This is a genomic window from Methylovirgula sp., assembly GCF_037200945.1.
In the GTDB taxonomy this organism is placed as follows: Bacteria; Pseudomonadota; Alphaproteobacteria; order Rhizobiales; family Beijerinckiaceae; genus Methylovirgula.
In genome coordinates this window covers 2589813-2647483 of record NZ_JBBCGP010000001.1, presented here as the reverse complement: position 1 = coordinate 2647483, position 57671 = coordinate 2589813, and the positions used below count along the sequence as shown (strand labels likewise).

Sequence of the window (57671 nt, the reverse complement as noted above, 5' to 3'; positions counted from 1 at the left end):
ACAATGATCCCACCCTCCTCCACCGCGCTTTCAGAGGTGGTCGGCGACAAGGAACGTGGATCGCCGAGTAGTGTGCTTTCCGTGCCCGAAAACGTCTGCGTAGGGACGATCGTGCCGACGGCGCCCGCGTTGATAGCAATGTCGCCACGAAGATCGGTGAATGTGCCGCCTTGATCACCATTGGCATCTACCACTGTGGATTGCACGAAGCTATTCAGCTTCCCGCCAACATTAACTGTAAGATTTCCGCCTCCAGTTTCGAGTTCAGTTCCATCCGACAGTACCCGTCCCGTGCTCGCGACCGCTGCCGTCAACGCTGCAGTATTGGATGTCGCCGTGGTCCCAGCGTTTCCGCCCACATTGATGGTGACATTGCCGCCGCCAAGCGTTCCAATCCCGGTAAACCCTGTGAGCACGGGAGTAGAACCATTGGGAAAATTTGTGTACGTGCCGAAATTGATCCACCAGGCCGTCGCCTCGCTCGTGCCGTTGATACTACCACCTTGCCGCCACAGCCAGTTTGCAACGTCGTCGCTGTCGTTTGACGTGCCGCCCGCGGCGGGCACGAAATCGCCCGTCAAATTGCCACCGACATTCACGGAGACATTGCCGCCATCGGTCGGATAATAAGCTTGATACCCAGCGATGGCGGATGCGTAAGCCGATTCACTTAAGCCAAGTACGCTGTTGTCTGACGCGCTCGCAGGCGCGCGCGGCAGATTGAAGGCGCTGTCAACGCTCGCAGATTGGGTACCAGCCGTGTAGATTCCGAAGTCTGTCTCTTCCTCGAAATTGCCGGCGGCAACGATGTCGAGGGTGCCGGCGCCGGTACGCATGACGCTGAACGAAGGCGTTTGGGAAGTGATCGTCCCGCCGAAATGTGCATCGTCGAGAACGACGTTGCCTGAGCCTGTTGCAGCAGCGGAGGCGCTGACAGTCTCTGGGTCGACCGCTGTCAGATCCGAACCAGCAACTAAATTCATTGACCAAGAAAGATCGCCAGCCGGCAGCATCGACGCGACGGCATCTATTTGTCCCGCGGTTCCGGCATCGTTGACAGGCCTAGTTAGGAATGCAGCCGATGTAATATTAGATCCTGTTGGAATTACCGCGCCAACAGGTACCAGCGCACCGCTGCTGGCAACTGCCAAGTTCGCTGAGAAAAGGTCAAGGGGGGTACCCGCCGGGATCGTCGTAGCGCTGATACGGAGCGTCGTGCCACCCTGCGTTGGGATGTCGCTGCCAGCTGCAAAGGTCGACCCGACAGGTATGCTTGCGCCGGAATCCAGCGTTGATCCCTGGGGGATTATGGTGCCAGCCGCAAGCACGGTCCCCTTAGGAATCGTTATGCCGTCCGGCCCAGGTTCATGTATGGCTGAGGCGGTCGTCGTTTGAGCACTGAGCGTGATAGCCGCCGAGAGCGTCCAACTGCTTGAAACGGTGACGGCGGCACTGTTCGAGAACGCAAAAGATATCGCCACCCCTCGCTTGAGGGTCGCCGAGCTGACAGGTACAGCGAACATCAATGTTGGCGTTGCGGCCGACGAGATAGAAATCGTTCCGCCTGTGATGAAGAATGACTGAGATACCGCTTGGCCGATTGGGATTTGCGCCTGACCGGGCGTCGTACCTGTAGGTATCGTCTCGCCCGGCTTGATCGTAATGTTCGCGCTGAGCTGCAGACTCGTGAAGATGTCGAGCTGGGTCCCGGCGGGCACCGTTGTGGCGGCAATGCTGACTTGGCCGGGTAGCGCCGTGCCCGCTCCCAACGTCGAGCCTGCCGGGATCACCGTGCCGGAACCGAGTATTGAGCCGGCAGGAATCACCGTTCCAGCGGCCAAGGTCGTTCCAGACGGGATCACCGCGCCATTTGGCTCAGTAATTGGGGCGACAGTCGTCGTCGAGTTAGCGAAGGTGATTGGGGCTCGGGTGGTCGATGAGCTGCCAAAAGTGAAATTCGCGGAAGTTGTGACCTGGAAAGGGATAATGGCGTTAGCGACGATGGACGTTTGTCGGATCGGGAGGTCGTAGACGACAGTTGCGGGGGCGTTAGTTGCGAATGTGGTCGTCGAACCCGTGGTCGAGCCGATTAAGACTACATCAGTGGTCGGCGTAATCGGTTGCGTCGTGACCGATCCGGTATTGATCACCCAATTGTTGTCGTCTGGCGTTCCGGGCGGCGGCGCAAAACCATCGCTGATGCTGCCGTTCACATTAAGGTTGCCCGCGGCGCGGATGATGAGGACGCCGGGTTCACCCGAGCCAACGACGGCGGTCCGTGACGTTGCTGGATTGAGGCTGGAGTAGCGGAAGCCGGACAGATCGAGATCGCCGCTAGTATCAATATCGCCGCTCGATGTGGCGCTATTGATTTCCACGCCGGGACGCACATGGAATGTCGCCGGCATATTCGGTGCAGCCGAAATGGCCCAGCTGTTAGTGACCAGTCCGCCGTTCGCGCTGCTGACATCGACGACGAGCGTCCCATTCGCCGAATTGTACGAGACCACTGTTCCATTCATCCCGATGGTGGAATTCGCGCTATCGACGACGGCCACCGTTTGTCCGGCGGAGAAACCTAAACCCGTCTGGATCATAAATGTCTGAGTGCCGGTAGCGGGCGTAACACTTGAGGTCGAGTTGGCAGTGATGACCGCGCCGATCAGCCCCTTGATATTCGATAGGAAAGCCGAGTTGACAAGCGCGCCATTGATGAATTGCTGGCTGTCCTGATCAATCTCGTCGAGATAGGCTTGCGTGATGAATTGCGTATTGGGCGCGGCATCGCCTGGGGTGCCGTCCGGCGAGTCTGGCGCATTGGTGTAAGTCGCAAAGCCGTTGAGAGCGATGGTCCCTGCACCGATGATGTTGATGTGATCGCCATTGACGTCATCGGGGGCAGAGATGGCGATGTTGTCGCCCGTCGCATTGGTGGGCGCGTTGGGCCCCGTCATGCTCGCGGCGCCAGGCGTGCCTGTACGCGGAGCATTGAGTTCGACATCGCCCAGGGAAGCCAGCTGGACGCCGCTCGGCGCGGTGACGCTTACATCGATGCCGGCGCCGGGATCCAGGGTCAGCGTCCCATTTGTGGTGGTCAGATTGACGGTGCCGACGTTCTCGGCGTCAATTAGCTGGCCGTTACTGTCGACTTGCAGCACCGTGCCATGGGCGTCGAGGACCGACGTCGAATCGAGCTCGAGATTGCCGCTGGCGGCGAGATCGATCGTGCCCGGCGTGTCGCCGCTCGCGTCGATTGTGCCGTCGACGGTCAGACTGCCGTTGTCGAGCGAGATGCTGACCGTCTGCGCCTGCACAGTCTCACCCTGCCCGATGGTAAGATCACCTTGCTTGATATCGAAACTGCGCAATCCGAAGACGCCGCCGCTGTCGAGCATGGTATTGAGCGCGACAAAGTCACCGATCGATTGACCGGTGATCGAGAATTGCCCGGCTTCGAATCCCGTCGTGGACCCGCCTTCGATCTGCCCGTCAAAAAGCGCCGCCCCATTGACCGCGCTGGCGGTGACGCTGCCGGCATTATTGTTCACAGCCGAAACGTCGATCAACGAGCCGGCGTCCTGGACGATGCTGCCATTCGAACTCGTCAGAGCGACGGTGCCCCCCCAACTAAAACTGTCCTGATCGAAAAACGCGGTGGTCTGGCCCGAGAGATCGAGGGCCGAACCGGCTTGCAGATCGATGTCGCCCGTGCCGGTCATGCTGAGCTTGCCGCTCTGCAGCAGGATCGTGCTGTCAACGAGAATACTTGCCGTCGAATTGGGCAGATCGCCATTCGCGGTCAGATCGATTTCGGCACCGAGTGCGCCCGTTGTCTGCGAACTTGGCATTTCACCGGCAGGTGCGGTGATAGCTATGCCGCCGCCGGCCGTGATGTTCAGGATAGAAGCCGCGCCGCCAGTGAGCAGCGGTGTTGTCAGGAGGAGATTGCCGCCCGTGTTCTGATCACCGAAATTCGCGCCCTGCGCCTGGAAGACGACCAGACTGTTCTTGCCAGTCGAGGAGATCTGTTGGCTGGCGTTTAGTTCGACGTTCGAAAAGCCGCCCGCGACGAGATCGAACGTCGTCTGATTGTTCGGGATGGCCGTGCTTGCCAACCCGAAATCGATTTCGCTGGCATTAATTTGCAATGTGCCGCTGCCGGTCCCTGGACCGCCGGCGACAACGGCGGTCGGCGTGGCGCTTGAGGCGGGGACGCCACCACTCCCGCCGCTTGCGATACCGCCCCAGGTGAAAGTACCCGTCGTCAGTGAGGCCACGTCGCTTGCGCTGCCGAAGCCGTAGATCGCTGGCGTGTTCACATCGAGATCGAGATCTGCTTTGCCGGTCTCGGGATCAACGACATTGAGGTCAACGGAACCGTAAAAATTGATCGATTGCGATGCCGTGAGCGTCAATCTCTGCAATGCCGGCGCCCCGACGTCCGTATCCCCAGCAAGGATTTGATCGAGAATGGCCTGAGTGAGTAGAAGACCCGGAGGAACGACCGCGTTCGCTATCGGGTCCGTGGAGCTGATATTGATTGTCCCAACATCGAGACCAAGATTCCTCGTCCCATAGCGCGCGCTTGGATCAATCGATACGGTTCCGGACGTTGCAAAATCGATGACGCCTTCGGAAAAGATTCGAGCATTTTCGCCGACCGTGATCGCACCGGTACTTGATTGCGTGTTAATAAGATTGACGTTTTCGTCATTGGATACGACAAGCACCGTAGCGCCAACGGGGGCGTTGGAGCTATTGGCATTGAAGAAATCGCCAGGCGATGTGTTCGATGTTACATTCCCTTGGCCGATCGTGTCGATTTCGGCGCTCGGATCAAGGTTGATGCCGCCAGCTCCCGCCATCAGGAAAATTTGAGCCGCAGTCAGATCTACCCCACTCCCAATCGTAACACTATTCGACGACGCGACGAGGCCAGAGATGACGAAAGCGCTTCTTAAACCAGCCTCATCAATTTGTCCGCCGATCGATAGAGTTGGCGCATGAATGTTATCCAGATCCGGTGCCGAGATGGAATATCCTATAAAACCCGGTGTCGGCGCAGATGCAACAATTTCCAAATTTGTGCCGCCGGTGATCGTATTAACCTCGACCAAGCCCGTCACGCCGCCAGCTGCAGGCGCAATCAGGGCTGTGCCGTTGAAACTGAGCGCCGCGCCCGCGTCGGCGCCCGGATTGCTCCCCCAATAGTTCAGTAACAATGTGCCTGCATCGTCGGGAACAAACGGGACGGTTTGACCAAGCGTCTGCGCCTGCTGTACGGCGAAGGTGGTAAAATCCTCCTCGTCGAAATCCGAATCATTGCGCACCGCACTGCCAGGCGTCAGGATCATTTCAATCGGCAATGGGCTCTTCACGCCTGTATTCGCGATCCCTTCGGAACCATCGACGATGAAATTCCCGCTGCCGGCTGCCGCCGCTCCAGCGATAAGACTTGAGCCGCTGACTTTGCCGCCGAGTTCGACGCGATATCCACCGGGCAAGAGTGCGTAGTTCGCTGGCAGGAGCGTATAGGTGCCAGCCGGGAGACCTGGGACGCCGGCGGGAATCGTAATTTGCTCGCCGATGGTAGGCGCCATGCCTTCGCCGGGTGCGACCGGCGCATACCCCCCCTGAAAACCAGGTACGATTGCAAAAACCTGATTGCCGTTCGAACTGAAATTGTTGGCCGGGTTGGAATTGGAGAGCGGCGTACTCAAAACATCGACCGAACCGCCTTCGCCCTCGATGAATCCGGCGCCGGCGAGCGTACCGCCGCCTGAGAGATCAAGGACCGCGCCCTTGTCAACCGTCACCGATTGGCTGACGAACGTAATCGTGTTTGCATTTGAAATGAGCGATGCGCTTGCGCCATTGACGGAAAAATTGACGCCGTCCGTCGTACCGCCGAACGGTATATCGAGGCCGTTCGCGCTCGCCGACGTGATGCTATCGGGGCCGAGAACCACATTGATAGTGCCGGAAGAAGGATCGCCCAGCGTAATACTGCCGAGGGGCGCCCGGACGATACCATCTTGATTAATCAACGCTGCAGCTAAAGTTAGTTGGCCCCCCACCGAATCCGGCGCTTGCGGATCGGCTTGCCCGATATGATCGACAGTTAAGGTACTTTGTGAGCCAAAGACCGGGTTGGCTATGCTGGTAACGCCTGCAAATGCCTCGCCGATGCCACCACTGACTGGATAGAGCTGCGCGGCCGCAAAAGTTAGATTGCCGGATGTTGCAAGCGATGCCGAAAACGCGTTCGAGCTGCCGCCGCCGCTGGCCGTGGCTAGAAAACGAATATCGCCCTGGCTATCGAGCTGGACATTGCCGAAGCCGGCAAGATCAATCGTCGTCGGCGTGCCGAAACGGTTCGTCGTCGCAGGGGAATGAATGCCGAAAGCGACTTGATCGGCAATATCGATGAGGTCGGCATTAACTGTAAACGTGCCGGTGCTATGCTGCACCGAACCTTGCCAGGTTCCAGTTCCCCATAAGGTCGGATAAGAAAGGACGACTTGGGTGTTGATGCCTGTCTGGCCGTCAAGCAGCACGTAGGGTGCCGAAATCGCCACGTTGCCACTTGCGCTGGTATCGGCAAGCGCGCCCTCGTGGAAGGCGATGCTTCCGCCAACGGCCAGATTCACATTGCTGTCGAAGAGAATGGCATCGCGCGCCGTGAAGGAGAGATTATCGAATCCGGCCAATTCAAGAGCGTCGGCGGAAAATTGCGCTTGGCCGAAGGCAAGCTCCGACACGCCTGAATTAGAGGAAATACCTGAGGGAAGCTGCGGGCCGAGCGTTTGACTGATCGTAATGATGCGCGGCACAAACGATGGTTGCTTGGGATTGAAATTTCCCTCGTCCGGTGTTTCGAGCGTTACGTTGAGCGATCCCCCTTCGGCGCCAATACCGCCTGCGGCAGCCTGCATAGCTCCGTCGACATAGATGCCGCTGTAGGAGCTCATCGTGATCGAGCCGCCGCTGCTCGCGTCGAGGACCGTACCAATACCGGTACTTTTCGACAGCGGCGAGGACGGCGTCCCGGCTGCAAGATCGATTGTCGCGCTCGTGCCGGACGCATCGAGAAGCGCGCCTTGTTGAACGACGATAAAATCGTGGGTCGAGTTTATGATTCCATTACCCGAAGCGTTGAAAACGTCGCCGGCAAGTCCCAGAATGATCGAGCCGCCATTGGTGACTACGCCATAGGGCCGACCTTGATCATCGCGCGCGGTCGCGCTAATGCCGGCGACATCAAGTGTCGCATCGCTGCCGATCCAAATCGAACTCGTCGCCTGGCCGCCCAACGACGAAACGATCGATATGCCTCCTGGCGTAATGCCACTCGCCGATGCCACGCCCCCTAGTGCTCGCAAAGTGCCATCGACGGTGATTTGGCTGGTGCCGATCAGATTGATCGATTGCGCTGCATCGACGGCGATGGTGCTACCGGTGCCAATGTCGATGAAGCTGTTCGGCGTCGATGATGTTCCCGCTTGCAGCGTCAGGCTTGCGCCGGCACGCTGGGTGAGCTGTGCGGTAACCGGATTTGGCAGAAACAATGGCGGCAGCCAGAGCTGCAGGGCTTGGGCTGGATCGCCGCCGGTCGGGACGCTGATACTGGCGTCGGTAAATTCGTAAACGGGTGTGGTGACGTCGAGCTGCGTGCCGGGGGTGAGGGTGATGCCGAAATTGCTGGAGACGTTGTAGTTCGAGAATCCGGTGCTGAACAAGGATGATGAAAGATCAAGCGAGCCATCGTCGCTAGGTTGGCCGGTAATCGTGATCGTCGGTCCGCTTTGAATCGTCAGCATGCCGCCGCCGCTGACACCATAGGCTTGGATCGCAGCCCCTAGAATCAAGGCAGCGTTTGCAACCGTTCCTGAGGCTGCATCATCGGCGATGAGGGTGACGTTGCCGCCGCTGCCGGCTTGGGTTTTGCCGCTGACGAGGATGGCGGCGCCGGAAGAAACATCGATGGTGCTGCCGGGGTCGAGCGTGACGCCCTGGCTTTCGTCGATGCTAACGCTGCCGCCGTTGATGAAGGCCTGATCGGCGGTGAAGCTCGGGTCGAGGCTGGCATTGCTCCAGAGCCCTTGCGTATCGAGGGTGACGCCGGTTTCGATGGTTGCCTGGGCGACGCCGTTGGCGTCGGTAAAAGTCGTTGGGATGATTGTGCCCGAGAAACTTGCGATCTGCGCCGGCGAGAGGAGATTTGTTATTGAGATATTGCCGCTTGGCGCGGTGATATTAGCCGCCACATCGATTGTTGCGGCGGTGAGATTGATATTGGCGCCTGGTGCGAAGGTGAGGGGTGCGTTGACTGAGATTGAGCCCTGGGTGGTGATATTGAGGCCGCCGAGGTTGAAGCTGGAGATCTGGCTGGCGTTGAAGTCGGCGGTATTGGTTGCGCTGGTTGGGACGGCGTCGTTTACGGCGATATTGCCGTCAGAATTATCCCCCGAGTCATCGAAGACGACACTGGTGTCGTAGCCGTTGACAAGACCGAGAGCGCTATAATCGCCGAGGTCCAGCTGGCCCTGCAGCGGGGCGGTTGTCTGGGGGAGCGTGAACGGATCGCTGATAGATGCCGGGCGGGCGGTGTTCTGATCCTGACCGGTGATCACCCCGGCGTCGATCGTTCCATCGAAGAGCGCGGTGGGGGTTGAGAGAATGAGGCTGCCGGCGTCGCGGCCGACGCTGTAGCCTTGTTCGAAGACCTCCGAGGGGCGGAAGTAATTGGCGAAGATCTCGGTGATGCCCCATTCGGGATGGGCGTCGACGAAGCCGTCATCGACACCGACGAAGGTATCGTCGGCGGGGGCATTGTTGACGTTGAAGACATTGCCGAAGGCGTCGATGAGATAGCTCTGGGCGATATCGCCGGCCTGGTACTGGATCTGGCCGCCGGAGATATTGAAGACGGCGCCCTGTTGGGCGACGACGCTGCCGTTGGCGCCCGTTGAAAGCGTGATCTGGCCGCCGACGGCCATCCATTCCTGAATGGTGTGATCGACGTCGTTGAACTCGCCGGTGACGTTGAAGACGCCGCCGGCGCTGAAGAAGCGTGGGGTTGGATCGGCGCTGCTGGCGGGGACTTCGATGAGATCGCGGGCGTCGACGAAAACATTTATGTTTTGGGGCTGAAGAATATTGGCCAAGCGATTGTTGGGATCGTCACTGAGTTCCGGCCCCTCAATATTGACGGCGAGATCGTTGGCCGACATTTGCAGGATGGCGACATCGCCGGCGACGTCGAGAAGCGCGCCGTTATCGACCTGGACGCGATTGGTGGCGCTGACCGAGATCTGGCCGCCTTCGGCAATTGTCTGCGAGCCGTTCTGGAAGTCGACGGTGCCGCCGGTGACGATCTCGACGCGGCTTTCATCCTGGAAATCCGCCAGCGTGCTGAGATCGTCGAACTGGGCGCCGAGCTGGATAGTGGTGTCTTCCTCGCGGGTTGTATCGGCGGTGATGGAATTTGCGATCAGCGTCGAGCGCTGGGCGTCGCTGGCGAGGATGCTGTTGGCGTCGGGCAGGATGAGGGAGACGCTCGAGGGTCCGAGCGTCACGCTGCTGTCTGGATCCGAGGCGGACGAGAGCAGATGAATGGTGCCGCGCACCGCGGTCGAGGTGGTCGACAGCGCGACGCCGTTCTGGACCACGGTCTCACCCGCAAGCGTGATGTCGCCGGTATCGGCTTCGATGTAACCTGAGTTTTCGACGAAGCCGCTGCCGCCGGTGAGGCTGGAGCCGAGCGTGTTGAGTTCGACGGCGATCTCGTTGCCGTCGGTGGTTGAATCGCTGTTGCCGTTGGTGGAGAAGCCGGGGCGCAGGATGAAGTTGTCGCCGGCGGCGAGTTCGGTCTGGCCCTGCGGGGTGACGATCATGCCGGCGTTCTCGACCTCTGTCCCCATCAAGAGGACGAAGCCGCCGCCGCTGGTCACCGAACTGGGCGTATTGGTGGTGATCTCGGCGCCGGCATCGACGATGACGGCGCCGCCGGCGTCGGCGAAGCTCGGCGCGAGGGTTGCGCCGTTCTGGGCTGAAAAGATGGTGCTGGTGTTGACGATATCGGCGGTGGAGGCGATCAGGGTGCCGACATTGATCTGGCTGGCGCCGCCGAAAACGATGCCGTTGTGATTGATGACATAGACTTGGCCGGCGGCATTGATCTGGCCGAGGATCTGGCTCGGGCGTTGACTGGGATCCTCGACGCGGTTGATGGCGACCCAGTTTGAATTGCCCTGCTGGTTGAAATTGAGCGTCGTATTCTGGCCGACGTTGAAGGTTTGCCAGTTGAGGAGCGCCGTCTGGCCGGTCTGATTGATGTTGACGTTGGTCTGGGTGCCACTGGTGCTTTGCGTCGGCGCATTGGCGTTGGTCCAGCTGGTGACGGCATTAGCGACGCCTTGGGCGGCGAGGCCGCTGTCGGGAACGAGGCCGCCGGTGGCGAGGCCGTTGGGGATGCCGCTTGGGGTCTGCTGGGCGAGCGCGCGGGCGGTCGCCTGGGTCTGTTGCAGCATGGCCTGGACGGCCTGGGTGGCGCGCGAGAGTTGGCTCATCGCCTGTTGCGCGGTCTGGGCCGATTGCTGGGCATTGGCGATGGCGGCGGCGCTGGCCTGGCTGGTGACGGAGGTTGCGCCGGCCATGCCGTAGAGCGGATGCGCCTTTGCCGAGGTCTGCATCCAGACGAGCGCGGCGAGGGAGACGCCGGCGAGGAGCGCGGTGCGAAGGCCGTGGGTCGAAGCGGGTCGGCGGATTGGCATAGGTCTCGTCCGGAATGAGCTAGGGTCGGCGGTCAGGCATCGGCTTTTACGTGTGTCGGCGCGCCGCGCCCTAAATCTGGAAATTGGAAGCGGCGCGTTCGCTCGCGGGCTCGTCCGCGGGCGGCGTGATTTGCAGGGCTTGCGCGACGGCTTTGGCGGCCTCGGTCCGCGCGGTGCTGGACGGTCTGGGTGTGAGCGGGTTCGACGGGCGCGGCGGGGCGCGGAAACTGGTCGCAGGTTTTGCCGCGGCGGGGGTGGCGGCACTTGGTGTGGCGGCCGGTTCGCCATTGGCCAGGGCGGCGAGCGGGTCCGGCGCTTCTGGCGCGGCGGTCTTGGACGCTATGATTGCGGCTGCGGCCGGCTCGCTTGTACTCGGACTTGCATTCGGACTTGCACTCTCATTCGTACTTGCCTTCTCATTTGCGCTTGCCCGCGCCTGTACGGCCTCCGGCACGATCTTGGCGGTGATTTTGGCGCCGGCGTTCTGGCGGGCGAGTTCGGTGCGCAGATAGGTGATGAGGCTGGCGATGAGCTGGTCCCAGGTTGCGAAGGCGGCGCGCAGATGATTGCGGCTGACGCCGCCGGCGACGGAGACGTCCATGTCGAGGATCAGCAGGCGCTGATCGGTACGCAGGCGGGCGAAGCGATAGGCATTGTTCCAGCTGTTGAGGAGATCGGGCGGCAGCGTGCCGCCGTTGATGGCGAAGACGACGAGGAAGGTGAAGTCCGTATGGACATCCACAGGAGCCTGGGCCTGCGTCTCGCCGGCAGGCTCTCTCTCAGGACGTTGGTTGCCGGCAATGCTGCTGGGGAGTTTGCTGCCCATGCGCAGATCGAAGCCCATGCCGGCGGTGGCGGAGCGCAGCAGGATTTGTCCGGCGGGATCTTTGACGCGTTCGGCGCGATAGCCGAATTTTTGCAGATGGTCGCTGAGCTCGTCCAGGGTCAGGCTGTGGATGAGGACGTCGGTCATTTTGATCTCCAATTGTCTGTCTTGCCGGCGCACGACATTGGCGCTCTGGTGTCGGTGTCCTGTTGTCAGCGTGGCGGCACGGCCATGGCGAGTTCGCCCCGGCGGTTTACGTGGGTGAAGGGGCGCGTGGCGCCGGGTGTGGCGTCGGCGACAGTCTCGGCTTGCGGCGGTTGACCGCGCAGGCTTGCGGCGAGTTCGGGCAGGATGGTTTGCTTCAGCCAATCGCAGCCGGCGAGGCTTGCGGCCTGATGGCGAAAGCTCATCGGGGCGCGGCCGGCGCTGATGAGACCGCAGCGCCCGGTGAAGAGATCGCCGACGAAGCGCGCCTCGAGCCGCAGGACGGGGCCGCGATGGCCTTCGCTGGTTTTGTCGGTGACAAGGCCATTCAACAGGGTGCGGGCATCGCCGACGAGGCGGGCGAGATTGGCGGCGGCCGGGCGAAGTTCGAGATGCAGATTGTCGAGATTAGTGTCGTTGCTGAGGAAGAGATCGATCTCGAGCCGCAAGCGGATGCGTTCGCCGCGGGCGAAGCGCAGATCGCTCTTGCGCAGGGTCCAGTGCATCGTGGCTGGAGAGGAGGGTGTCGCGCCGGCGCCGGCGTCGAGGCCGGCGCGGATGGTGAGTTCGGGCATGCCCTCGGCCGAGCGGGTCAGCTGGTCGCCGAAATGCAGCGCCAGCGCGCAGACGGGGGCCAGCGCGAGGCTGCTCGCCTCGGCGCTCACCTGATAGCCGCGGGCGGCCAAAATGGCGGCAGGAGATGCGGCAGGCGAGAGAGAATTTGGCAGATGCATCGGTAGAGTCTTGGGCAGAGTCATCGACAGATTCTTCGCTAGAGTCTCGGGCGGAGACTTGGAGAGAGAATTGGAGAGAGCCTTGGGCAGGTGCATGGAGACTGCGCCTATCTTGTTGCCGCGCCGGTCGCACCGACGAGCTTTATGAGTTCGGATTGATCGAGGCTGATCGGGTTGGCTTTGACGAGATCGGCGAGCCAGGCACGCTGCAGGTCCTGGGCGCGCTGCTGGCGCATCTTTTGTTTGAGGACGTCGTGGACTTCGCTGAGGTCGAGCTGGCGCGGCGGATGGACGTCGACGAGCTTGAGGATTTGCCAGCCGTCGTCGAGGCGGATCGGGGCGGAGATGGCACCGGGCGCCAGGGCAAGGATGTGCGGCTTGATATCGGGGCGCAGCTGCGCCTCGCTGAGCCAGCCGATGATGCCGCCGTTGGCTGCGGTTGCCTTGGCCTGGCTTTCGGTCTTGGCGATCGCCGCGAAATCGGCGCCGGGGGTTCGAAGTTCACGCGCGATGGCGAGGATTTTGTTGCGCGCCTGCGTTTCGGCAGACGTGTCGGCGCCGGTTTTGGCGGCGACGAAGATCTGTGCCACCTCGTATTGCTTCGGCGCCATCAGCGCCGATTTGTTGGCCTCATAAGCCTCGGCGAGATCGGCCTCGTTGGGATAATCGGGCGGCGGCGCGGCAGCGGCCTGCACATAGCTTTGCATGATGGCGTTCTCGCGCATGCGCTCAAGCGCGGCGGCGACGGCCGGCTGCTGGTCCCAATGTTTGGCAAGGGCTTGCGCGAGCACGAAGCGGTCGGCGACGAGGCCGCGCAAGACGCGGGCGAGGAGATCGGGATTTTTATCGACGGCCGCGCGGTCGCTGGCGTTGAGATTGGCGATGAGCTTTTGCGTCTGATCGGCATGGAGTTCGAGATTGCCCATGCGGGCGACGACGGGGCTTGTGTCTTGGCTTGTATCTTGGGCTGGCGCTGCGCTGGCCTGGGCGTCCTGCGGCACGGCGGCGGTGTGCAGGTGGTGGTGATGAACCGCTTTGCCGGGTGCCGCCATGGCGAGGGTCACGACAAGGCTTGCTGTGGCGAGGCCTGAGATCAGCGTGCCGCCGCGCCGCAGGGTGCGGGGAAGCCTGGCGGGGCGCAAATTGGATGTGGGCAGATACGCGCGCAAATCGGCCTTTCGATCGAACATTGCGCGATGAGACTCGGCGCGGTGAGACTTGGCCTCATGCGACTCAGTGCGGTTGAATCTTGCGCGACGAGACTTCGCACGATCAGACGTTGCGCGGATAAACTTGGCGCGCAGATTGGATTTGCGGCTCACGGCTGAACTTTCTGATCGAGGATCTGATCGAGGTAGGTCTGGACTTGCGTCTCATGCGCGACGCCGCCGTAGCCGATCATCGGCTCGCGCGTGGCGAGGACCTTCCACATGTCGAGCTTGTTGTAGCCGGCGAGGATGTCGCTCGAGACTTTGACGAGTTTGGCGTTCTTGGAATGGCAGACTTTATCGTCGGCCTCGAAGGCTTGCGACGAGGCCTGGAATTTTGCCCGCTCAGCATCCTTGGCGCGGGCGACGTCGGCGGCATCTTCGTAAGCCCCGCGCCATTTTTCGAGGACCTGGTTGCGTTCTTCGAGGCGCTGATTGAACTCGGTGACGGCAAGATTGTAGGCCTTCTGCAGCGCCTTGATGCGGGCATGCGCGGCATCGTTTTCCTGCGAGAGGTGATCGCGGTCGTGTGTCATGTCGGCCAGTTGCGCCTGGACAGCGGTGATCTGATCCTGCAGGCCGCGCTGTTGCGACAGCGCATCGCGCAGCGCGTCGCGCAGGCGATCGGTCTCGCTTTCACTGTCCTGGGCATGGGCCAATCCGGCGTAGAGTGCGAGGAGGCTGGCGAGGAAGAGCATGGCGGCAATTGTTGCGACGCGGATTGTTCCCTGCGGAACAATTGCCTGTGCCGCATGGGCCTGGCTTTGGCGGGCGAGCGCCGGCGAAGGGGGTGCCGCGGGCGCGACAATACTTGCCACAGCACTTGCCAAGGAGCTTGCGAAAGGATGTGAGGGTTTGCGCATGGATCCGGCCTCAATATTTTGCGTTGAGGTCGACTTGCAGGACGTCGACGTTGTAGGGGGCGCCGCCGATGTTCTGCGCCGAGAGCCAGCGCACGGTGGTCCAGACATTGCTGGCGAACGCGAAATTGGCGCCGAGCTGATAGCCCTTCAGATTGGTGCCGCCGAGACCGAAATCGGGATCCTCGAAGGCGTCGACGGCAGCGTCAGACTGGATATATTTGTAGCCGACGTTAGCGTTCCAATCGCCGAACTGTTTGAGTTCTTCGTGGCCGACGGTGAGGCGGGTCATCCAGCCGATATTGCCGCCGGCGAAGTTGCCAAGGGAGCCATCGGGCGTGCCGGCGCGATTGTTGACGGCGATGGCGCCGGTGGCGGCGCTGTTGAAAGCGGTATTGTCGACGAACTCGCCGTCGAGGACGACATTGATCGGGTGGAAATAGCCGAAGTCGATACGGCCTGAGACGTCGACTTCGCGGAAGGCGCTGGCCAATCCGAAATATTGGAACTGGTTGATGGTATTGTTGTCGTTGCCGCCGGTGCCGGAGGTCGGGATGATATTGCGCAGCGCCATATAGGTGTTGCCGTTCTGGGCGAAGGACGGGCGCAGGTCGTCGGTTGAGCAGACCGAAGCGGAGCTGGCGACCAGGCAGGGTTGGGAGAGCTGGCCCTGGATATTGGTGAAGTCGTAATAGGAGACGCCGAAGAGGGCGTTGACGTCGGGGTTGATGGCCCAGGCGGTGCCGATCTGGGCGGCGATCAGGTAGCGGTCTTCGCTACCGAAGTCCTGGGCGCTCGAGGATTGGAAGTTGAGATTGGTATTGAAGGTCGGAAACGCGCCGGCGACGATGAAGGGGGTGAAGCCGGTGCCATAGATGATGTGGCGGGCCTGGATGGCGGCGCCGTCGAAGGCGATGTCGCGGTACCAGACGAGATCGGTCGAGGCGAAGAAGGGATTGTCGAAACGGCCGATGCTGATGTTGACGTCGCCCCACGGGCGGCCCTGCCAGGGATCGTAATTGAGATAGGCGCGATCGAGCCAGAGTTCATATTTGCTGAAATTGCCGCCCGAGCCGCCCAGCGTCTGGTTGGTCGAGACCGGCGAGTTGTCGCTGCCGGTGGCGATGCGGAAGCCGGTGGTGAAGCCGTTGGAGAGATCGGCTTCGGCGCCGAGGCGGGCACGGATGCGGAACTCGTTGCGGTTCTGCGTTGAATCGAGGGTCGGCGCGAAGATCGGATTGGCTTCCGAAACATCGAAGGGACTGCCGGTATTGATGGCGTTGAAGTTCGTCAGCGCGCCCTGGGCATTGCCGTGCGGATAGAAGATGCCTTCGTAGCGGGTGCGGAAATCGCCGCTGAATTTGATGCGCGAGGCCCATTCCGGATAGAGACCGGGCGAGGCCCAGCGTTCGACCCGGGCGGTGCGCAGGACTTCCTGGCGCAACTCATCGCGCAGCTGCCGTTTGACATATTCCGGGACATAGACGACGCGCTTGGTGCCGGGCGGTGTGACGGCGGCGGTTGCGGCATCGGCCACCGCGGTGGCGCGGGCGGCCTTGGTGGCGGCATCCTTGGTCGCCTGGCGGGCGACATAGGCCTGGTCCTCGGCCTGTTTGATGAGCGCGGTCGCCTGCTGTTCCTTGATCAGTTTGTTCTCGACCATGAGATTGATGAGATTGATGACGACGTCGGGCGAGGTCGCGTGATGATGCGAAACGCGCAACTCGCCCTTCGGCGCGGGCACGGCATGATGTTTGGCGGCCGGCGCGGGGGCGATCGTGGTGGCGGGTCCCTGCCCGGCGGTCTGGGCGCGGCCTTGCGCCGTCGAAGCGAGCCAGCCGGCCAGCACACAGGCTGTGCCGCCGCAAAGCAGGCGGGCAATCTGTGGTTTGTTCTTGTTCATAGCGGCGCGGTCCTCTTGCAAAGCTTCACGACTGTTCACGACTAGTTGGGTCTACGGCCGGTAATCTGGGCGACGATGGGCATCGGCATGTCAGTCGGCGGCGCCTGGCCGAGCGCGACACCGGACAGGGCGTCCTGCAGTGCCGCATCGACGTCCTTGTCGCCGGTCGAACTGGCGAGCTGGACGCGTTCGATGCGTCCGCTCTGGTCGGCCCAGATGCGCACGCGCACCTTCATCACCGCGTTGCGGATGGCCGGGTTGGCGTGCAGCGCCGTCTCGATGGCGTTCTGGACGAGGCTGGCGTACCAGCCCCAGCGGCTGCCGCCGCCGCCACCACCACCGCCGAGAAAGCCGTGGCCGCCGGGGTTGCCGGCGAGGCCGAAGGCATCGCCTGGCCCTTCCGCCTTGGCATCGAGGGCGAGCGGACCCGGCGGAGGTGCATCGTCCTTGTCGGCCTTGGGTTTATCGAGCGGCTTGTCGTCGGGCTTATCCGGCTGCTTGATCTCCGGCGTCACCATCTTCGGCTGCTCGATCATCTTCGGCTGCGGCAATTGCTGCGGCGGCGGAGGTGGCGGCGGCGGGGGCGGTGGCATGATCTTGACGAAGGTCAGATCGCGCACCTGCTTGGGCGGCGGATTGTTGTCGCCGTTGAAGATCAGCCGGGCGAGGCCGGCAGCCAGCAGCAGGAAGATGGCGCCGACCGCGAACTGCAGGCGGTAACGGCGCCAGAAAGGTTCCTGCGGCGGCTGGATCTGGTGGGCGTGATCATGGGCGACGCTCATATGCCCTCGCCTCCCTCGAACATGGGGGCGCCGAGTTGCGCCATGAGACGCGCCATGACGAAGTCCAGGATGGTCGTGCGATCGGCATCGGCGAGAAGGATCTCGGACACAGCGGCCTGCGCATCATCGGCTTGCGCGTCGTGTGCGTCGCTCGACGCGCCGGTCTGGCGCAGCACCTGATAGCGCGCTTGATCGAGCTCGTGCCGGGGATCGGCCTCGATGCGGACGGCGCCGTTGATCCACAGCCGCGGCTTCGAGTCGAGGATGACGATTATCTGCGACAGACGCTCGGCCATGCCCTTCCGGCGCGCCGTCTGACGAATATCCCAGGCCAGTTCGACGAGCCGCAGATAGCTCGGATCAGGTTCATTCCCGTGCTGGGCCATCGCGTCGTCCTTTGCGATGACGGCGGTTCCCGGGGCGGGGCGCCAGACAGGTTCGCGCGGCGGCTGGATCTCGTGCGTCGGGCCGTTCACCGCCTGCCCTCCGGCGCTTCCAGATCGAGGTGAAGCACAATGAACGCGAAGACGTCGGCAAGATCCGCTTCGAGGATCAGGGTGCGCTCGTCATCCGTCTCACCGATGATGCGATAAAGGCGCCGGGCCGTATCGACTTCGATGACAGTGTCGGCGGCAATCCGCAGCGTGGGTCTGGCGCCGAGCACGATGAGCCAGGGATCGCCCTTGGCCCGTTGGGCATGGGCTCTTGCGTCCAGGCCCACGGCGAGATCGAAGAGAAGCGCATAAGCCACATGGCTCGAAGAGGCATGATCGGCCGAAGCGAGGGCCGGACGGCTGCGGGACAGCGGCCATTCGTTGGTGGTCTCAAGATCGGTTTGAATTGCGATCGTGTTACGCATCACTTCACCAGCGGTTTGGTGGCGAGGCCGACTTGCGTGATGTTCAGCTGGCCGAGCAGGTCGAGGACGTCCATGACGTTCTGGTACTGGGTCTGGGAATCGCCGCGCAGCACGACCGGGAACTCCGGCGTCAGCGCCTTCTGCTGCAACAGGCGCAATCTGAGTTCGGAGAGCGACACCGGGATCGTGTCGAGAAAGATCTTGCCGTCATTGGTGACGGTGATGGCTTTGGTCGTCTGCTGCGCCAACGACGGTGACGCAGACGCCTTCGGCAGATTGACCTTCATGCCCTGCACCGTCGCTGTCGTCATGATGATGAAGATGACGAGCAGCACATAGGCGAGGTCCAACATCGGGGTGATGTTGATATCGTCATAGGGTTTGGCGTCGGATTGAACTTGCATCGCCCTACTCCGCCGCGAGACGTGGCCGTGCGGCGGGATCGTGATGTCCCGACGGTGCATAGGCTTCGGCAAGTTTGGTGACGATCTCGTCGACGAAGACCTGCATGTCGGAGGTCAGGTCTTTGACCCTGGAGATCAGGTAATTGTAAGCAAATAGCGCCGGGATCGCGACGGCGAGGCCGGCCACTGTCGCCACGAGTGCGGCGGCGATACCCGGCGCGATCGCATTGACATTGACGTCGCCCGAGGCGGCGATGGCGGCGAAGGTGATCATGACGCCGACGACGGTGCCGAGGAGGCCGAGGAACGGCCCGCCGGAAATGGCGATCGTCAGCATGACCATCGAGCGGTTGAGTTTTTGGATCTCGCGTACGAGCGCGCCGTCGAGGGCGGCGCGGATCGAGGCGATCGCCGGGCCGCTGAGGCCGCGGGCACGCTGATCTGGATGACCGGAGAAACGGTCGCGGATCTCGCGCGCGGCGAGCTCGTAGAGCCGGTAGAGGGAGGAGTGGCGCACGAGCCGTTGGACGGGTCCGGCGAGGCGGCCGTCGAGGGTTGCAATCGCCTCGTCGCCGGCGCTGTCGAGGCTCGACAGATCGCCGCCGATGTCGCGGAAGGCGGTGAGAAAGCGATTGTTCGCCTTGGTCTGAGTGCCGAGGTAGCGGGCGCGGTCGACCATGACCGTCCAGCTGATCACCGCCATGATCATCAGGATGCCGATGACGACCCAGCCGTCGACGGTGACCGACTTCAGGATCACCGCGAAATAGCCGGAAAACCAGCTGGCCGTCTGTTCGTCGACGGTGAAGGTCATGAACTTCGCGCCGTCGATCCCCTGCCCCATGGCTTGCGCCTTGATGAAGCCGGCGGGCCGGGCGATGTTGGACATATCGAGTTCGTCGATGTCGCCGGCAAAGCCGGCCGCCGCGACGGGCGTGGGCGCCGGGGCGGGTGCGGGAGCTGCCGGGGGTGAGATTGGGGCTCCTCCCCCGGCTTGGCCCGCTGTCGCCGGACCACTCGGGGAGGTCGGCGACGGCGATGCGGGCGCTGCGGCGGTGGATGCAGCGGGAACGGGGGCCGCAGCAGCGGGTACGGGAGCTGGCGCCACCGCAACCGCGGTGTCGCCGCCGACGAGCGCGATCGTGTTCAGGGCCGGCAGCGTGACGGCTAACGTCGCCACCGCCTTGGCATCGAGATAGAGCGTGAGCAGCCCGGGGCTTGCCGTGACGGCCAGATGATGCCAACCGCCAGGCGCCACCGGCAAGCCCGCGGGCGTGCGCCGGGTGACACCGGCATTGGTGACCGCCACGAACGGGGCGCCGTTGTCGAGGCCGATCACCAGGCCATTGGCGCCGTCATGGCGGCTGTAGATCGCCGCATTGCGTTGCAGCGCCGCGGCCTTGAACCAGACCGACAGGCTGAACGACCCGGCATTGGCGAGTGTCAGGGACGGCGAGGCCGGCAGGGTGACGGGATTGCGGCCGTTGAGGCGCAGGCCGGTGCCGATCAGCGCGCCTTCGGCCGGCTGGCCGGTGCTTTGCGCGCCGTTGGCCCAGACGGACGAATCCTGCGCTGGCGTGCCGTGTTCGCTGAAATGATAGACGAGGACGGTTGGTGCGTCATAGGTGGCTTTGGCATCGCCGGCGGCGACGGCTTTCTTGTTGCCGTAGTAAAGCCAGATATCGGTCTTGGCGCCGGGCTTCAGATCCGGCACCTGCACCCAGACGAAGGCCTGGTCGAGCAGCGAGTCATACGCCTCGACATGAAACTTGAGCGGCGTCTTGTCGTCGCCGGCGACAAAGCGCAGGTCGGCGCCATCGTCCTTGGCCTGGGCGAAGCGGAAATTGCCGCTATGCAGCCGCACCAGCACCGCCTGCGTACCGATCGGATCGGTGATATTGGCGCCCGCCGCGCTTGTGTCGATCGTGATCTTCTTTCGCAGTGACCACTCGTCGTTCCACCACGCCGATGCGGGCGACGCGAAAAGCAATGCACAGACTCCGAAAAGCCAGGCGAGAGCGGCAAATCGTTTTGTGCCACGTACGATTGTGAATGCGTTGGCGCTTTTGGTCATCATGCGGTCCATCAAAAATCCCCCCAGACGCGAAACAGCGCGCGCGGGTCGTGAGCGATCGTGTCGGTTTGGCTGATCATCGGCAGCGCCAGCGTGAGCATGCCGTTGAGATGCGTGAAGATCTGGAAATTGGTGCCGACACCGGTGCTCCATTCGACGAAGCGCGCCTGCTGCTCCGGCAACGGGGCTTGCAGGGTGGCGACGCCGCCATCGACGAAGCCGAAGAAGCGCCAGGAATCGAACGCCGGGTGACCATCGGCATCGGTCAGAATTTTGCGCAGCTTCGGCGCGACATCGGGGCTGCGCAGTTCGAGCGTGCCGGCGGCGCCGTCGTCGCCGAGTTCTTCCGATTCGAGATAACCGCGCACGGTATCGAAGCCGCCGAGGCTGAACTCTTCGCTCGAGACCAGCGGCTCGTCGGTGGCCTGGGCCTGCACCTTGCCGTAGAGTTGGAAACCCTGCGGCAGGTCCTGGGTGCGCGACAGGTCGGCCTTCAGGATGAAGAAATTGGTCTGGGCGTTGAAGCGTTTATTGTCGAACTCATCGCGATCGCTGCCGACGCCGCGCAGACCAGCGACGAGGCTGACATCGCCCTGCGTCAGCGCCTTGTCTTCCTGATAGGTCGCGCTATAGGCGGCGGTGAGCGGGAGATAGGTGACGGGCGTATTGTTGCCCGTGCCGTTCAGCTCTTCGGTCTGGTCGAAGTGCTTGTAATCGGGGCCGATCGAGATCGTGTGATAGAAATTGCCGCGCGACGGCAGTGTCATCACCGCGCGAATGCCGGCGATCTGGCCGGGGCCGACGACGTTGAGGCCGCCGAGTGCGGCGACGTCGCTTTGCGAATAGACGCCATAGAGCAGAAAGCTCAGCCATTCGACGCCGGGAATGCGGGCGAGATAGGAGCCCGAGAAGGCCTGCGCATCGGAGACACGTTCCGGCGCCACCTGGTAGGTGAAGGTGAGCGAATGGCCGATCTGCCAGAGATCGTCGTAATGCGCCGTGCCGGTAATGCGTAACAGCGAGGTGCCCGGCGATTGCCGGTCGTTGATCTCGAGGCTGCCGTGCATCGGCGCGCTGTCGTTGACGTTGAGATCGACATCGACGGTGCCGGGCGTGATGCCGGCGCGCAGCGCTGGCGTGACGCGGCGGTCCGGCCATTGATTGAGCGCGACGATATCGCTGGTCACGGCGTTGAAATCAGGCAGCGTGCCTTCGCGTAAGGAGGCGGCGCGCTGTTTGATCTTGTCGATGTCGAAATAATGCGCGTTCTTGACTCTGAGCCGCCCGACCTTCAGCTCCGTCACCTTCAGGATGACGATGCCGTCCTGCGGATTTTGCTGCGGCAGTGCGACGGAGACGGTCTGATAGCCCTTGTCGTGATACGACTTCTCCAGGGCCGCACGGGCTTTCTCGACATCCCGCGCCGTGCGGCCCGGCCCCAGATACGGATAGACCGCCGCCTCGACATCGATCTCCGGCAGCGAATCCGCCCCCTCAACCGCATATTGGTCGATCTCAAAACGTGACGGCGCCTGGGAAGCCAGGGGCATCGGCGCGCAGGCGACCTGCCGCGTCTTGCCGGCGCCCTTGCCAACCTTGCCCTCGTCAGCCCTGCCCGCGATCTGCTGGCCTGACTTGGTCTTGGTCTTGTCCTCACCGCGCCCGCCCTGGGCGTCGCAGGCCGACGCAGAGGCGCCTGAACCTGTGGCCCCGCCAGTCTGCGCCGCCGCATGCGATCCAGAGCCCGACGGCGCCGCGCCAGGGGACGTTGACGAACCCGCGGCGGCATTCGATTGAGACGCCGTCGCGTTCGCCGCCGCTTTCGATGCGTTCGCCGCCGAACCAGACCCGCCCGGCCGCAGACCCGCCGGCACAACCTTCGACAGCGCATAAAACGCCACCGCCGCTGGATCCGACGTAATCCGAACCGAAGCCCCGGAGGATCTCCGGCCCGGCAATCCGGCCCCGGATGGGTCCGAACTCTCGTCTTCCGAAACGCCAGCCTCAGAGCCCTGCCCTGACGCGCCCGCCCCCCAACTCGACGGCAAACGAAAAAAGGAACCGCCGCTGCCGCCGCTCGAGCCAGAACTTAACAACCCCGCCGCCGCCGCAGCCGAGCCATCAGAGGCGGACTCATCAGACGCAGCGTCATCGCCCGAAACATTCGAGCTTCGCGCATCCGGCGACATCTCAGATGCCGAACCGTCAGAGGATGGCGCAGAACTGCCCTGCGCATCCGTATCGCCCGCCGCACCCGGCACCCCTTGCCGCGGCGCGGCGCCAGCTGTAACCGCGTCGCTCGCACCATCAAAAGCAGAATCTGACCGAGAGCCCGGCGCCGCTCGCGACTGCGACGAAGACGGCGAAGACAAACCAGAAAAAAAATCCCCGGGCGCCGCATCAACCCGCGTCACCGCACAGATCGAGCCAAGCAACGCAAGACCCAACGGCCGACGCCGCCAGAGCAAAAACGCCCTCGCACAAATCTGCACGTCAAACTTCACGATTGTTTACCCGATCATCCGCAGCGCGACCCGCGCGAGCCAAAGCTCCCAGCCCTGGGGACGCGGCGCTTCCAGCAATGAAGACGATTGGTTGACTTCGAACCCGCAGAAAATCGTTCGGAAGCAGGCGCACCTCTCGGTGCGTTGTTGCCGGGCTACAACAGTGTAGTCAGAGGAGACTAAACTCCTGGCGAGCCTTCCAAATACCCAAAAGGAAGGAGCAAGGAAGGAGCCTAGGCATTCATGGCGCTTTTTTACTCAGTTTCTTCCGCTTCCCCTCACGCTCAGCAAATGCCGGGCGCGGGCTTGATGCCAAAGGACGGACAAATCGTTGCGACCATCTTGAAACGCTGTAACGGCAAAGCGCAATGTGCTTCTGCCGCATGGAACACTGTTGAAGTGCAGCGGTGTCGCGGAGAATTTCCGGTTCCCGGAGGATGTTTCGGCCCGAAGGGCGCGATAATGAAGGTGATCAATCAGACGTCGCCACAATATCTTCGCCGGGGCTGTCTTTCAGGCGGATGTGACTGACATTCGCGGTCGTCAGCAGATGGGTAATCAGCAAACAATATGCGCTGCGCGGTTGAATAGGATCAAAACGCGCAACATGGTGGCTTACTCCGTCTCCGCGCAATGCTGGCAAGCATACATCCAGACAATTCTCATACGCCCGCTATTTTCTTTGAAAAAAGACGACTGCTCTTTCGTCATCGGAAGCCGAATTAGTCCGAATCGACAATCCCGACCCCGTCTTCGATACGAAATACGCCAAAGCAAGCCAGGTGGTATTTTCGGCCGACCCCTGGGATCTCATCTTCCGTGCTAAATGACGGCACGTTCAAGACAAGTTGTCTTGCGAGGACCTCTTCAAACGCTCCCGAGCGCTCGAATACGACACGCCACCTCCACTCTCCACCAGGAGTCACTTCAGCCATCGTGTTGTAACGAAATCGAATAAATTCAGACACTGATTCCCCGTCTTTTTTCAGCCAAGCAGTTCCACGCTAGCGGATCTCACGAATTGCTTGCATGAATAACCCAATCAATCTTCTGATAATTCCGTATCATCAGCGTTTTCGCCATTGATGAGTGCAACGAGCGCTTTCGAGGGCCGGAAAATCACAACGCGGCGGGCTTTGATCGGTGTCTCGACACCAGTGCGTGGGTTACGGCCGATGCGCTCGCGCTTTGCACGAACAGAAAACAGACCAAAAGATCGAAGCTTAACCGTTTCGCCGCGTACGAGGGCGGCCCCCTCACGTCCGGCGACCCTGTGCAGCAGGCAGCATTTCCACTCATTGTGGTTTTCGTCGGCACAATGGGCGCTCTCGGGGTCAAAGCAAATCGGTCTTTCAAGCAGCTGGTCGGCCTGCGCATCCAAACCGAATATTTGGCGGAGGATTTGCGCAAGCAAAAAGAAATTGCCGAAGCGGCCAATCTCGCCAAATCGACGTTTCTCGCGTCGGCAAGTCATGATTTGCGGCAACCGGTTCACGCGCTGGGTTTGTTCGTCGGCGCGTTGCGTCGTGTCCCAATGCCGCCGGAAGGCCAGCAATTGCTCGAACAGATCGAGCTGTCGACCAACGCGATGGACGGTCTGTTTGCCGCGCTCCTGGACATCTCCCGTCTCGACGCCGGCACCGTCGAGGTGCATCGGTGCGCCTTCGCCATTGACCCGTTACTCGAACGCATCTGCCGCGATCATGTCGGCGAGGCAAAGGCGAACGGCCTATCCCTCATCCAAAAGCCTAGCCGTGCCATCGTCGAGTCCGACCCGGTGCTCGTGGAACGGATTCTGCGAAATATTGTCTCGAATGCGGTGCGTTATACCGATGGAGGCCGGATCGTTGTCGGCTGCCGCCCAAACGGCGCGATGGTGTCGGTACAGGTTTGGGATACCGGCGTCGGCATCCCACCCGATCAGCAAGATCGGGTATTTCAGGAATATTACCAGCTCGGGAATGTGGAGCGCGATCGCGCCAAGGGGCTCGGGCTCGGCCTTGCCATCGTACGTCGATTGACCGATCTGCTCGGTTGCCCCTTGACACTTCGCTCCCAGCCTGGCCGTGGCTCTTGTTTTGCCGTCGCACTCCCGCTCGCCAAGGACGCCGCCGAGACGAAGGATAATGGCCCCCAGCGGACTCAAGGTGCGTTTGCGCGGGGGCTCATCGTCGTCATCGACGATGAACTGGCGATCCGCAAGGCGATGTCGAGCCTGCTGTGGGCATGGGGCCATGATGTCATCGCAGCGGCCTCTGGAGACGAAGCGACACGACTCCTATCGGCGTGCCCGGTGCGGCCGGATCTCGTCATTTGCGACTATCGCCTGCGCGACGGTGAAAATGGAATTGCGGTCATCGAGCGGCTGCGCGCCGATTACAATGAGCCAATACCCGCCATGTTGATTACCGGAGACACCGCGCCAGATCGACTAGCCGATGCACAGGCCAGCGGTCTCCTACTACTGCATAAGCCTGTGTCCAACGCCAAGCTCCGCGCGGCGATTATCCATTTGATCGCCACGGTTCATATCGACGACGCGGCAGGCCGGTAGTTTGACGGCGGCGGGTTCGGCACTCGCAAACGCGTGAACGGCCTAGCAGGCTGCTGAAAAATTGCGGTGCTTCAGGCGCGGAGAGAGTTGCTGCTGACTTTCCGAGAATGGCTTTGTCGATGATGACGGTCGGCGGATGTGGCTGTGATGAGCGACGCCTTAGGTGGCATCATGGTGTCATCTCCTCAATCAATTTCGGTAGTCTGACGAGGTTGTAGGCTGCGGCGGCGAAGGCGAAGGCCCAGCCCACGCGATCGACGCCGCGAAACTTCGTCTTGCGCTGCCCGGCGATGGTCTTCATCCAACCAAAGGCCTCCTCGATCCGTTTACGAATGCGCTGGCTCGCCGAATAGGCCTGATGGCGCGTTGTTCGCCGGTCGATGGTTGAACGCCGGCCGCTGATATTTTGCGCGATGTGCGGACGCACATTCATGGTTCGCAGTTCATTGACGAAATCGGCCGCGTCATAACCCTTGTCGGCGCCGAGCGTGATGGCTTTTGGCCGATCGGCGCGCGGCTCGATCATGGCCAGCGCCGCGATGCGTTCGCCATGGCCGTTGGCGGGCGTGAGACAGGCATCGACGATGAGGCCGCAACGGTTCTCCATCAAGGCGTGGCCGAGGAAAGCGAGTTTTGCTTCCATGCCCGGCCCCTTGCGATAAAGTCGGGCCTCGGGGTCGGTGGTCGAGGCATGTGTCTCGTTCGAGCGCTTCTCACCCTTGAAATCCGCCTCGGCGTTGCGGCCAGGACCTGACGGCGGCTGATCCCCTGAATCGTCCTTCGGCTTGAAGCTTTTCATCGAGGCCCAAGCCTCGATCAGCGTGCCATCGACGGAGAAATGATCCGACGAGATCAGCCTTTTGACGCGCGGCTGGGCCAGCACGGCGGCGAGGAACTTCGCGGCGATCGCCCCATCGAGCAGACGATCGCGGTTCTTGGAAAACACCGTCGCATCCCACACCGGATCGTCAATGGCGAGCCCGACAAACCAACGAAACAGTAAGTCGGTATCCAATCGCTCCATCAACTGGCGTTCCGAGCGAACTGAATAGAAAGCCTGCAACAGCATCGCCCGCAGCAGCCGTTCCGGCGGGATCGACGGACGGCCGACCTTCGAATAGAGCGCCGCGAAATCCGCCGCCAGGGCTCCGAGCGCCTCGTTGGCGATCGCGCGGATCACTCGCAACGGATGATCACGGCGCACCCGCGCCTCCAGATCAACATAACTGAAAAGTTGTCCCGAACCTTCGTCACTGCCGCGCATGCTGCTGTCTCCCAACGAAATGGAATCACGATCAGCCCCGCAAAGGAAGAGGGTTTTTCAGCAGCCTGCTAGAACGACGCAAAGTTGCCGGGGCCAAGGGCCGGAAGTGATTCGGCAGGGATTGTAGATAAACTGAGCTCGCAGATTACTCGGCCACAGATGGCCGCTTCCGCTTTATGATTCACTCCGCAGTCCGCGGGATCCGAGAATAAAATCAAACACAGGTTGGGGCTGCCCAACAGCTGCTACCTGTAACGCAGTGGAATTTCGTACGGCCGCTTCGGCGTTTTCAGCGAGGGTCGAGGGTGACATGCCGAGTGCGCGCTCGAACGCGGAATCCGGTGTCAGGCGACGAAGTTGCTCCGCGGCATGTCCGGCGTGATGCACGGCCGCCGCATGTTTGTCCGCTCGAATCTTCACGCCGGTTGCCGACAATAGGATCAAACCCTTGAAGAGGATACGCAATGGGTCGCCTCGATATGCGACCTTCCAGAGACCTTCCCAGGCTTCATGCGCTTCCCAGTAATAACCGTGATTGAAGAGGTCGAGCCCCCAGAGGAACACGTCAGAGTTAAGCGACGCCTCCGCAAAGACCAGAGACTCGACTTGGTAGCTATGCCCCGCGGGGTCGCGTACGGGATGCGGTTGCATGCCCGGCAGGTACGCATACGGCGGAAAGCTTCTCTTCGGAAGCCAACGCGGACGGAATGTCGAACCAATGGCCATGAAAATGTATATCACGCCAATGACTCCAGTGTGATGCGAAGTCGCCGTGGATCGCTGTCCGCTTAAAAGCGGACGGTGGCTGCCCTTTTCTAAAGAACGAGACTAGCGAAAGCTATGTAGCTGGCTGAAATGCCAGTTCGACCAATCGCAAGAATCGACTGTTCGAGCGCGTCCAATCATGACGATGCCAGTTCGAGCCGACCCCGGCGTTCTCCTGTCGCTTGAACTCTTGAATTGAACGGCGTTTAAAGATTTGCGCATGCAATCCTCTCGGCCGACGTCTCGATTCCTACGGAGGACGCCTTGGGTTCTTCAATCCGGTTCGTACTTCATAATCTGCCTGCCATTTTGCTCGGCGTCGCCTTCGTGGCCGCAATTTTAAGCCGTCGAGGACCGTTTCCCGAGCGTTTGCTCGGCTGGATACTGTTACTGCCGATCGGTTTGACGGGGCTCTGGGCTGGCGTCTTCCATATTTTCTTCGCAAAGACAGCCGCGGCGTTCATTGGTTGGAAGACGAGCCCATTTCAGTTTGAAGTTGGGATCGCTGATCTGGCATTCGGCGCGACCGCTTGCCTGGCCTTCTGGCGAAGCCTCGAATTCAAGGCCGCTGCGGTCATGGTTTCTTCAATAGCTCTTCTCGGCGACGCTATCGGCCATATTCGACAGATGCTGACTGCCCAAAATTTCGCGCCTGGCAATGCGGGGATCGTCTTCTACATGGACATCGCCTGCCCGCTCTTGGCCATCTTGCTCCTCCGAATCGCCCAGGGAGGCAGAAGGCCGTGGCCATGGAGCCGTTGAGCTTCATGGATTCCGCCTCGCCCGCGCCAGGGCGCTAAAAGCGAGCACGGCGAGACCCAGCGCGACACCAACGCTCACGACGCCAGCCGGCGTTGCCGTGCCTCTGCCTCGATCGAAAATGCGTTGCCAATGCGAAGCGTAAAGATGCTTTTCATCTCCTCCAGATGCGGCGCGCTTCCCGAGCCGAGTTCAGCGATTTCCTTGGAAGGATTTTTACCCATAAGATCCTGCGCGCTCCGAGCTCAGCCGGTCTTCTTCCGGGTCGCAGATCGAGGTCCGGGCTTAGCAGCTGGCGTCGTGGCCTTCGGCTTCTTGCCCTCAATCGGCATAATCATCTCGGTTTGACCGGCTGCGCGCTTCGCCGGCTTTTTGGCGCGCGCTTTCGCGGCTGCTGGAGCGGCTGCGGGCGGCGTCCTCGTTCCCTCGGCCAGGCTCTTCTTCAGAGCATCCATGAGACTGATGACATTCGGCGCGTTTTCAGACACGCGCTGCGGCGCGACTGGCAAACCGGCACGCTTCGACCGGATCAACTCAACGACGGCATCTTCATACCGGTCGTGGAATTGATCCGGATCGAAATCGGCGGTTTTGCTTTCGACGATGTGGTCGGCCAGCTTCATCATGTCGGGCGCGACTTTGAAATCCTCGATCTCGCTAAAGAGGTCGTCGGCTTTTCGAACCTCGTAGGGATAGCGCAGCGTCGTCCCCATCATACCTTTGTCCCAGGGCTGGAGCATCATGACATGCTCGCGCTTGGCGAGAACGACGCGGGCGAGCGCCGCCATCTTTTTGTCCCTCATCGCTTCACGAATGACGCTGAAGGCTTCCTGGCCGACCTTTCCGTCTGGCACGATGTAATAGCTGCTGTTGAAATAGCGCTCGTCGATCTGCGCGCGCGGCACAAAGGTATCGATGTCGATCGTCTTGCTGCTCTCGATCTGAAGTTCATCGAGTTCTGCGTCATCAATTTGAATATAGCTGTTCTTTGCGTATTCGTAGCCCCTGCCCTTGTCTTCGCCTTCTACTGGCTCGCGCGTCACTTCGTCGATGAGCTGCTGGCGCAAACGATTGCCGGTATTTTTATTGATCTGGCGAAAGGCGATGCGCTCAGCCGTCGAGGTGGCTGGATTGTCCGTCGTCAGATAATTTGAGACTGATCAGGCGTTTCGAGAAGAGAGGCGCTGGCTCATCAGGGGTTAGAGTTTAAGCGGCCTGCAGTCGGTGCTGCAAGCGGCGGTTTGCGATGGTAGCAAGCTTGATGCGTTTGCGTTCTGCGATGATCGTCTCTGCTCTGCCGAAGTAGACGTCGGCCGGTGTGACGTTTTCGATGCTCTCATGATAACGGACGTGATTGTAGTGCTCGACGAAGGCGCCGATCTGCCGCTCGAGATCGCCGGGTAGATAATAATTGTCGAGTAGAATGCGGTTCTTCAAGGTTTGGTGCCAGCGCTCGATCTTGCCCTGGGTTTGAGGATGATATGGTGCGCCGCGCACATGTTGCATGCCCTTGCCTTCGAGCCACCTGGCCAGGTCGTCTGCCACGTAACTCGCCCCATTGTCGCTGAGAAGCCTCGGCCGGTGTACAACGGTGATGTGATCAAGGCCCGATGCCGCCAGTGCCTGGTCGAGCGTGGCCGTGACGTCGGAAGCGCACATTGTGGGACCAAGCCTCCAGGCCACGATGTAGCGCGAGAAGTCATCCAGCACCGTGGAGAGGTAGTACCAGCCCCAGCCAGTGATCTTAAGGTAGGTGAAGTCGGTCTGCCAGAGCTGGTTGATAGTGGTGGTCTTGTCCTTGAACTCGTTCGCCGCCTTGATCACCACGTAGGCCGGGCTGGTGATGAGGTCGTGTGCCTTCAACAACCGATAGACCGAGGCCTCGGAGACAAAGTACTTTCTCTCGTCGGTGAATCGCACGGCCAGCTCTCGCGGCGATAGCTCAGGGACCTCCAGCGCCAGATCGATGATCTGGCTGCGGACGTCGTCCGGGATACGGTTCCAGACGCGATCCGGTCGTGAGCGATGATCGGCCAACGCCTCAGGCCCTCCCGCACGATAGCGATCGTACCATCGGTAGAAGGTAGCGCGGGGAATGCCGAGCTTTTCCAGCGTGCGCTTGGCAGGCAGATGCGACTGCTCAACCAACTCGATGATCTCGGCCTTCTCGGATGCAGGATATCTCATGCCTCGTCCTCCCCATCCCCGTTCATGCTTTTTTTGAGCAGGCGGTTCTCCAGGGTCAGATCGGCCACGACCTCCTTCAATGCGGTGGCTTCGCGACGGAGATCCTTCACCTCGCCGGACGTCGCGGCACGAGCTGTGTCGCCCGCCAGCCGGCGCTTACCGGCTTCGAGGAACTCTTTCGACCAGCCGTAATACATCGAGGCCGCAATGCCTTCCCGCCGGCACAGCTCGGAGATGTTCTCTTCGCCACGCAGTCCCTCCAGCACGATGCGGATCTTCTCTTCCGCAGAGTATTGCCGACGCGTCTGGCGCCGGATGTCCTTCAGTACTTGTTCTGCCGGCGCTTTGCCCGGTCCGGATTTCTGCTTCATCTTCGCTCCTTACGGCTACGATGAACCAGAAATCCTCCCTTCGTGAAGACCCTCAATTTGTCTCAGGGGTGCTGACGGCGAACACTGTACGCGATCTCATGCGACGCCATATTATCGAGAACAGCCCTGTCGGACCTGGCGACATCATCCTCGGCAAGCCCGTCGAAAAACGCGTGATCCATTCGGTGATCACGGCATCGCAGGAGAGCGGGGCTCACCCTAAGCGGCTTCGAAAACTGTTGGTCGCGGCCGGTATCATTCCTCCTGGACTTGATCAATATCCGTCCAGCCGCGTTTTTTTTAATGCATCCTCGGCCGAAGAGTTTATCGCCCGCGCCGTCACTTCCCTCAATCTCAAAGAGGCTCGGACTCATCTCGGTGTTGGCCGCGCCCAAGCCAAGCTGCTTTATCAGAATGGCTTTATCCTTCCCTGCGTCCCCGAAGGAGCAGAGGGGCTCGGCGATCTCGCTTTCGCCCGCGACGATCTTGATGCGTTCCTGCGCTCGCTTCTCGAAGGCGCGACTCCCGTTAGCGACCCGCAACCACCAATTTGTCCGATCGAGAAGGCCGTCAAGAAAGCAAACTGCAGTATCGCTGAAATCGTTCAACTCATTCTTGGGAAGAAGCTACGGTGGCTAGGGTTAGATCCGGCACAGCACGGCTTCGCCGCATTGCTGGTCGACATTGAAGAGATCAAGGAACTCGTCCGGGGAAGATATCCGGACGGCGTTCCAATTTACGTGGCGCTTAAAGAGCTGAAGACAACCGAACGTGTGGCGAAGTTGCTTATAGCCGGCGGTCATCTGAATATCGTTACGGCCGTAAGCCCCCTAAATAGGTGTCCCGTTCGGCTCATTCCAAACGATAGCCTCAAGCAATTTCGCGATCGTTATATTTCACTTTATGAGCTGACGTTGGTGACGGGCTATCACCACACCAAGGTCAAGAGGACGCTTGATGCGCGTGGACTTGAACCCGCCCTCACCTCAGACAAGTTTGGCGCGACATTCTATTTCAAAAGCGATGTCGCTTACCTGGCGAGATAAAACCGGAGCTGCCGATGCGGACGCGAAGCGCAGCGGAACGGAAATACTCTCGACCGCTGACGATGGCGCTTGGTCTAAGTCGACATGGAGCTCGCCAACTCGCGACGACGAACATCAATGCGGCCTACGTCATTCCGGCTCGGGTTCTGTTGGCCCACTCTTTGCCGTGCCGGAAAACGGATCCATTTGATCTGCTTCTTCCAGAGCCCAACGCGCCCATTCTTCGAATTCCGGGATCTGCGAAACTTGTAAAGCGCGTCTTGCTTTCACGTATTCGCGTATGAGACCCGCCTGTCGCCAGTTTGTAGCCTCGATTAGTAGGCCATCGCGCCGCGCCTTCTTCTCGGCGGCAATCCGTTCACGCTCCTGCCTTTCGGCCCTCTCCTGCGCTTTACGGCGGGCTTCGGACTCTTCTGCTTCGCGTTTACGCTGCCATTCGGTTCTTTCGGCCTGCCATCGCCGTGATTCCCGCTCACTTACAACCGCGAGACCAATCACGATCTCGGTAAGCTTGTCTTCGAGCTTACCGTTATCGTCATCTTTCCAAACCGAGACGATCTCTGGATGATGCTGGCCGCCCTCCGCACGCAGCTCTAGCTGCCCTTCCTCGTCCTTTGCCTGTCGATTACGTCCCATGCGATTCTTGAGAGAGTCCAGGGTGATGCTGACCGCGGTAGGGCCGTGAATTGATATCTCGCGTGCCTCCCTATCTCGTATGTGCGCGTTTCCGCCGCCGGTGCGCGCAAAAGCGCGAAAGATTGAGTCCAGAATGCGCAGGCGTCGTCGTTCATAGGAGGAGTCAAAGAGCGGCTTATCCCAATGGTACGAGCTCGACGCCATCTTTTGGCGGGCCGCCTCATCGCGCTTCAGCAGTTTTGCGATAGCTGGATCCGCGCGTGTTAGATCGCGCGATAAGGTCACTTTGCCGAGTCGTTGGCGAAACCGCTCTGTCAGCACATCGATGCTTTCTTCTTCGCCATCGATGCCCGGCTCCCCGGTAATGCGTGCTCTCAACTCCGGTGTCAACGCACCACTCATTTCAATGACGTTGACCGTGGAAAGATCGCGTGGAGTAAGAGCTGTTCGTGCAACCTTTTGACCAGCGTGTAGCTTGTTCCAATATCCACGCTCCGGAATTGGTATGCCTGCATTGCGGCAGTGTTTGGCTATCGCCACGTCAGAGATGCCGATCGCCTTGCAAAGACGACTCATGGCCTCCGACCAAACCAACTCATAGAGTTGCTCTCGTGTTAAACGTAACATCGCTTCTCCGCTTTCAGCAATGGGCGGAATGTAACGCGGCGCCCCGCCAAAGACATTTGTCGCCACACAGATGCCACGCGCCGCAAAATTTCGCTTAGCAACTCGACAAATTTCAGACACTAGCAAAAAGTCAGAGGCCTGGCTGCCAAGCAACTCCAAGCGGAGTTCGGCTCTAATGACACTGTCGATTCAACGCTGCTGGACGCATTAAATGTCCGGGCTGCCGATTTTTCCATGTCAGTCAGGATCGTGGTCTCACCCCCCCTGCGCGTTGCTACCCGGCAAATGGCCTGTTCGAGCTCGAACTGGCGTCAAAAGACAGTTCGAGGAACGTGGCATTTTCGGCTTCTATGCGTCTCGAAGGAATCGCTCCGACGCCAGCCGTCTCACGACCTGTACCCCCTCAGGAAAAATGTTGGCGACCCGCGGCTAGCTCCTCCTCACATTGCAATTGAGCCACACCCGTCTTTTTTTTGATGGGCACATTCCACCTGTCACAGGTTTGGGAGATGTTACTTTCTCACCCGGGGGGAGGAACGGATGGCTATTTTAGACAACTTAAGAAGCTTCTGGTGGTGGCTTTACAGGATAATAATGAGGCGGCGCTCTGACGCCGAGCTCACCTACAAATTACGACAAGTCATTTCGAATAGCCTCCCCGAAACGGAGAGGCGGGCGGAAGTTGCCAACATTTGCGTGGTCGATTTCGCCGATCCCAATCAACAGTTTCTCTGCGCTAAGGGCCTGACTGACAATCAATGCATCTCCTATGCTACGGCCGTCGGTGGCACTGGCCATTCTCGGCATGGAACTACATGTCCTCCGAATACCCGCCCCGTCAAACCCTAGCGATGGGCTCCGATGAAAATATGTCTATCCATTTTGGCACCGCTTGTAAGCTTATGCGTCGGCGGTTGTAGCAATATTCAAAATTTCGATGTTCCCAGAGACGCGGCTAATTTGCCATCTGTGCAAACGATTGTTCAGCAAGTGAACTGCGAATTGGCCACGCTCGCATCCGACAACTACCAATATATTGGGGACATGGTCGCAGGAGATTACGTGATCGCCGTAGAGCTGGACCTCACGGTCAACGACGACGGCTCTCTCGCCCCTGCGTTCACCTATACCAATGGTCTGTTTTCCTTCAACGCCGGCGCAAAGCTGGATGTTCAAAGAGAGCAGAATTTTACTGAAACTTTGTTCTACTCAATCGCAGATCTGCGCGATTTAATGAACGAAGATCGGAAGATGAGTCTCAAGGTTGGCCATCCCGTGAATTCGCTTGCGTGCCCCACTGAGGTTAACACACCGCTTGCCGGCGACCTTGGCATAGTGCCGTCGGTACATATTGCCATGAATACACCTCATCTTGCCTCACAGACAAAGCTCAGCGGGGCAAAGGCCGGAGAATTTGGCGGATATGCAAAGTTCGTGATTTTGAAGAATCTGAATGCTGTAGGACCAACCTGGACGTTAAAGCAGTTGAAGGGACCGGGAAGCCTTGCCGGCGTGTCTGAGACAAACACCGACCAAATTACTTTTGCCTTCGCTGAACGAGCTGCGACCGGCACTCTCCCACAGGCACCTAATAGTGCAGCGACCAACCAGGCAAAAGCGCGCGCCCTGACGATAATCGCGCAAATTAAATCAAACCAGGTCAACACTGTCTTGAGCCAAATTCAAGTTAACACCCGATGACTCAAGTTTTGTCGGGAAGGCGCGCGGCTGACCCCCAGTATTATCGCGTCTATAGATTTGTATACGGCGCAGGAGGATGAGCTTCTTCCCTTCAGACGAGCGCAGTAAAAATTCATCGCTAAGACCAATCAGCCGAGACTTTTCTGCATAGGAGCGTCAGTTTTTCGAAGTTATATTTCCACGCTAGGGCGCCGCATCGGCCGCGCTACTCGGCAGCGTGATTTTGAGAAGCCGAAGAGGCGCAAGTTCAATCTGACGTTTGCCATGTGAATAGTGAGCCTGCCAAAATTCAAAGTCTTCGCGGCCCGTCTCCAAGCACTTTTTCTCGACAATGCGCATGGCCGCGAGCTTATGTTCGGTTGAGGTCCTAAGACCGAAGATGATGCCGGTCAGGTCTTCAAAACGATATTTCAGCTTACGCGCTTCCGTCGTGTCGAAGCTATCGAGATTTGAATAGAGGATGATGCGGTGTTCGTTCTCCTGTGACCACTCCGCTGATTTCGTACGATAGCTAGCTCGAAAACGCTGCCAATATTCTTCGTGCCATTGATCTTTTCCGGTAAGCACACGCGCTGCGACCTCACTGCGCTCACCATTTGGTCCGCGGTACCAGCCGTCATTGAGTTTAGGAATTGCTAGCCTGCCGATTGATTCAAAGAAGTCAACCTCAGGAAAAGCTGATGTATAATCGACCGCTTCAAAGGGGTGTAGCACAAAGTTGTAGTGAGGAACCATACCGTTCTCATCACCGCTCCAACTGTTGACGCGGTAAAGATCGAGGCACGGCTCATCGTTGTGGCCTGACTTGGCTTTAAATTTGAGGCATATGCCCTTGTGTCCATCACCATAGTGACCCCACATGGCCGCCCCCGTGGGATCTGTCACAAAACAAGCGGCATGCCAATCCGGGTAAAGGAGCTGCTCCAAGTCAGTGACGTACTGGCTTGGATAATCGCGCGCAACAAACAACCACGGTCGTTTGTCGTCGGGAACCTCATTATTTAAGTCATGAATGAGGGCGAGCTGCTGCTGCATATTGTTGTTTATGAAGTATAGCGCGCTCGCCAAGTCGCCCACCGGAGCATGCACGTCCAGAATCCTCGGAATCGACCGCATCGTCTTGTCAGCTAGCTCAGCGAGCCCGGTGGCTGACGTGACCAGCTGAGCGCCGCGATCAGCGAACAATTCAAGGATGATCGAAAGCGCGAAGGAATGAACGAGGCGTAGATAGAACGCGAGTTCGTCCCGCCGCATGCTCTTGCCTGGCGACGCCAGCGCGTCAATCAGAACAGGTATTGAAGAATGAGCGAAGAACTTCTCATACGCGCTGGCATATAATTTCCTAATTGGCGCCTCTGGCAAGTCGTTCGGCGTATGAAAAATGATCTTTGAGGCCATCTCCGGTGTGAACTCTTTGCCGGCCACAGCCATCAAGAAGGTCGATTGCAGTAGGCAAAGAACGTAGTGCCGGAAGAGATTGTGCCAAACGATGCGGTCGCCACGCCATACGAGGTCTTTGTACCCCTCAAGAGGATCGTTCAACTCCTTAAGCGTTGGGAAATAGATTTCTTGGTTTTCGAGTTCGTGGAAACCGTCAAGCAACGCCGAGGCAGAACGAAAGCGATAAAAATGATCAGGCATCTTCGATCTTGCAACTTCAGATTGGCTGGCCAAGACTAGCGGCCATATGTTGCTGCGGCGTGAAGTTCTCGGGGTGCAAAACCCATATGTTCATTTGGCCGTCATCAGTCATCGCGAGATGCAGTCCTTCTGCCTCAAGTGCTCGTTGAGCTACCGCGCGTAGCGGCGCGAAGGCCTCGACGCCCTGCCAAGTGGGATATGTGCTAGCCATTTGGCGTAGTGCCTGACGCAACGAGTCAAACGTCGTCTGAAATCGTGATGCGCGTATCTTATCGCCGGATTTTGGTCCATACTCATCACCGCGACCCAACCCGTCCAGGGTACCAAGCACATACGCGCTGAATTTCAGCAAGATCTGCATTGTCGTAGACATTTCACGAAAGACGCGGCCGAAATCGCGATGGGTAAAAAAAGCCCGCCTGGCCTCAGCCAGCCGTGCAAGCAGGTCATCGAGTGCCGTCTCCAGCACCTCGTCGCAGTCGTCGAGGCTGGCTGGCCGAAGACGGGCGCTCTGTTCCGTCGTAAAATATTCGTCCCATGCCAGCGATGAAAGTTTGAACATTTCAACTTCGAGAATGGGGCCTGGATACGGCTTTAGCAAAACGCCGGGAAATGCCTTGTCTTTGTTAGCTAGATCGAAGACATGGGCCAGTTCGTGCACTGCTGTACACAGCCCAAATGACCTCTCTTGCTCGATCTCCGAAAGCAGGGCAACGCCAATGCTGGCGTCGAGCATGAGCCTCGACATAATCTTGCCTTCGCGCACGATCGGTGCAGCCATGGCCATGCCGGTGCCATACTCTTGAGTTGGCGCCAGCGGCGCAGAAGTCTCAAAGCCTCTGTCTAATTCGGCGAGAGATTCGGCGTAGCGGGCCGATACGGTTATACCCTCAAGGCGTGAAAGGTCATATCCGACCTCAAGAAGAGCCCAGATAATGCCGTGCACGGACTCGGCAATGCGCTTGGTGAATTCGCGCTCCTCGAAGCCGACGAAAGTGCATCCCCAACCGGCTTCGGACGGCATGAACTCAGGCGGCGGTACATAATCGTTCATAATTGCCCTTCGGATTTGGAGCATTGTGCTTCAACACAACAAGCGCCTGCAAGCTGTTTGGACGTGCCGGTAATCAAGTGCGATACCGACAAAGAGGCGGCTGGCGGCATTCGCCGCCACCAACGTTGAACCCGATCCGCAAAACGGATCAAACACTACGCCCTTGGGCCCAGAACGCTTCGATCAGCGGACGCAGTGCTTCGACCGGTTTTTGCGTTGGATGCAGGCGATTGCCGGTGTAGCGCCAGTCATCGCGGACATCGCTGATCGGCATTGGGTGACCGAACATCGCCCTTGGCGAGCAGGAAGGCATTTTCGTGCTGATGCTGGAGAACGCGCGTCGACGATGGATACGGCTTGGCGAATACGATATGGCCTACAATGCCTAGGCCCGCGAGGCGCCATGCCTCGGCGAATGCTTCAACAGCGTTCCAGCCGTAGAAGCTGACGCAGAATGTGCTGGGCTTCACGACACGGCTGATTTCCGCAAAGGCTGGCACCAGCCAGCGCGGATTATTGTCATTGGCGATTGTCCCAAGGTCAAGGGCAACCGCCGCCTTTTGACGACTCGTTTTGCTTATTGGGAATTCATTGGCCCTTGCGGCAATACTTTCGTTGTATTTGCGGCAACAATGGGTGATCGGATCCCACTCTACCGATTATGAATCAATCGCTTACGAAACCACCTGCGGACAAACTTTGGTATCCGCCACAGTTGTAGTGGCCACCAAAGATTGTCCGCTGTGAACGTATGTGTGTCCGCAAATCTAAGGAAAGATTGTCCGTACGAAAAATGCCCCGAACTCACAGTTCGGGGCATTTTTTGCGCTAGGGACAAAGCGAATGAACTTTCAGCGACTCGTCGGGCTTCGGCCGGTTAACAAGGCTGCCGCATTAGCCATCTCACGAAGCCATCAATTTCCCTCGGCTAAGAAAATCAGCCAGGTCCATACGGACCTTCCTCTACCAATTCGCACCAACCTGCCAAACGACGTACCCAAATTGACTGGTAGAAAATTCGGCCGGTTCACGGTCATCGGGGCCCATGCCTCGTCTCCCCCGCTTCGCTGGGTTGTCCGATGTGTTTGTGGGCGTTACGAAACGCGAAAAACTAGGCTCAGGACCCATTAAATTGTTGCGTGAGGGTTAGCGGATTGATTCAATGGGGATGTCGGGAGGCATCGCCATGGCTGATTTGTTGTTGCTGTCGGAGGCGCAGATGCGCCGGATCGAACCGTATTTTCCATTGTCGCACGGGATTGCGAGGGTTGACGATCGGCGGGTGATCAGTGGCATCGTCTTCGTCATCAGAAACGGTCTGCGCTGGCGCGATGCGCCGCCCGGCTATGGTCCGCACAAGACGATCTACAATCGGTTTGTGCGTTGGAGCCGCCTCGGCGTGTTCAACAAGATCTTCGCCGAACTGGCACGCAAGGCCGGCAAGCCATCTCGTCTGATGATCGATGCGACGCATCTGAAAGCGCATCGCACCGCCGCCAGCCTTTTAAAAAAGGGTCTGTTTCCCGACGTATCGGCCGCACGAAGGGCGGCCTGAACTCCAAGCTGCACGCCGTATGCGATGGTCAGGGGCGCCCCGTCATCATGCTGCTCAGCGAAGGCCAGATGAGCGATTATAGGGGCGCGGCCCTGATGATCGATGCTCTACCGTCCGCGAAGCAGTTGCTCGCTGACAAGGGCTATGATGCCGACTGGTTTCGCCGGGCTCTTACCGAACGCGGCATCGTGGCCTGCATCCCATCGAAGTCAAACCGAAAAAAGCCGATCGAACATGACCGCGAGCTCTATCGTCAACGGCACAAGATCGAGAACATGTTCGGCAGGCTCAAGGACTGGCGACGCATCCACACCCGATACGACCGATGCGCCCATACATTCATGTCTGCCATCTGTATCGCAGCCGCCGTCATCTTCTGGCTCTAATCAATGAGTCCTGACCCTAGGGCTGTCATGAACCCAGCAAATAGCGCAGACAGTTGCCAGGAATGCCGTCATCTTCAATCTTTGCGAAAAAGCATCGAGTTCAGCAGCCACCCGCACGACCTAAATAATCCTTGCCAGAGTTATCACAGTATGATAACCATCCTCAGGTGACTGAAAAGCACGATCCCGGCCTTGACCTGCTTCTCGACCTCGACGGTCAGATTCTTATAGTCGATTCACAGGGCAACCATTGGGTCCGATTTATCATCACGCGTGTGCCCAAATCGAACGACAAGCCGCACGGTCTCGATTATTCGCTCACGCTCCATGGACCAGACGGCGAGCGACTCGTTGGATTCGACAACGCTCATCCAGTAGCGCAGCAAAAGCGTGGTGAACCACAAGATCATCGCCACCGATTGCGAACAATCAGACCCTACGAGTATCATGACGCAACAACCTTGCTCGCCGACTTCTGGGAGACAGTAGACGCTGTGTTACGCGAACGAGGAGTAATCCCATGACAACCCTGAAGGTCGGCATTGCCAGCTACGGAGAAATGAAGGCCCGCACGATGGCAGTCGCACGTGGAGAGCGCCGCCTATCGTCTGACGAACCAAAGGTTTGGTTCACTTCAACCGAATCCTTTGCAAAAGTCCTCTCGGCCGGTAATCGTGAACTATTGCGCGTCATCGCCGAAAAGATGCCAACATCGCTCGATGAGCTGGCGCAAATCACTGGTAAGGCAAAGTCAAATCTCTCGCGCACCCTGCGCACAATGGAGTCTTACGGTCTAATCCGTCTCGAATATGGCGAGCGAGGTCGTATCATTCCAAAAGTGATATACGATCGTGTCGAACTTGATCTGCCATTGACAGTTTCACGAAAGGCAAGCTAACCGACGCGATTGCGGCAGTTACTTTCAGTGGATTTGCGGAAACACTTACCGATCATATCGAAAATTGGCATCTCAGCTGGACGTGCTCTAGGAATGCTCGTCGGATGGGGCATCGGCACCATTACGCCTGAATTCGGCGACCCATTATGGGCGCCTCAAGCCAGTCAATTTATTGGCCTTACCGTTGGCACAATCGTCGGTGGATATTCTGCTGCGACAGCGCAGAATTACGCCATCCAAAAGCTACCACTCGGCGTGAAACAGTCCATCGGTCAGGATAACATGACTTACGATCTTGAAACCGACCAGCATGGCAAGTGGCAGTTAATAACCAGCGCCATCTCATTTCTCATCTTCTTCAAATTTATCAGAATACAGGATGCTCGGCCAAGACGAGACGACCTCACAGTTGTAACGAGAACGATAGTTTGTCCGCAGTGAACGAATGTGTGTCCGCAAATGGAAGGATAGTTTGTCCGCACACCGGATAAAGCGATTTATCTGAAACGCGCCGGGATCGGAAAACCTCGACCCCGGCAGAAAAGACCCCGGAAAGGTCGGCTTTGGGGAAGCCGATCAGTGGACATCGCCTATGAGTGTCAATTTCACCAGCGACCCCCTTTCTGATGAGCAAATTGCGAACTACGCACTGAGGCTGCGGCGTTTTCAGGGTCTTGCTGATCTCGAAACCCCGGACATGCTGGCGATCTTGAACCGCGGTGAGCTTTGGACGCGTTTTGGCACGAAGCACTGGAGTATTTGGTCGTTTCTGATGAGGAATTAGGCGGAGATGAGGCTGATACGCTCATCTCTCAGTCGGCAATTCGAATTCGTTTCGCTCGCACAACTCATGACCGCCTCAAAGATTTCGATCGGCGATCGCGATTTACCGCCGCCCACGAGCTGGGACACGGCGTCCTACACAAGAATCCGGCGCCGCTGGCCCGGTCGCGGCAACCAAGCGCCAATCGAATCGTGCCGCATTTTGTCTCGGTCGAAAAGCAGGCCAACACATTTGCCTCCACCTATCTGATCACTGACGCGATGGCGGAACACGCCGCTTCACCCCGGCGATCTCAGCGAGAATTACTTGGTTAGCCCAAGTGCGGCTGACGTACGGTGGGAACGAGAATCTAGACGTCGAGATCGTCCCAGGATTGGAGCCGGCCTCCGCGCACTCGCCGAAGAATTGAGAAACGGCGGGCCAGCGAGGTCCGACACTCGGTCATCTGGCCCCGATGCGGGATTGCTCCGATGTCCGAGATGCTCAATGAGGACGTTGATCGAATTCGACGGACGGTATTATTGCCATGCCTGCGAAGGAACACCTGAGCGTTTCCCCGACGGCGATGGTCCAACGACCTGAGTCTGGGCACCCAACTCGGTTCAGCCGGCTCAAACTTTCGCGAGCAAGGTCACGAAGTGCCGGCCCATCGTTGAAAGCGCCCTGCTCGCACCGACGAGCGCCACCTTTCGCCGCGTCTCGCACGTCCCGCAAAACACACGAGATCGAGAATCAGATAATAAAACGTCTGACGCAGCTGCCCGCTGGCGGTGCACATAAGGGGGTTAATCGTGACGGCACAGGCTGAGAGACAGATTGATCCCGCCGACGAGGCAGATCTCACGAACGCCGTCGATGCGACGATCGCTGAACATGGGGGCGATGCACGCGAAGCCGTAAAGGCACTTCTGATTTGCAATGCCCTCCTCGAGCAAGCCCATGACCGGGCGCTCACTCTCGTTTCGCATGGCTATATGCGCGGCCGCAGGACCGGCGGAGAAGCCGGCCTGTGAAGTTGGTAACGATCGCTTTTCTGCTCGCGTCGAGCCCCGCTGCGCTTGCCGCCCAGTTAATCCCTCCTCCGCTTGACCTGCCTGTCAGTGGTCAAGTCACACAATCGAATATCCACCGCACGATCTGCAAACTTGGATGGACCAAGCTTGTGCGGCCCTCCTACTCCTACACGCATCGGATGAAGCTGCAGAAGCTCCGTCAAAAAGGGTTGTCTCAAGCCTCGATATCCCGATTCGAGTTGGACCACCTGATTCCTCTCGATCTCGGCGGCGATCCCTACAGCACGAACAATCTTGCGCTGGAACCATGGGCCGAGGCACGCCGGAAAGATGTCGTCGAATACTGTCTTACCTCGGCTGTTTGCGCGGGATCGGTGCGGCTGACAGCCGCTCAACGGGCGATCTGGGAAGATTGGCGACGCGCGGGGCGGCTTTGCAGGCGTTGATTCGGCAGGCAAGCGTCGGCGAGCAAAGCAACGGCGCCGAATGGCGACGCAATCTTCGCATTCATTCGGACCTCACACGTTCACAGGGTGCATGATACGCCCCTGCCCTCCGAAGATGCGCAGATAGCGTTCAATTTCCTTGGAGTCGCCGGTCGCCTTGTCGGGATTGTCAGACAGCTTAACGGCCGGCCTTCCGTTGACAGACGTTGCCTTGCAGACGAGCGAAATTGCGTCCAGGCCATCCATCCCATCGGGATCGCAGCCGCGGAAATCGTTGGTGAGATTGGTGCCCCAGCCGAAGCTCGTTCGCACTCGGCCATGGAAGTGATGGTAAGCCTGTTCGATACTATCGATGTCCATACCGTCGGAAAAAATCAGCAATTTGCTGCGCGGATCAACTCCGTGTTCCTTCCACCACGCGATAATCTCCTCGCCCGCGGAAATTGGCGGGGCACTATCGGGGCGGAATCCGGTCCAACCGGCAAGCCAGTCGGGCGCCTGGTGCAGAAAGGCAGCCGTACCGAATGTATCCGGCAACGCGATCAGCAGATTGCCGGCATATTGGCTGCGCCATTGCTCCAGGACACGATAAGGCGCCTCCGCCAATTCAGCATCGTTGTTGGCGAGCGCGGCTTCGACCATCGGCAGCTCATGTGCGTTGGTGCCGATCGCCTCCAGGTCCGCATCCATCGCGAGCAGCACATTCGACGTGCCGATAAAACGATTGCCGAGCCCCTCTTTGAGCGCCTCGACACACCAGCGTTGCCAGAGAAAGCCGTGCCGCCGTCGCGTGCCGAAATCTGAAATTATGAGATCCGGCAAAGCGTGCAGCCGTTCGACCTTTTGCCAAAGCTTGGCTTTGGCGCGAGCATAAAGCACATCGAGCGCGAAGCGGCCCTTGTTGCGCATCGCGGCGCGGGACCTGAGCTCGCTGATGATTGCCAGCGCCGGAATCTCCCACATCGTCGTATGAGTCCACGGGCCTGCGAAGTTCAGTTCAAATTGGCCCTCGTTCATACGGAGCTCGTAATCTGGCAAGCGAAAGTCGGCAAGCCACACAATGAACTCGGCACTGAACATTTGTGTTTTGCCATAAGAGCTGTTCCCAGCCAGCCAAATGAGTTCCTTCTTTGTGAACCGCACTGTCCGAGCATGATCAAGTTGGGCGCGTAGCTCGTTCTCATCGATGACCTCGGCGAGGCGCACGGACTTGGTCCGGTTTATGAGTGAAAATGTCGCTTCGACCTCCGGGTGCAACTTCCAGATCATCTGCAGCATCAGCAATTTGTAAAAATCGGTATCGAGTAAGCTGCGCGCGATCGGATCAAGCCGAAAATTATGATTATAAGTGCGAGTCGCAATGTCTATGAAGGTCATAGGTATCTATCCGATCCAACGATACGGAAGCAAATAACACCATTACCGACGAAAAACTCCTGAGAGGCATGTATGTGAATCCGGAAGCCTTCAAAAACGCCGCACTCGCAGCCGGTTGTGAAGCCCAAATTTACCCACTCGCCAATCCATAAAGCAATTCACTTGCAAACCAGTTGAGGTCATGATGCTCATCCCCGCGGAGCTCAGCCAAGTCGGGATTGCTTTGGGCTTGAGCGGGGATACTCTGTCCACACTGGGTAATCCGGAGCAACGTTTGCTCGGCCAAGCCCATTTACGCCGATGTAGGAGTCCTAAAGTATGGGCACAGGATCGCTTCAGTCGCCGACGCGACAGCCACCATCGGTTGATGCCGTTATCAAACGCCGCCGTCCGCTGCGGAACATTCACAGGACCGTTCTTGAGGAGAAGATTACGCCAATGGACCGCTTGGCGCTGTGGATCACAGTCCGCGTGGGATCGATGGGATTCTTTCTAATTATTTTTGCATGGACAGCCCTTTGGTTGGGTTGGAATCTATTGGCCCCACGGGCGTGGCAGTTCGATCCGCCGATGGCGTTCGTATTCTGGCTTTTTATTTCGAACGTCATTCAGCTTCTGCTGATGCCGCTTATTATGGTCGGTCAAAATGTCCAGGGCCGCTATGCTGAGGCACGCGCCGAACATGACTTGGATGTCAACGTCAGGGCGGAGGAGGAAATAGAGGTGATCCTGCGTCACCTTGAGTACCAAAATACTATGCTCGTCGCCATGGTTCAAAAGCTAGGCGTCGCAGTCAATGGGGCATCACATGCTGGCTGAGTCACCGGCGGATTCTGGCCTCTACATCAGGCGAGCGGCTCGGCACAATGCTAGGTCGGTTCTTGGGGGACTTTGTGATCATCTCTGGATCCGTGTTTTAGGTCTCAGGCACCATGCCGATTGGGCTGTCAGCCAGCCAATCCGACCGAGAGTAGACTGAAAGCTAACAGCGTTAGGTTCAATGGAGTGGACGTTACCGCTCGGTGCATGCGGCATAAGTTTAGCTCAAAGCTTTAAGTCAAACGTACCGAGTACGCTCTGCTCAATTCCATTTGCGGCGTACTGCCGTTATAGGAAATCCCGAGCGTCGCATTCGGCGCGACGTGGAAGTCAAGGCCGACTTCTGTCACGGCCGCATCCCTTGCAATAAGGACGCCCGCAATATCGAACGGGCTACCACCGGTGAAGGACGAAGTTGAGATCGGCGTGAGAGCGCCGAAGGCATGTCGCCAGCTGACTTCGCCACTCACCGCCGCATCGATGCCGCCGATTGGAAGACTCGTCGATCCGTTCGATGAGGGTGACTTTTTAGAGAGGGAACATAAGCGTATTGATATTCGGAACCGTTCGGTCTATATATAATCTATGGTTAAGCAGCGGAACATGTCACGCTATCGTGGACGGCCGAGGGAGTTCGATGTGAACGACGCGGTTCATGACGCGATGGAGGTGTTTCAAACTCATGGTTACGAAGGCACCTCGCTCAATCATCTGCTGGAGGGAACAGGGCTCACGCGGGGGAGCCTCTACAAAGCCTTTACCGACAAGAAAACGCTCTTCCTCATGGCTCTTGACCGCTATACCGCGGTTAACACCGAAGGGCTCAGGCAGCGGCTTGCTTCGGGCTCACCGAAGGAAGCGGTCCGTGCGGCGCTGAAGGCGATCGCTCAGGCATCGTCCCTTGCGAGTGGCGAGCGCGGTTGCCTTGTTGTCGGATCGACGACGGAAATGGCTTCTAAAGACGCCGAAGTGAAGGAACGCCTTAGACGTACCTTCGCCCGCATGGAGGGCTTTCTACGGGAGGCAATTGAAAGAGGCCAGGCTTCCGGGGAGATCACCTCGCGCAACAGTCCCGAAGCACTTTCGCGCTTCCTCCTGTGTTTGATCGAAGGCCTCGGAGTCCTCGGAAAGACCGGTCGGACGAAGAAGGAAATGTTGGAGATCGTCGACATTGCGATGGCCGCACTCGAATGACTTCCTTTGTCCATTTTGGAACCGATTGGTTCCTTGAAAGGCTGCCGTGAGCGAGACCTCCTCATTGTCGGAGCGGGCCGTCTCTCCTTCGTTTAAGGGAGCTAGCCTGGAATCCCGCCGCTGGCCTGCCCTATTCGTCATGCTGGCGGGCACACTGCTGTCGCCGGTCGATTTCTTCATCGTCAACATCGCGCTGCCATCGATTCAATCAGATCTCAAGGCGACGCCGGCCGCCATTGAACTCGTCCTGTCCGGCTATGCCTGCGCCTATGCCGTGCTCCTTATCACCGGCGGACGTCTTGGCGATATTTTCGGCCGACGCCTGATCTTCCTCATCGGCATCATTGGTTTCGCTCTCGCCTCGCTCGCCTGCGGGATCGCATCGTCGGCCAACGCCCTCGTCATTAGCCGCATCGTCCAAGGTGGTTTCGCAGCGATTCTCATGCCGCAATCGCTTGCCACTATCCGCGTCCTTTTCCCGGAGCACGAGCGGCCGAAAGCAATGGGCTATTACGCGGCGACCTTCGGATTGGGAGCCATCCTCGGCCAATTGCTCGGCGGCCTGCTGGTTGCCATCAACCCATTCGGCCTCGGCTGGCGGAGCATTTTTCTCGTCAATCTGCCGATTATCGCTGTCGTTATTCCGCTTTCGATCATCCTGTTGCGAGAAACACGCGACGATCGAGCTCAGCGCCTCGATATTGGCGGCGTCATCCTCTTAGCGGCAGCCCTGACTGCCATGATCATTCCAATCGTCGAAGGCCCCGAACATGGCTGGCCAGTCTGGGTAATAACCCTCCTCACGTCCGCTTTCCCACTTTTCATAATCTTCTGGTTCTACGAGAAGCGCGTTGTCGCGCGCGGACGCGATCCGCTGTTCCCGCCGGGGATCCTTGCAGCACCGGGCCTGGTGCGTGGTCTGACCGCCACGCTTCTCTACAACGCATTTGCCGCCTTCTTTCTGGTCTTCTCGATCTATCAGCAGGATGCGCTGGGCCGTACGCCGCTTGAGGCAGGCCTTGCCATCATGCCATTTGCGTTCGGCTTCGCGATCAGCCCGCTGTTCAGCGCGGGCCTTACCAAGGGGCTTGGCCGCCGCGCGCCGACATTTGCGATGATCGTTCTGGCGACAGGGATGTTTAGCTCTGCCATCGCTGCATTTCTCGATTTTGGAACGGTCACGTCACTCACGACCATTCTGATCGGAATTGGACAAGGATTCGCACTACCGACGCTCGTCCGGACCGTCGTTGAACGTATCGACGGTCGTTGGGCGGGGCTCAGCGCGGGCTTGGTAAGCTCCATCTTACAAATCAGCGGCTCGCTCAGCATCGCTCTGATCGGCGGATTATTCTACGCAATGATGGACGGACGATCGAGCCCCTTGATTGTCGCCCATGCCTTCACCGTTGCGGTTGCTGCGATCGGAGTTTCCTTGCTCGTCGCCGCCTGGCTCATCGACGGCGTCCGTCCCGCCCAACACCCCCCTTTCTCAAGCGGCAGTCGCCGCACTCTGCAGTGAAGAACCGAGGACTTTTGTCATGCATATGCTTCATATCGTCGGTTCGCCGCGGAAGGAATTGTCCGCATCGCTCGATGTCGCAACCCGCTTCATAGAACAATGGGAAACCACCCACTCGCGGGCGACGATTGATACGCTCGACGTCTGGACGACCTACATCCCGGCCTTCGACGGTCCTGCACTCGATGCAAAATATGCGGGCTTAGCCGGCAGGGCCCTGACGGACGAGCAAAAGGATGTCTGGGCCGCAATCGGAACTCTTGCAGCGCGCTTTCATTGCGCCGACGTCGTTCTTATCAGCGTGCCGATGTGGAACTTCGGTATTCCCTATCGCCTGAAACACCTCATCGACGCGGTGTCGCAGAAGAATGTCCTCTTCACCTTTGACGGCGAGAACCTCAATGGACTCCTCAACGGCAAGAAGATGGTCATCGTCGCCGCGCGCGGCGCCCGGCTCGGCGGAGATTATCCGGAGAAGGACTTCGACCACCAAGTCGCCTATCTGCGCATCTGGGCGCGTATGGTCGGTATCACCGAAGTCCAGGTCATCGTCGTCGAGGGAACGCTGTTGGGCCGCGAGGCTGACGAAGCCGCGCGTGCGAATGCCCGTGCCCAAGCACACGAACTCGCCGCCACTCTTTAAGCCCGTCCACGTAACAGGAGAATGATTATGAAGACGCGTAAACTTGGAAGCGGCGGCCTGAAGGTTTCGGCCCTCGGTCTTGGCTGCATGGGCATGAGCTGGGCCTACGGTGGCAATAACGATCGCGCCGAGATGGTCAAATTACTCCGCGACGCTGTCGATCTCGGTGTCACCTTCTTCGACACAGCGGAAGTCTACGGCCCAAAAACCAACGAAGATCTTGTCGGCGAAGCGTTGCAGCCCCTCCGTGATAAGGTGGTGATCGCCACCAAGTTCGGTTTTGAACTCGACCCGGCAGGCGGCTCTATGCCGATCGGGCTCAACAGCCGGCCCGAACACATCAAGGTTGTGGCTGAGGAGATGCTAACACGGCTGCGAACCGATCATATTGACCTGCTCTATCAGCACCGCGTCGATCCCAACGTGCCGATCGAGGAGGTCGCCCGAGCTGTCGGCGATCTCGTAAAGGCCGGCAAGGTCAAGTATTTTGGTTTGTCAGAAGCTGCGCCAGATACGATCCGAAAGGCACATGCGGTTCATCCCGTCGCAGTGGTGCAGAGCGAATATTCGTTATGGACGCGTGACCCCGAGGACGGCCTTCTGGCAACCCTTGAGGAACTTGGCATCGGGTTCGTTGCATATAGCCCGCTCGGCTGCGGCTTCCTCGCTGGCGCGTTCAACAATGGTGCAAATTTCGAGCGAGGTGATCTTCGCACCGGCCACCCCCGATTCCAGCCGGACGCGCTCAAGAAGAATCTATCGCTCGTCGAAAGCCTCACCAACGTTGCTGCTGCCAAGGGGGCGACAGCCGGCCAACTCGCGCTCGCCTGGCTGCTTTCTCGCAAGCCTTGGGTGGTGCCGATTCCGGGAACCCGGAAGCTCTCACGCCTCACCGAAAATATAGCCGCCGCCGACGTCGTCCTGACAGATGTGGAATTACAGGCGATCGAGGCGGCGGTGGCAAGCGCGCCGATCGAAGGAACGCGTTACGGCGAAAATGAAATGGCGATGCTGAACTTATAAGTACGCCGGAAACCGGACCGCTCTGCCCCGATGAGCCAATATCGGCGCTATAGGAGAGGAGTTATTCATGAAAGACGACGAGGCACTTGGAGGACGGCTACCTCTAATCGACGTCGCCCAACTCGATCCGAATCAGAGACAGCTCCTCGACTATCTGGAAGCGAGCAAGTTTCCGTGGGCCGAGAAGTCCGGCTTTCGATCACGTCTGTCCGACGGCCGGCTAATCGGTCCTTTCAATGTGTTCCTCTTCAGCCCACAGATGGCGCGCGCCTTCAACGCCTGGGTCGACGCGGAGAGCGCATGTACGTCGCTCGCTGAAGATGTGCGGCAAATCGTGATTCTCACGATCGGCGTTGTATGGCGTGCGGATTATGAAATCTACGCGCATCTCGCGGTCGCCCGATCTGCCGGCGTCGACGAGGCAACCCTTTCCGCCATTCAGGAGAAAAAGGATCCGGAGGCGGCCCCCGACGCCATCCGAATCGCCTGGCAGTTCACACACCAATTGGTCGAGACACACGGTGTAGAAAACAACCTCTATAGGCAGGCAACAGCGATGTTCGGAGAGCATGGCCTCGTCGATATGCTCAACCTTATTGGACTGTACCTGTCTACCTCTGCCCTTTTGAACGCATTCGCGGTTCCCGCGCCTCAGTCATAAGGCCGACAAACGCGACATGACAGCACTCTTTGGCGTTCATTTGTCGGGATCCAATCAACCGATAACTTCAACCTCACTCCACAAAGGAAATATCATGACAACTCTTTATTCGACCCGGGTCACCGCGAGCGGCGGCCGGCACGGCTTCATCCAAAGCGAGGACGGCCTTCTCGATCTGAAACTGGCTCTCCCGCCGCAGCTCGGCGGCAAAGGAGGTGCGACCAATCCCGAACAGCTCTTCGCCGGTGGCTATGCGGCCTGTTTCGAGAATGCGCTTTTGCGCGTTGGACGTGAAGCCGGTCATCGTTTCGCTGACGACGACGTCACGGTCGTCGCCGAGATCGGCCTCAGTCGTAACGAGGCAGACGCATTTGTGCTGTCAGCCGCGCTCGCAGTAACAATTGTCGGCGTCGATCAGGCCACCGCGGAGAAGCTTGTGCATGGAGCCCATGCCATTTGCCCGTACTCGAATGCGATCAAAGGTAATGTCGACGTTGCAACAACTGTTATCGTAAAGTAAAGCGCGACTGATAATAGTCATCCGTCGCGTCGTTTATACCAACACGGACGGCGGCGAGGTGAAGCGTTTTGTCAACATCTCGCCCGCCGTCGCCTTCCAATCGATGGACGGACCTCATCGTCGCCTCGCCATGCTGCCTCCCTTTTGCGGATAGAACCGCGCCAATATCACGCGGCATCGAAATCGAACTCCGTGACCTCAGAATCCGAGGTTTAGCTCCGGGTCGATCTTGCCTCGAGACCGCCTGAACATCTCGCGAAGTTATCCTTGAGTGCGACCGTCGCCAGCGCACACTCAATCAGGTTTATGGCTACGCGCAAGGCAGAGTAAGCGCGCTTAGTCGGGCGGCACGACAAGGACAGGGACCGTCGCCGCCTCCAGCACGCCGGCAGAGACCGAACGCTCGGTGAATTTGCCGAACCAGGACAAATGCCGGTGGCCGAGGATCACCAGATCGCATTGTTTGGTCTTTGCGGTCTGCAAGATGAGGTCTATCGGCGCGCCCGCAGCGACCGTGCCCTCGACGGTAAATCCCTCCGCCCGCAGCCGCGCCAATGTGGTGTTCATGACGGCATCGATGCCTTCCTGCTCGATGGCTGCAGCAGGATAATCGATCTCGTCGTTATGGCTCGGCTTCCCATCCGTCTCGGCCAGGGCGTAGGCTGGATCAACCGCGGTTAGAAGCTCGATCGTCGCGCCGCAACTGCGCGCCATCTGCTGAGCGACTTCGAGCACCCCTTGGGTCCGTTGCGAACCGTCGATGCCGACCAGAATCTTCCGAAACATGAATGACCTCAACTCGCGAAACCGGGATTTGCCGGGTTAAACATCCTATGATAGGAGCTATAGTCAGGGCAAGCGGCATGTCCCGAACCGTTCCTCTGCTCTGGCGGGCCGTTCTGCGGCCAGTTTCTGGATAATCGGATGACCACAGCCATTTCCACGTTTGTCGCGTCGCGTGATGGCGCCCCCGCCGCCGCGTCGCCGCAAGTGAGCGCCGTGGCGCCTGTGGTAGCGAAGGCCGCGGTGCCCGCCCCGGCGCCGACGCCTTTCACAGCACGGCTTGTCGCCGGCCTTTCCGGCGTGCTCCTCGCGGTCCTGGTGGCGGGCTTCAATGAACATGTAACAGATGTCGAATTGACCGACATTCGCGGCGTCATGGGGATCAGCCATGACGAAGGAACATGGATTACCGCGCTCTATGAAGCCTTTGAGATTGCCGCAATGGCGTTCGCGCCCTGGCTCGGGGTGACCTTTTCCATTCGCCAATTGACGATGGTGATGATGGCGACATTCGCGGTGCTCGGCGCGCTCGCACCCTTCGCGCCGGATCTGCCGAGCCTGTGCCTGCTGCGCATCGTTCAGGGCTTCGCCGGCGGCTGCATGCCGCCAATGCTGATGACCGTCGCGCTGCGCTATCTGCCTCCTAAGATCAAAGTCTATGGCCTCGGCGCCTATGCGCTCACCGCGACGTTCGGTCCCAATCTCGGCACGCCGCTCGGCGCCTTCTGTTTCGAATATCTCGGCTGGCGCTCGGTGTTCTGGGAATGCATTCCCTTCTCACTTCTCGCCATCGCCCTCATCGGCTACGGGCTCCCGCAGGACCCATTGCGGCTCGAACGCTTCCGCCAGCTCGATTGGCGCGGCTTCCTGCTCGGCCTGCCGGCGATCTGCATGCTGGTCATCGGCCTCATGCAAGGCGACCGGCTGGACTGGTTCCGCTCACCGGTCATTGTCCATCTCCTGGTCGGCGGAACTTTCCTTTTCACGTTGTTCGCGATCAACGAATGGTACCACCCACTGCCGTTCTTCCGCATTCAGATGCTGCGCTCGCGCAACATCAGCTTCGGCTTGTTCGCAATTTCCGGCGTTCTGATCCTGGCAGCGGTCAATTCGGCGATTCCCTCACTCTTCCTCGCCGAGATCAGGTTGTACCGGCCGTTGCAGACGGCGCCGCTCATGTTGTTGGGGCTTGCTTTGCCGCAACTTGCTGCACTGCTTATCGTCTCCTTTCTCTGCAATCTCCCGCGCGTTGATTGCCGCTTCGTTATGGCCGGCGGCCTGGCACTGATCGGCCTGTCCTTCTTCCTCGGCAGCTCTCTGACCTCGGACTGGTATCGCGGCAATTTTTATCTGCTCGAAGCCATACAGGTCATGGCCCAGCCAATGATCATCATTCCGATCCTCATGCTGGTCACGATGAGCATTGCGCCGACGGACGGGCCATTCATCTCAGGCATGTTCAACATGACGAAGGGATTTGCCAGCGCCGTTGCGTTGGCGACGATCGAATCGCTCATGACCTGGCGCGAGCATATCCATTCGAACATCCTGCTCGACCACCTCGGCGCCAACCGCTTCACACTCCAAACCATTCTCAACCAGCCGAGCCTTGTCGGCTATGGCGCCGATGCCCGCGCCCAGGCCGTCGTTCTCGCCGCCGCCGACGTCTATCTCCTCATGGTCGGCTTCGTCGCTGTGATGCTCCTCCTCAACCTCGTCCTGCCCACCCGCGTCTACGCGCCGTCGACCGCGCTGGCGCGGGCACCGGCATCCGCTAACCCAAGATGAGACTATGAGCTTCAAGAACACAGCGTTCATCGGCCTCGGCGTCGTCGCTCTGGCCGGCGTTGCCTATGGCGTCGATCGGCTGATCATCGGCGACGGTCGCATCCAGTCGACCGATGATGCCTATATCACCGCTGATTTCAGCACAGTCGCGCCGAAAATTTCCGGACTCCTCGACAAGGTCGAGGTTGAGGACAACGAGCGCGTCAAGGCCGGCCAGGAACTCGTCCACATCGACGACCGCGACTATCGGACAGCCGTCGCCGCGGCGGAGGGTACGCTTGACGCCGCGAAAGCAGAGGTCGCCAATCTCTCCGCCGAGCTCGCCCGCCAGACGCCCGTCATCGGCCAGGCCGATGCCAATATCTTGGCCGACGATGCGGCCTTGACTTTCGCCCGCGCCAACGCGCAGCGCTACCGCAACCTGTCGAAGGGCGGCGCCGGCACGGTCGAACAGCAGCAACAATCGGCGGCGCAGTTACAACAGGCTGAGGCCGCCAAGGAGCGCGACAGCGAAGCCGCCGAAGCAGCGCGACGGCAGATCGCCATCCTGCAGGCCCAGCGCGACCGCGCCCTCGCCGACGCGAAACGCACCGAGGCGGCACTCGCCCAGGCCAGGCTCAACCTGTCCTATACGCATGTGCTCGCACCGGTCGACGGCGTCGTCGGCCAACGCGCCATCCGCGTCGGCAATTACGTGAGCCCGGGCACCGCGCTTCTCGCCGTGGTGCCAATCGATTCAGCCTATGTGCTCGCGAACTATCAGGAAACCCAGCTCACCCATTTGGCGCTCGGCCAGAAGGTGGAAATTACCGTCGATGCCTTTCCGGGTGCCGTGCTGACCGGCCACGTCGACAGTCTCGCGCCGGCAAGCGGCATCGCGTTTTCACCGATCGCCCCCGATAATGCGACCGGCAATTTCACCAAGGTCGTGCAGCGCATTCCGCTGAAGATCGTCTTCGATCCCGACCAGTCTTTGCGGGCGCGGCTGCGGGTCGGCATGTCGGTCGAGACGACCCTCGATACGCACAGCACACCCGACAAGAATGACATCAATCGCGCTCTCGACCATCTGGCGACGCAATGAACGTTCGGGGGAGTCTACCTGTGGGGGAATATGCATTACGCATCGGCCCGCTTTGTCGCGACGCGGGGATCGGCGCACTTCTGCTGGCTCTGGCGGGCTGCGCTGTGGGTCCGGACTGGTACAAGCCCGTGCCGGTGATGCCGCAGGTCTTCGCCAGGCCCGAAGGGCCGAATGCGCCGAGCCGGCCGATCGCCGCGCCAGTCGATCCCGCCTGGTGGCGCATCTTCGCCGATTCGCAGCTTGCGCAGCTCGAAGTGCGCGTGGCGCAGGACAATTTCGACATTCGCGAAGCCGCAACGCGCTATGCAGAAAGCCGCGCCGAGCGGGAGATGGCGGCTTCCGCCTTCTATCCGTCCTCCGACGTCAACGCGTCCTATGCGAACGAGCGGGCGAGCCCCAACGGCGTTCTGAACCTGCTCGGCACGACGGCGACGAACACGCCGGCGACCATTGCCAATGGCTCACCCGGCTTCGGCCCGGCGGGAATCACCTCGGCGGACACAGGCAACGCGTCTTCGCCGGCCTTCAACCTCTGGCAATATGGGATCGACGCGAGTTGGGAGGTCGACATCTGGGGCCGGGTCCGCCGCTCGATCGAGGCGGCCGACGCCGGCGTCGAACTCTCGCAGGATTATCGGCGCGGCGTGCTGATCAGCGTGCTCGCCGAGACCGCCGGCGATTACGTCGCCTTGCGCGGCGTTCAGGCGCAGATCGCCATCACGCGCGAAAATCTCGGCGTCGCCAAACACAGCCTGGCGCTGACCAAGCTGCGCTTCGCCAATGGCGCGACGACCAATCTTGACGTTGCCAATGCCACGGCAGATGTCGCCGCTGTCGGTGCCAGGCTGCCGCCGCTCCAACGCCAGGAATCCGAACTTATCAATGCGCTGAGCTTCATGGTCGCGGCGCCGCCGCGGGCGCTCGCCAGCTCCTTGCGGCCTGCCAGGCCGCTGCCGCCGATCCCCCGCAAAGTGCCCGTCGGCCTGCCCTCCGAACTCGCCGAGAAGCGCCCCGACATCCGCGCCGCAGCGGCACAATTGCACGCGGCGACGGCGGATATCGGCGTCGCCATCGGCGATTTCTATCCGCGCATCACGCTCGAAGGCAGCCTCGACATCCAGTCGCTCGAATTCTCCCATCTCGGGCTCTGGAATTCTCGGCAATACGGCCTGGGTCCCGTCATCAGCCTGCCGATTTTCGAAGGCGGCCGGCTGACCGGCAATCTCGAACTGAAGGAAGCCCAGCAGAAACGGGCGGCGCTCGATTATCGGCGCACCGTGCTGAAGGCCTGGCATGAAGTCGACGACGCGTTGACGGCCTACAACGCCGCACAAAACGAGCGCAATCTTCTGGCGACCGCCGTGGCGCAAGACAAGATCGCGCTCGCGGCCGCGCAATTGCAATATTCGCAGGGCGCCACAGACTTCCTCAACGTGCTCACCGTCCAGAACCGTTTGCTCGACGCGCAGAACGCCGAAATAGCTGCCGCCATCGGCGCCGATGCAGCTTTGATCAGCCTCTACAAAGCATTGGGCGGCGGGTGGGAAGCAAACGAACTGCTACATCGGACGCCGCAGCCCAGGCTTCCGGTCGTGGCGCTGCTTCCACATCCGATTGCGCCTAAGCAGAACCCCGAGATTGATCTGCCGCACGGTCCATGACAATTGCCGGTCAGAGGGATGAATTCGCATGATTGAAAAATCGATTCTGCCCGAACCGCAATGCCCGCAGGTCGCCCGGCTCTCGCTCGTCGACTCGGCGATCGTCATCATCCGTTCGCAAGTCGAGAGCGGTGCATGGAAAGTCGGCGAGCGTATTCCGAAGGAAGACGAACTGGCCGAGATGCTGCGCGTCGGCCGCAACACGGTGCGTGAGGCGGTGCGCGTTCTTTCTCACGCCAACATGCTGGAAGTGCGCCAAGGCGACGGCACCTACGTCCGCTCCAATGTCGATCCTGGCGAAATGCTGCGCCGTGTCGATCGCGCCAGCCTACACGACCATTTCGAACTGCGCGCGACACTCGAAACCGACGTCGCCCGTCTCGCCGCCACGCGCCGCACCAAGGCTGATATAGAGGACATGACCCGCCTGCTCGACGAACGCGGCGAAATACCTCCTTATGGCAGCACAGATTTTAATGCCTTCGTCGCCCGCGATCTCGCCTTCCATCTCGCGATCGCCCGCGCCGCGCATAACGCTGCCATGGAGGAATTGTACGGCTATTTCCTCAAATACGAACAGCAGCACCTCGACGCCTATTTCGGCCGCGGCGATGTCATCGAACCCAACGGTCCGGCGCATGCCCGCGTTCTCGAAGCCATCATCGCGCGCAATCCGGTTCGCGCCGCACGCGCCGCGCGCGCGATTCTAGCCCCGGTCATCAAGACACTGAAGGGATAGATTCCACACGCTGCTTCAGAATTGTTTGCCGCCCTTCCCCGCATCAACTTCGCTAGCCCCTTCGCGAGGCAATCGGAAATCGGCTATCCGGAAGATAGCGGGGAAATGGCGGTCGCTGTGCGACACTCAAAGCGCTCGATCTCTTTCGTAAACATTGATTTTTAATACAAAATCACCTATTTAAAAGGAATGAGACCGTCCGACGCCCTTGCGCTTTACCGCGAAGAAATCCGCTGCATTGTTGCGCGCAACAAAGGGCAGAACCCGCGCGTCTTTGGTTCGGTGCTTCATGGCAACGATCACGAGGGCAGCGACCTCGATCTATTGATTGACGCTGGCAACGGCATGACGCTGTTCGATATCGCCGGCATCATGCGCGACATTAAACGGCTTGTGCCGATCGGCGTTGACGTAAAGACTCCAGAAGATTTGTCGGTGAAATTCCGCAGCCAGGTTGTGAATGAAGCGCGCCCGCTGTGACCGATCCGAGGCAACGGCGTGTTCTTGACTCGCTTGACCACATCATTCGGGCTATAGCCAAGATCGCTCATTACATCGACGGCATGAGAACGAGCTTGTGCAGGACGCCGTGATCCGAAACCTCGAAATCATCGGCGAGGCAAGCAACCGCATAGCAAAGGCCGATCCGGACTTTTGGGACAAGCACCAGGAGAGCTTGGAACTTAGCAAGGCCTATGAAATGCGAAACTTCGTCTCCCACGGTTACGACAGCATCAATCTGACGATCGTCTGGCGCACGATCAAAGACATTCTGCCCGGCCTGAGTGAGAAGGTGGCAGCCGCGCGGTGCGCGCTTGCTGTTGCACTGGCGGCAACCCCCAGGGGACCGCAGTCTGATTAACCGCTGATGGACTTCCACGCTGAAATCCGGATAGCCCGGAAATCGAAGAACAGCCGAAGAGAATTTCGCGACAGCGCCTCACCAGGGAGCGCGCCCAGGATTTGGGACCGATCAAGCCGACGCCGATCGGCTTAGACGCGTTTCCGGCACATTGACGGGCTTGTGGTCGCCCTTC

At 59.6% G+C, this 57671-nt stretch carries 52 protein-coding genes (2 of these 52 cut by a window edge); 25 read left to right on the top strand and 27 right to left on the bottom strand.

What is annotated here, in order from left to right:
* From WDN02_RS12930 to WDN02_RS12870, 13 genes are all read right to left on the bottom strand, one after another.
* Positions 1-10775 carry the 5' portion of a filamentous haemagglutinin family protein gene (locus tag WDN02_RS12930; RefSeq protein WP_337293884.1) on the bottom strand. It extends 2218 nt beyond the left edge of the window, so only the first 10775 of its 12993 coding nucleotides appear in the window; it begins with the start codon at positions 10773-10775; its stop codon lies off the left edge, out of view.
* A gap of 70 nt (positions 10776-10845) precedes the next feature.
* The gene (locus WDN02_RS12925; protein ID WP_337293883.1) at positions 10846-11748 is read right to left on the bottom strand and encodes a YbjN domain-containing protein; all 903 of its coding nucleotides are present in this window, start codon (positions 11746-11748) and stop codon (positions 10846-10848) included.
* A gap of 65 nt (positions 11749-11813) precedes the next feature.
* The gene (locus WDN02_RS12920) at positions 11814-12563 is read right to left on the bottom strand and encodes a hypothetical protein (protein ID WP_337293882.1); all 750 of its coding nucleotides are present in this window, start codon (positions 12561-12563) and stop codon (positions 11814-11816) included.
* 83 nt (positions 12564-12646) lie between these two features.
* Entirely contained in the window at positions 12647-13729 is a 1083-nt protein-coding gene (locus WDN02_RS12915) for a peptidylprolyl isomerase (protein WP_337293881.1), read from the bottom strand.
* A gap of 128 nt (positions 13730-13857) precedes the next feature.
* The gene (locus WDN02_RS12910) at positions 13858-14610 is read right to left on the bottom strand and encodes a hypothetical protein (protein WP_337293880.1); all 753 of its coding nucleotides are present in this window, start codon (positions 14608-14610) and stop codon (positions 13858-13860) included.
* 10 nt (positions 14611-14620) lie between these two features.
* Entirely contained in the window at positions 14621-16510 is a 1890-nt protein-coding gene (locus tag WDN02_RS12905) for a putative porin (RefSeq protein WP_337293879.1), read from the bottom strand.
* 41 nt (positions 16511-16551) lie between these two features.
* On the bottom strand, positions 16552-17292 hold the full coding sequence (locus WDN02_RS12900) for a TonB family protein (protein ID WP_337293878.1): 741 nt from the start codon (positions 17290-17292) through the stop codon (positions 16552-16554).
* Complete coding sequence (locus tag WDN02_RS12895; protein ID WP_337293877.1) at positions 17289-17768, bottom strand: hypothetical protein; 480 nt, start codon at positions 17766-17768, stop codon at positions 17289-17291. Before WDN02_RS12895 ends, WDN02_RS12900 begins: the two co-directional genes overlap by 4 nt.
* A complete protein-coding gene (locus WDN02_RS12890) occupies positions 17765-18151 on the bottom strand; it encodes a hypothetical protein (protein ID WP_337293876.1) in 387 nt (128 codons plus the stop codon). Before WDN02_RS12890 ends, WDN02_RS12895 begins: the two co-directional genes overlap by 4 nt.
* Entirely contained in the window at positions 18151-18555 is a 405-nt protein-coding gene (locus WDN02_RS12885) for a biopolymer transporter ExbD (RefSeq protein WP_337293875.1), read from the bottom strand. Before WDN02_RS12885 ends, WDN02_RS12890 begins: the two co-directional genes overlap by 1 nt.
* A 4-nt stretch (positions 18556-18559) precedes the next feature.
* On the bottom strand, positions 18560-20632 hold the full coding sequence (locus WDN02_RS12880; RefSeq protein WP_337293874.1) for a DUF2341 domain-containing protein: 2073 nt from the start codon (positions 20630-20632) through the stop codon (positions 18560-18562).
* 8 nt (positions 20633-20640) lie between these two features.
* Entirely contained in the window at positions 20641-22530 is a 1890-nt protein-coding gene (locus WDN02_RS12875) for a ShlB/FhaC/HecB family hemolysin secretion/activation protein (RefSeq protein WP_337293873.1), read from the bottom strand.
* A 1645-nt stretch (positions 22531-24175) separates the two neighbouring features.
* A complete protein-coding gene (locus tag WDN02_RS12870; protein WP_337293872.1) occupies positions 24176-24628 on the bottom strand; it encodes an HU family DNA-binding protein in 453 nt (150 codons plus the stop codon).
* On the opposite strand from WDN02_RS12870, the gene WDN02_RS12865 reads away from it, so the two are divergent.
* A complete protein-coding gene (locus WDN02_RS12865) occupies positions 24611-25687 on the top strand; it encodes a hybrid sensor histidine kinase/response regulator (RefSeq protein WP_337293871.1) in 1077 nt (358 codons plus the stop codon). The two genes, WDN02_RS12870 and WDN02_RS12865, sit on opposite strands and share 18 nt — an antisense overlap.
* A gap of 169 nt (positions 25688-25856) precedes the next feature.
* On the opposite strand, the gene WDN02_RS12860 is transcribed toward WDN02_RS12865, so the two are convergent.
* Together WDN02_RS12860 and WDN02_RS12855 are read right to left on the bottom strand one after the other, a co-directional pair.
* Positions 25857-26951, bottom strand: a complete 1095-nt coding sequence (locus WDN02_RS12860) for an IS5 family transposase (protein WP_337293870.1) — start codon at positions 26949-26951, stop codon at positions 25857-25859.
* A gap of 174 nt (positions 26952-27125) precedes the next feature.
* Complete coding sequence (locus tag WDN02_RS12855) at positions 27126-27692, bottom strand: DUF309 domain-containing protein (RefSeq protein ID WP_337293869.1); 567 nt, start codon at positions 27690-27692, stop codon at positions 27126-27128.
* 288 nt (positions 27693-27980) lie between these two features.
* Between WDN02_RS12855 and WDN02_RS12850 the strand changes: the two genes are divergently transcribed.
* The gene (locus tag WDN02_RS12850) at positions 27981-28478 is read left to right on the top strand and encodes a DUF6790 family protein (RefSeq protein WP_337293868.1); all 498 of its coding nucleotides are present in this window, start codon (positions 27981-27983) and stop codon (positions 28476-28478) included.
* A gap of 74 nt (positions 28479-28552) precedes the next feature.
* On the opposite strand, the gene WDN02_RS12845 is transcribed toward WDN02_RS12850, so the two are convergent.
* The 3 genes from WDN02_RS12845 to WDN02_RS12835 all read right to left on the bottom strand — a co-directional run bounded on the left by WDN02_RS12845 (position 28553) and on the right by WDN02_RS12835 (position 31033).
* A complete protein-coding gene (locus tag WDN02_RS12845; RefSeq protein ID WP_337293867.1) occupies positions 28553-28699 on the bottom strand; it encodes a hypothetical protein in 147 nt (48 codons plus the stop codon).
* A 21-nt stretch (positions 28700-28720) separates the two neighbouring features.
* Positions 28721-29566, bottom strand: coding sequence for a Ku protein (locus WDN02_RS12840; protein ID WP_337294938.1), 846 nt, complete (start codon positions 29564-29566; stop codon positions 28721-28723).
* Between the two features lie 115 nt (positions 29567-29681).
* A protein-coding gene (locus WDN02_RS12835) for an IS3 family transposase (RefSeq protein WP_337291674.1) occupies positions 29682-31033 on the bottom strand; the annotation gives its coding sequence in 2 pieces (ribosomal slippage) (positions 29682-30697 and positions 30697-31033; 1353 coding nt in all).
* A 20-nt stretch (positions 31034-31053) separates the two neighbouring features.
* Here WDN02_RS12835 and WDN02_RS12830 point away from each other — a divergent pair.
* Positions 31054-32079 (top strand): hypothetical protein, encoded by a 1026-nt coding sequence (locus WDN02_RS12830; protein WP_337293866.1) that lies wholly within the window; start codon positions 31054-31056, stop codon positions 32077-32079.
* 129 nt (positions 32080-32208) lie between these two features.
* Here WDN02_RS12830 and WDN02_RS12825 read toward each other — a convergent pair whose 3' ends face one another.
* Complete coding sequence (locus tag WDN02_RS12825) at positions 32209-33501, bottom strand: hypothetical protein (RefSeq protein ID WP_337293865.1); 1293 nt, start codon at positions 33499-33501, stop codon at positions 32209-32211.
* Between the two features lie 702 nt (positions 33502-34203).
* Here WDN02_RS12825 and WDN02_RS12820 point away from each other — a divergent pair.
* Positions 34204-35043 carry a hypothetical protein gene (locus tag WDN02_RS12820; protein ID WP_337293864.1) on the top strand — a complete coding sequence of 280 codons (840 nt, stop codon included), beginning with the start codon at positions 34204-34206 and terminating at the stop codon, positions 35041-35043.
* Between the two features lie 183 nt (positions 35044-35226).
* Here WDN02_RS12820 and WDN02_RS12815 read toward each other — a convergent pair whose 3' ends face one another.
* From WDN02_RS12815 to WDN02_RS12800, 4 genes are all read right to left on the bottom strand, one after another.
* On the bottom strand, positions 35227-36684 hold the full coding sequence (locus tag WDN02_RS12815) for a DUF2971 domain-containing protein (protein ID WP_337293863.1): 1458 nt from the start codon (positions 36682-36684) through the stop codon (positions 35227-35229).
* Positions 36685-36700: 16 nt separating this feature from the next.
* A complete protein-coding gene (locus WDN02_RS12810) occupies positions 36701-37738 on the bottom strand; it encodes a hypothetical protein (RefSeq protein ID WP_337293862.1) in 1038 nt (345 codons plus the stop codon).
* A gap of 30 nt (positions 37739-37768) precedes the next feature.
* Entirely contained in the window at positions 37769-37858 is a 90-nt protein-coding gene (locus tag WDN02_RS12805; RefSeq protein WP_337294937.1) for a hypothetical protein, read from the bottom strand.
* A 128-nt stretch (positions 37859-37986) separates the two neighbouring features.
* Positions 37987-38238 (bottom strand): hypothetical protein, encoded by a 252-nt coding sequence (locus WDN02_RS12800; protein ID WP_337293861.1) that lies wholly within the window; start codon positions 38236-38238, stop codon positions 37987-37989.
* A 686-nt stretch (positions 38239-38924) separates the two neighbouring features.
* Here WDN02_RS12800 and WDN02_RS12795 point away from each other — a divergent pair.
* From WDN02_RS12795 to WDN02_RS12760, 8 genes are all read left to right on the top strand, one after another.
* Entirely contained in the window at positions 38925-39293 is a 369-nt protein-coding gene (locus tag WDN02_RS12795; protein WP_337292878.1) for a transposase, read from the top strand.
* Complete coding sequence (locus WDN02_RS12790; protein ID WP_337294936.1) at positions 39185-39679, top strand: IS5 family transposase; 495 nt, start codon at positions 39185-39187, stop codon at positions 39677-39679. The genes WDN02_RS12795 and WDN02_RS12790 overlap by 109 nt, the downstream gene beginning before the upstream one ends.
* 167 nt (positions 39680-39846) lie before the next feature.
* Positions 39847-40203 (top strand): DUF6516 family protein, encoded by a 357-nt coding sequence (locus WDN02_RS12785; RefSeq protein WP_337293860.1) that lies wholly within the window; start codon positions 39847-39849, stop codon positions 40201-40203.
* Positions 40200-40577 carry a helix-turn-helix domain-containing protein gene (locus WDN02_RS12780; RefSeq protein WP_337293859.1) on the top strand — a complete coding sequence of 126 codons (378 nt, stop codon included), beginning with the start codon at positions 40200-40202 and terminating at the stop codon, positions 40575-40577. The genes WDN02_RS12785 and WDN02_RS12780 overlap by 4 nt, the downstream gene beginning before the upstream one ends.
* 93 nt (positions 40578-40670) lie before the next feature.
* Positions 40671-41018: a hypothetical protein gene (locus WDN02_RS12775; protein ID WP_337293858.1), complete on the top strand. Its 348-nt coding sequence runs from the start codon at positions 40671-40673 to the stop codon at positions 41016-41018.
* Positions 41019-41303: 285 nt separating this feature from the next.
* Positions 41304-41675: an ImmA/IrrE family metallo-endopeptidase gene (locus WDN02_RS12770; protein ID WP_337293857.1), complete on the top strand. Its 372-nt coding sequence runs from the start codon at positions 41304-41306 to the stop codon at positions 41673-41675.
* A gap of 477 nt (positions 41676-42152) precedes the next feature.
* A complete protein-coding gene (locus WDN02_RS12765; protein WP_337293856.1) occupies positions 42153-42374 on the top strand; it encodes a hypothetical protein in 222 nt (73 codons plus the stop codon).
* Positions 42371-42820 carry a hypothetical protein gene (locus WDN02_RS12760; RefSeq protein ID WP_337293855.1) on the top strand — a complete coding sequence of 150 codons (450 nt, stop codon included), beginning with the start codon at positions 42371-42373 and terminating at the stop codon, positions 42818-42820. The genes WDN02_RS12765 and WDN02_RS12760 overlap by 4 nt, the downstream gene beginning before the upstream one ends.
* A gap of 72 nt (positions 42821-42892) precedes the next feature.
* Here WDN02_RS12760 and pncB read toward each other — a convergent pair whose 3' ends face one another.
* Positions 42893-44197, bottom strand: coding sequence for a nicotinate phosphoribosyltransferase (gene pncB / locus WDN02_RS12755; RefSeq protein ID WP_337293854.1), 1305 nt, complete (start codon positions 44195-44197; stop codon positions 42893-42895).
* Positions 44198-44515: 318 nt separating this feature from the next.
* Here pncB and WDN02_RS12750 point away from each other — a divergent pair, with 318 nt between their 5' ends.
* The gene (locus WDN02_RS12750; RefSeq protein ID WP_337293853.1) at positions 44516-45016 is read left to right on the top strand and encodes a DUF1003 domain-containing protein; all 501 of its coding nucleotides are present in this window, start codon (positions 44516-44518) and stop codon (positions 45014-45016) included.
* Positions 45017-45249: 233 nt separating this feature from the next.
* On the opposite strand, the gene WDN02_RS12745 is transcribed toward WDN02_RS12750, so the two are convergent.
* The gene (locus WDN02_RS12745; RefSeq protein ID WP_337294935.1) at positions 45250-45567 is read right to left on the bottom strand and encodes an autotransporter outer membrane beta-barrel domain-containing protein; all 318 of its coding nucleotides are present in this window, start codon (positions 45565-45567) and stop codon (positions 45250-45252) included.
* Positions 45568-45655: 88 nt separating this feature from the next.
* Here WDN02_RS12745 and WDN02_RS12740 point away from each other — a divergent pair, with 88 nt between their 5' ends.
* The 6 genes from WDN02_RS12740 (at position 45656) to WDN02_RS12715 (ending at position 50579) form a co-directional block, all read left to right on the top strand.
* Positions 45656-46210, top strand: a complete 555-nt coding sequence (locus tag WDN02_RS12740; protein WP_337293852.1) for a TetR/AcrR family transcriptional regulator — start codon at positions 45656-45658, stop codon at positions 46208-46210.
* Positions 46211-46256: 46 nt separating this feature from the next.
* Positions 46257-47732 (top strand): MFS transporter, encoded by a 1476-nt coding sequence (locus WDN02_RS12735; protein WP_337293851.1) that lies wholly within the window; start codon positions 46257-46259, stop codon positions 47730-47732.
* 19 nt (positions 47733-47751) lie between these two features.
* Positions 47752-48375, top strand: a complete 624-nt coding sequence (locus WDN02_RS12730; protein WP_337293850.1) for an NAD(P)H-dependent oxidoreductase — start codon at positions 47752-47754, stop codon at positions 48373-48375.
* Positions 48376-48402: 27 nt separating this feature from the next.
* Positions 48403-49398 (top strand): aldo/keto reductase, encoded by a 996-nt coding sequence (locus WDN02_RS12725; protein WP_337293849.1) that lies wholly within the window; start codon positions 48403-48405, stop codon positions 49396-49398.
* A gap of 67 nt (positions 49399-49465) precedes the next feature.
* Entirely contained in the window at positions 49466-50059 is a 594-nt protein-coding gene (locus WDN02_RS12720; RefSeq protein ID WP_337293848.1) for a carboxymuconolactone decarboxylase family protein, read from the top strand.
* Between the two features lie 94 nt (positions 50060-50153).
* The gene (locus WDN02_RS12715) at positions 50154-50579 is read left to right on the top strand and encodes an organic hydroperoxide resistance protein (RefSeq protein WP_337293847.1); all 426 of its coding nucleotides are present in this window, start codon (positions 50154-50156) and stop codon (positions 50577-50579) included.
* A gap of 336 nt (positions 50580-50915) precedes the next feature.
* On the opposite strand, the gene WDN02_RS12710 is transcribed toward WDN02_RS12715, so the two are convergent.
* Positions 50916-51365 (bottom strand): universal stress protein, encoded by a 450-nt coding sequence (locus WDN02_RS12710; RefSeq protein ID WP_337293846.1) that lies wholly within the window; start codon positions 51363-51365, stop codon positions 50916-50918.
* Positions 51366-51503: 138 nt separating this feature from the next.
* On the opposite strand from WDN02_RS12710, the gene WDN02_RS12705 reads away from it, so the two are divergent.
* The 6 genes from WDN02_RS12705 to WDN02_RS12680 all read left to right on the top strand — a co-directional run bounded on the left by WDN02_RS12705 (position 51504) and on the right by WDN02_RS12680 (position 57496).
* Positions 51504-53150 carry an MFS transporter gene (locus WDN02_RS12705; RefSeq protein ID WP_337293845.1) on the top strand — a complete coding sequence of 549 codons (1647 nt, stop codon included), beginning with the start codon at positions 51504-51506 and terminating at the stop codon, positions 53148-53150.
* Positions 53151-53154: 4 nt separating this feature from the next.
* A complete protein-coding gene (locus WDN02_RS12700) occupies positions 53155-54234 on the top strand; it encodes an HlyD family secretion protein (RefSeq protein ID WP_337293844.1) in 1080 nt (359 codons plus the stop codon).
* A 20-nt stretch (positions 54235-54254) separates the two neighbouring features.
* Positions 54255-55895, top strand: coding sequence for an efflux transporter outer membrane subunit (locus WDN02_RS12695; protein WP_337293843.1), 1641 nt, complete (start codon positions 54255-54257; stop codon positions 55893-55895).
* 28 nt (positions 55896-55923) lie between these two features.
* The gene (locus WDN02_RS12690; RefSeq protein WP_337293842.1) at positions 55924-56634 is read left to right on the top strand and encodes an FCD domain-containing protein; all 711 of its coding nucleotides are present in this window, start codon (positions 55924-55926) and stop codon (positions 56632-56634) included.
* Positions 56635-56823: 189 nt separating this feature from the next.
* Positions 56824-57114 carry a nucleotidyltransferase domain-containing protein gene (locus WDN02_RS12685; protein WP_337293841.1) on the top strand — a complete coding sequence of 97 codons (291 nt, stop codon included), beginning with the start codon at positions 56824-56826 and terminating at the stop codon, positions 57112-57114.
* A gap of 97 nt (positions 57115-57211) precedes the next feature.
* Positions 57212-57496, top strand: coding sequence for a HepT-like ribonuclease domain-containing protein (locus WDN02_RS12680; protein WP_337293840.1), 285 nt, complete (start codon positions 57212-57214; stop codon positions 57494-57496).
* Between the two features lie 173 nt (positions 57497-57669).
* On the opposite strand, the gene WDN02_RS12675 is transcribed toward WDN02_RS12680, so the two are convergent.
* On the bottom strand, positions 57670-57671 hold a 2-nt sliver of the coding sequence (locus WDN02_RS12675) for a DUF309 domain-containing protein (RefSeq protein WP_337293839.1). Its footprint extends 709 nt past the window's final position; a 2-nt sliver of its 711-nt coding sequence is all that appears in the window; its start codon lies off the right edge, out of view; its stop codon straddles the right edge of the window (only 2 of its three bases are visible, at positions 57670-57671).

Excerpts from the sequence above, each read along its gene's own strand:
- WDN02_RS12860 (WP_337293870.1), bottom strand. The coding sequence starts at position 26,951 with ATGCGCGGCAGTGACGAAGGTTCGGGACAACTTTTCAGTTATGTTGAT.
- WDN02_RS12725 (WP_337293849.1), top strand. The coding sequence starts at position 48,403 with ATGAAGACGCGTAAACTTGGAAGCGGCGGCCTGAAGGTTTCGGCCCTC.
- WDN02_RS12845 (WP_337293867.1), bottom strand. The coding sequence starts at position 28,699 with ATGGGTAAAAATCCTTCCAAGGAAATCGCTGAACTCGGCTCGGGAAGC.
- WDN02_RS12780 (WP_337293859.1), top strand. The coding sequence starts at position 40,200 with ATGACAACCCTGAAGGTCGGCATTGCCAGCTACGGAGAAATGAAGGCC.
- WDN02_RS12795 (WP_337292878.1), top strand. The coding sequence starts at position 38,925 with ATGGCTGATTTGTTGTTGCTGTCGGAGGCGCAGATGCGCCGGATCGAA.
- WDN02_RS12830 (WP_337293866.1), top strand. The coding sequence starts at position 31,054 with ATGAACCAGAAATCCTCCCTTCGTGAAGACCCTCAATTTGTCTCAGGG.
- WDN02_RS12810 (WP_337293862.1), bottom strand. The coding sequence starts at position 37,738 with ATGAACGATTATGTACCGCCGCCTGAGTTCATGCCGTCCGAAGCCGGT.
- WDN02_RS12720 (WP_337293848.1), top strand. The coding sequence starts at position 49,466 with ATGAAAGACGACGAGGCACTTGGAGGACGGCTACCTCTAATCGACGTC.
- WDN02_RS12690 (WP_337293842.1), top strand. The coding sequence starts at position 55,924 with ATGATTGAAAAATCGATTCTGCCCGAACCGCAATGCCCGCAGGTCGCC.
- WDN02_RS12815 (WP_337293863.1), bottom strand. The coding sequence starts at position 36,684 with ATGCCTGATCATTTTTATCGCTTTCGTTCTGCCTCGGCGTTGCTTGAC.
- WDN02_RS12920 (WP_337293882.1), bottom strand. The coding sequence starts at position 12,563 with ATGACTCTGCCCAAGACTCTACCGATGCATCTGCCAAATTCTCTCTCG.
- WDN02_RS12710 (WP_337293846.1), bottom strand. The coding sequence starts at position 51,365 with ATGTTTCGGAAGATTCTGGTCGGCATCGACGGTTCGCAACGGACCCAA.
- WDN02_RS12705 (WP_337293845.1), top strand. The coding sequence starts at position 51,504 with ATGACCACAGCCATTTCCACGTTTGTCGCGTCGCGTGATGGCGCCCCC.
- WDN02_RS12885 (WP_337293875.1), bottom strand. The coding sequence starts at position 18,555 with ATGCAAGTTCAATCCGACGCCAAACCCTATGACGATATCAACATCACC.
- WDN02_RS12685 (WP_337293841.1), top strand. The coding sequence starts at position 56,824 with ATGAGACCGTCCGACGCCCTTGCGCTTTACCGCGAAGAAATCCGCTGC.
- WDN02_RS12730 (WP_337293850.1), top strand. The coding sequence starts at position 47,752 with ATGCATATGCTTCATATCGTCGGTTCGCCGCGGAAGGAATTGTCCGCA.
- WDN02_RS12915 (WP_337293881.1), bottom strand. The coding sequence starts at position 13,729 with ATGTTCGATCGAAAGGCCGATTTGCGCGCGTATCTGCCCACATCCAAT.
- WDN02_RS12750 (WP_337293853.1), top strand. The coding sequence starts at position 44,516 with ATGGGCACAGGATCGCTTCAGTCGCCGACGCGACAGCCACCATCGGTT.
- WDN02_RS12775 (WP_337293858.1), top strand. The coding sequence starts at position 40,671 with ATGCTCGTCGGATGGGGCATCGGCACCATTACGCCTGAATTCGGCGAC.
- WDN02_RS12910 (WP_337293880.1), bottom strand. The coding sequence starts at position 14,610 with ATGCGCAAACCCTCACATCCTTTCGCAAGCTCCTTGGCAAGTGCTGTG.
- WDN02_RS12715 (WP_337293847.1), top strand. The coding sequence starts at position 50,154 with ATGACAACTCTTTATTCGACCCGGGTCACCGCGAGCGGCGGCCGGCAC.
- WDN02_RS12820 (WP_337293864.1), top strand. The coding sequence starts at position 34,204 with ATGAAAATATGTCTATCCATTTTGGCACCGCTTGTAAGCTTATGCGTC.
- WDN02_RS12900 (WP_337293878.1), bottom strand. The coding sequence starts at position 17,292 with ATGAGCGTCGCCCATGATCACGCCCACCAGATCCAGCCGCCGCAGGAA.
- WDN02_RS12880 (WP_337293874.1), bottom strand. The coding sequence starts at position 20,632 with ATGATGACCAAAAGCGCCAACGCATTCACAATCGTACGTGGCACAAAA.
- WDN02_RS12890 (WP_337293876.1), bottom strand. The coding sequence starts at position 18,151 with ATGCGTAACACGATCGCAATTCAAACCGATCTTGAGACCACCAACGAA.
- pncB (WP_337293854.1), bottom strand. The coding sequence starts at position 44,197 with ATGACCTTCATAGACATTGCGACTCGCACTTATAATCATAATTTTCGG.
- WDN02_RS12925 (WP_337293883.1), bottom strand. The coding sequence starts at position 11,748 with ATGACCGACGTCCTCATCCACAGCCTGACCCTGGACGAGCTCAGCGAC.
- WDN02_RS12700 (WP_337293844.1), top strand. The coding sequence starts at position 53,155 with ATGAGCTTCAAGAACACAGCGTTCATCGGCCTCGGCGTCGTCGCTCTG.
- WDN02_RS12905 (WP_337293879.1), bottom strand. The coding sequence starts at position 16,510 with ATGAACAAGAACAAACCACAGATTGCCCGCCTGCTTTGCGGCGGCACA.